The following is a 56,425-nucleotide window of genomic DNA, read 5'->3' on the forward strand; positions in this document are numbered from 1 at the left end:
CAGTGACGGCACCGTGATTACCGGTCAGCAATACCATGGTCCGGCCTGGGACAGCGTGCCATTGCTGGCCATCAAGCGCCCCGGTCAGCCCTACCAGCCGTTCCCGGTCAGCAACCGCCAATTGGCAATGATGAAACAGTATACCGCCAGCATTGCCATCCATAGCGAGAAGCGACTGGTGGCCATGACGGCGCCGCGGGGCAATCGTTTCTTTATCTGGGATCTGGATTCCGCCGCCACCGTGGTGGATGTCCCCATGGCTGACTGCGCAGGCGTGGGTGCGGTGCCTGAAGGTTTTGCGGTCACATCAGGACAAGGAAAATGCCGTTTCTTCAAATGCCAGGCCGGGGGAACGGATAGTGAATGGTTGGATTTGCCTGCAGCATGGTGGGATAACCATATGGTTATTGGGTAGTGTTTGAGCGAGGTGTCTATTGCCGAAGCAGGGCAATCGCTGTGCCACTGCTGTCTTTAAAATCTTTGGGGGTCTTTTGTAATTATGATAGACGCGTCTTATCGCGCCATGCTTTAGTTTCGGCTCTAATCACATTTTCTGGGAATGGCATCGTGATACAAAAGATTTGTTTGATTGCCTGCATCGGGTGCTTAGTGCTGATCGCTTCTGTCACCTCTGCAGAGGCCTCTGTTGAGGAGCGCTCATTAGTATTCCGGAACGTCAAGATTTTCAATGGTGAAGATCTTTCGCTTTCAGAGCTTTCAGATGTGCTGATCACCGGCAATCAGATAAGCCGGATATCACCATCAACCATAGATGTTGATGATGATATCCGAGTCATTGACGGTAAAGGCAACACCCTGATGCCCGGGTTGATAGATGCTCACTTCCACATGATGCTTGCTGCTGCCCCCTTGAGTGTCGCACTTGCTGGCCCGGAAGGTTATCTAAACCTGCTTGCCGCTCAAGAGGCAGAAAAGACACTAATGAGAGGCTTCACCAGTGTGCGTGATCTTGCTGGTCCGGTTTTCAGTATCAAGCGTGCTATTGATGAAGAGCTTATTGTCGGGCCAAGAATCTGGCCATCCGGCGCGATGATTTCCCAGACGGGAGGCCATGGTGATTACCGTCATACCAATGAATTGCCTCGGTCATCCGATGGCCATTTGCATTATTCTGAACAGGTTGGCGGAGCTGCTATTGCGGATGGCCCTGATGAGGTGATTCGTCGTGTCCGGGAGCAGCTGATGCTCGGAGCTTCACAAATCAAGCTGGCCGCCGGTGGTGGGGTGTCTTCCAATTACGATCCCATTGATGTTTCTCAGTATACAGAGGAAGAGTTCAGCGCAGCGGTGGCTGCCGCTGAAAACTGGGGCACCTACGTGACCGTTCATGCCTACACGCCAAGAGCGGTTCAAACAGCGATTCGTGCTGGCGTGAAGGTGATTGACCACGGTCAGCTGATTGATGAAGAAACCGCAAAGTTGATGGCAAAAAAAGATATTTGGTTGAGTCTCCAGCCCTTTCTGGATGATGAGGATATCACCGCATTTCCTGATGGTTCTGAGAACCGTGAAAAGCAATTGTTGATGACTCGAGGAACGGACACGGCCTATGCCCTGGCAAAAAAATATAAAATCAAAACAGCTTGGGGAACGGATACTCTTTTTGATGCCAAGCTTAATGAGCGGCAGGGGGCTCAGCTTGCCAAAATGGTTCGTTGGTACAAGCCAGGAGAAGTGCTGAAAATGGCTACCAGCACCAATGCAGACCTGCTTGCGCTATCGGGAAAAAGAGCGCCGTATCAGGGTAGGTTGGGCGTGGTCAAGGAAGGCGCATTGGCAGATTTGATTCTGGTCGGAGGAAACCCTCTTGAAAATATTGATTTGGTTGCTGATCCCGAGAAAAATTTTCTGGTGATAATGAAGGACGGGAAAATCTACAAAAACATTGCCCAGTAATTTTCTGTGCTGATAGAGAGCAGGGAGCATGCTGCCCGAACGGCATGCTCCCTGAGCGTATCAGTCGTGCCAGTTGGATACCTTGCCGGAGCAGACCCAGTCCTTGGAGCCTTTTTCCACCCCGATCCAGTTATAGCTGTAGCGGCCATTGGCGTTACTGGTGGACCAGCTCTTGGTGTTACCCGCTGAAATACCGGACGCGCCGCAGTCTTCCGAGCCGTTATTGCGCTCATTGCAGAAGCGGGCATAAATCCGGTTGTTGCAGGTATTGCGGAAGGTAACGGTGAAGCGGCCTTCGGTGTACTGGCTCCATTTGGTGTCGTGCACCACCATGCAGGGGCCGCCCCGGCTGTTACGGCCATCCCAGCAGGTGTCTTCATCCAGGCTGGAGTAGTAGTCCGCAATGGCAAACTGTGAGGCGAGCAGTGTGGCAATGCCAAGAGTCCATTTCATGATCTTCCCCTTTTCTGTCCATCATTTGATCCCGGCGTGTCGTTACCGGGCGTCATCGTTCCCCCTTCATTGTAGAAACTGGCCAGAAATGGGCTTCCCCCATATGGGGTAAACGTGAAAAAACGTCAGTGGTCGCCCCGGCATTCCTGGTGATCGCTGAGCACCTCGATGACCCGGCATTCCCCTGCATGCCCCTGCTCGCACTCGTCAATCATTCGATCCAGTTCGTTACGTAATGCGGTGAGAGAGAGGATGCGGGCCTGCACGGCGGCCCGGTGACGGCGGGCGATGCTGTCCGCGTGGCCATGCTGCTCGCTCATGGCCAGCAGTTCGCGAATATCATCCAGGGTAAAACCCAGTTCCCGGCTGTGGCGGATGAATTGCAGTCGTTCCCGGTGTTTGCGGTGATAGCGGCGCTGTCCACCTTCGCTGCGGGCAGGTTCAGGCATCAGGCCGATCTTTTCGTAATAGCGGATGGTTTCCACCTTGCAGCCAGTGGCCTGGCTCAGGGTGCCGATGGAAAAAAGCGTACTCATTCTGCCTCCGGGGCTTGAACCTGTAGTCACTACAGCTTTTTTAATGATGGCATAACCGACGGGATTCAAGGAAATCCCGGTGAGGGAAAGGCAAATCAGGCGTGTGCGGGGCTGCGATGGGGTTTCTGGAGGCCTGGTCCAGGCCATGCCGATTGTGAATTTGCGTGAACTGATGGAGACATGAGTCATGGGTTGTTGTGATACCGATATCCGTTCCACCCCGGCACCGGCCTATCGCCGGGTGTTATGGGTGGTGCTGCTGATCAATGCCGTGATGTTTGTGGTGGAGGCGACCTCCGGGGTGCTGGCGGATTCCCGTGCCCTGCAGGCGGATGCCCTGGATTTTCTGGGAGATACGGCCACCTACGGGCTGACCCTGTGGGCGCTGGGCCAGTCCCTGGCCTGGCGGGTGCGGGCAGCCCGTATCAAGGGCGTTTCCCTGCTGATCATGGGGCTGGTGGTACTGGCGAACAGTGTCTGGGCCTTGCTCCAGGGGAATGCGCCCCAGGGCCAGATGATGATGGGGGTCGCCGGGTTGGCACTGACCGCCAACGTGGTCAGCGCCTTGCTGCTGATGCGTTACCGGCAGGGGGATGCCAATATTCGCTCGGTTTGGCTGTGCTCTCGTAACGATGCCATCGCCAACCTGGCGGTACTGCTCTCCGGGGCGTGGGTAGTTTGGCAGGGCAGTCGCTGGCCGGACCTGCTGGTGGCATTGGCCATTGCCGGACTGTTTACCCACAGTGCCGTCTCCATTTTGCGTCAGGCGAACCAGGAGCGGGAACCGGATCACTGCGGGAGTTGATGCCATGATTCAACTGACATTTACCAGTGATCTACCCGTGGACCGCAGCCGCCTGTGGCAGGCAGTCACCGTCATGGACGGTATCAACGATGAAATGCGTCCCTGGTTGAGCATGGGCGCGCCGCCGGGGGTTCGGGATCTTCAAGCGGTGGCGCTGACACCGGGCAAGCCCCTGTTCCGCAGCCCATTGAAGCTCTTCGGTCTGTTGCCGGTGGGCCACTCCGAGTTGACCCTGTTGTCGCTGACTCCGCAGGAAGGCTTCGTGGAAGCGTCCCCCATGACCGGTATGCGCAGCTGGCGCCACCATCGCCGCTTGGCGGACAGTGACACGGGCTGTACGCTGCAGGACATTCTGGAATTTGAACCGCGGGTGTTCCCGCGTACCACGGGCGCGCTGGTGGCATTTTTCTTTCGCCACCGTCACCGCCGCCTGCGTCGTCGTTATCGCTGAGTCGCTATGGATTTCAAACAGGAAGACCTGAAAGCCCTGATCGAACGTACCATGCCGTTCGGAAAATACCAGGGCCGGGTGCTGATCGATCTGCCTGAACCCTATCTGCTGTGGTTCGCCGACAAGGGATTTCCCAATGGCGAGCTGGGCCGGCTGATGGCACTGGCGCTGATGCTGAAGATGGATGGCACCGAGAAGTTGCTGGAGCCGTTACGACAAAGCCATGGATAGCGCCGCCTTTCGTCATTAGTCTTGGTACTTCAGTGAGACGCAAGGAACCTATCATGAGCCAGCTGCAACCGCTTTCCGATGCCCTCTGGCACGTCGCCATCCCCCATGCCTTCATGGGCCTCCATGTGGGGACTCGCATGACCGTCGTGAAGCTGTCCAGCGGCGGGTTGTTGTTGCACTCGCCGGTGCCGGTGGACGAGGATCTGGCGGCAGAACTGGCGGCGTTGGGGGAGGTGACACATATCGTTTGCCCCAATCTGTTCCATCATGTGTTTGCCGCTGAGGTAAAGCAGCGTTATCCGAAAGCGCTTTTGCATGGCCCGGCCAAACTGGCCGGCAAGCGCAAGGATCTGAAGCTGGATGCGGTGCTCTCGGAAACCCCGCACCCGGATTGGGGAGAGGATTTCGAGCTGGTCTTTATTGAAGGCTCCATGCTGCAGGAGACGGTGTTTTACCATTCCGCCAGCCGTACCCTGATCGCCGCCGACCTGATCGAAAACTTCCGCCAGTGTGACCATGGCTTCACCCGCTGGTATCTGAAACTGGGCGGCCTGTGGCAAAAGCCGGGTTGGCATCCGGTCCTGCGGTTGGTCTACCTGAACCGTCGCAAGGCCCGCGCCAGTATCACCCGTATCCTGGAATGGCCCTTTGAAAAGCTCAGCCTGGCCCATGGCGAGGTGATTACCGAAAATGCCCGCAACCAGGCCCGCCATGGGCTGGAGTGGTTGTTCTAGGGGTCGGAGTCAGTCCGGCCCGCCACCATTCCTGTCCTCCTGTTTAACCTGGGATTGTCTGTGCTGCCCCTCGTTTATCACCCCAACTACAGCTTTCCCTTTCCCGGCGAACACCGTTTCCCCATGGAAAAATTCGGTCTGCTGCACGGGCATTTGCGGGCGGCGGGAATTGCCTGTGGCGACAATGAATTTCGCCCGGGAAGAGCCAAGGCGGCCCTGCTTGGCCAGGCCCATTGTCCCCGATATGTGTCGGATATCGTTGCCGGTACCCTGGACCCGAAAGCCCAGCGTCGCCTGGGGCTGCCGTGGAGTGAGGGGCTGGTAAAACGCACCTGTATCGCGCCCATGGGCACCCTGCTTACCGCCCAGCTGGCCCTGAAACAGGGATTGGCCTGTCATCTGGCGGGGGGCACCCATCATGCCCATTACGATTTCGGTTCCGGTTTCTGCATCTTCAATGACTTGGCCTTTTCGGCGAAGCAACTCCTGGCCAGTGGGGCGGTGGAGCGACTGCTGATTTTCGATTGCGATGTCCATCAGGGTGATGGCACCGCCGCCATGCTTGCCGATGAGCCACGAGCGGTTACCTGTTCCATCCATTGCGAAAAAAACTTTCCGGTGCGCAAGCAGAAAAGCGATCTGGATGTGGGATTGCCGTTGGGCATGAGTGACCGGGATTACCTGGACACGGTGTTCGAAACGCTGGAATCCCTGCTGGACACGGTGCGTCCGCAACTGGTGCTGTATGATGCCGGGGTGGATATTTTCGAGCATGACCCGCTGGGACGACTGTGTATTTCCGAGCAGGGTATCGCCGACCGTGATCGCGGTGTGATCGAGCGCTGCCGCCGCCGGGAAATCCCGGTGGCCACGGTGATCGGTGGCGGCTACGATGATGACCGGGTCGCGCTGGCACGGCGGCATGCCATCGTCGTCGAAGCCAGCTACGAGTTCGCGAAAAGGTCGTTGTAGAAGCGTCGCTGACGGTACGATAAAACACGTAAATCAAAGGCGATTTCACCACCGAGTGCACAGAGATCACTGAAGAAAAGAATCGGTATTCTCGGTGTGCTCTTTGCACCCTGTGGTGACAACGTTTTTATCCTGGTCAGGAATCGCGCCGCCAGCGACGCTCCTACGCAAGCGTTCGGAGAGTATCAATGTCCAAAGCCCTATTGATCATGGCCCATGGCAGCCGCAGCGACACGGCCAACGACGAATTCCGTGCCCTGGTGGAAGCCGTGGCGGAATCCGCCCCTGGGGCGGGCGAGGAATATGTGGCGGTGCTGCCCTGTTTTCTCGAGCTGGCCCAGCCCTCGCTGGTGGAAGCGATTCAGCAGCTGGAGCATCAGCCAGTGACCCATGTGCAGCTGTATCCCTTGTTCTTCAACAAGGGCAAACACGTAGGCAAGGATATTCCGGCCCAGGTGGAAGATGCCCGCGAGCGTTTTCCGGCTCTCACCATTGAGTTGCTGGACTACTTCGGCAACGCCGATGGGCTGGCGTCGCTGGTGTTGGAGCACATTGCCTCACAGGACTGAATGATGACGGTCAGGGATGACACCGAACAACGCATTCAACATATTTTCACCACAGAGTCCCGGCGGGTGCTGGCCACCCTGATTCGTCTTCTGGGGGACTTTGATCTGGCCGAAGATGCCTTGCAGGAGGCCTTTATCGCCGCCCTGCGGCAATGGCCCGGTGAGGGGGTGCCGGACAATCCCCGCGCCTGGCTGGTCTCTGCCGGTCGTTTCAAGGCCATCGATCAGCTACGTCGCCGGGCCCGCCATGACCAGATTCTCCACGAACAGGCCGAGCAGCTGGCCGCCCGGGCCGTGGTGGAGATGGAGGTGGAAAATCTGGCCATCGACGATGACCGGCTTCGCCTGATTTTTACCTGCTGCCACCCGGGGCTCGCCCGGGACGCCCAGGTGGCGCTGACCCTGCGCGAAGTCTGTGGCCTGACCACGGAAGAAATTGCCCGCGCTTTTCTGAAAAAAGCCCCCACCGTGGCCCAGCGTATCGTGCGCGCCAAGGCCAAGATTCGCGATGCCAGGATCCCCTATGAAGTGCCCGAAGGCGACGAACTTTATGAGCGTCTGCAATCGGTGTTGCAGGTGATCTATCTGGTTTTCAACGAGGGATATCTGGCTTCGTCAGGGGATCAGGTGTTGCGCCACGACCTCAGTGAAGAGGCGATTCGTCTGGCTGAACTGGTGCTGTCCCTGCTACCCAGCCCGGAACCGGAATGCCAGGGCTTGCTGGCATTGATGCTGTTGCATCACGCTCGCCGTGCCACGCGTACCACGGCACAGGGAGAGCTGGTATTGCTGGAGCATCAGGATCGCAGCCTGTGGGACCGGACAGAAATTGCCCGGGCGGATGAACTGGTTCGCCATGCCCTGCAGTCGCAACGTTTTGGCCCCTACACCCTGCAGGCGGCCATTGCCGCTGTTCATGCCCATGCGCCCAGTAGTGAGGCCACCGATTGGGCCGAGATCGTGGGGCTGTATGACCTGTTACTGACCATGATGCCGAGCCCCATCGTGGCACTGAATCGGGCGGTGGCGGTGGCCATGCGTGATGGCCCCGAGATCGGGTTGCAGGCGCTTGCCCCGTTGATGGAGGACGCCACCCTGCACGATTACCACCTGGCCCACGCCGCCCGGGCGGACATGCACCGTCGACTGGGCCAGCGGGAGTTGGCCCGTAGCGCCTACCAGGCAGCCCTGGAACGGGCCTCGCAGCCCGCGGAACAACGCTTTCTGCGCCAGCGGTTGGTCGAGCTGGGGTGAAAAAAATCCACAGCCCTGTCGAAACCGTGTCATTCCTTTCGATTCCTTGATAAGACAACCGTAATCAAGGAGAAAACCATGAGCACTGAACGCACTATTGAAGAGCTGACCCGCCGTTGGCTGAAGGCGGCGGCCAGCAATGATGTGGAGGCCGTGATGGCCCTTTACCACCCTGCTATCCGCTCCTTCGACGCCATTCTGGCGCTGCAGGTAGAAGGGGCACCTGCCTATCGGGAGCACTGGAAAAAATGCATGGCATCCTGCCCTGCCGACCCTTTTTTCGAGATGTATGACTTCAAAGTGGAAACGGCCGATTCCCTGGCGGTCAGTCACAGCCTGACCCATTGCGGCGCTACGGTGGAAGGAGAGCAGCAAGGAGGCTGGATGCGTGTGACTCAGGTCTGGGAACGGGACGGGGATCAGTGGCAGATTTTGCATGAGCATTTTTCCTGCCCTTTCAACCCGGAAGATATGTCCCTGATTATGGACTGGCAGCCAGAGCACACGCCGGTACGCTTCAGCTAGGGAGAGAACACGATGAAATATCTATGTCTGGTGTATTACAACGAAGCGGCCATGCAGGAGCGTGGTGATGATCACTGGCGGGCGCTGAACAAGGAGTGCCAGGCCTACAGTGGCGGGCTCACGGAGTCCGGTGTGATGTTGGACGGTTCCGCCCTGCAACCGGTATCCACGGCCACCACGGTGAGATTGCGGGACGGCCAGGTCAGCGTTACCGACGGCCCCTTTGCGGAAACCAAGGAACAGCTTGCCGGCTTCTATCTGATCGAGGCCAATGATCTCAATGATGCCATTCGTGTGGCCAGCCGTATTCCGCCGGCCCGCTATGGCAGCATCGAAGTGCGACCGGTGCGTGATATTTACGGCGAATCCTCCGATCAGGTCCCCTACGCGGAAGCATTGAAATCCTAGCCCCTCGTTGGAGCTTTGCCTGCAAAGCGACGCGATGGTATTACCTCCATAGCGGCTTTTCGCTTTGCCAGCAAAGCTCCAACAGTGGATGGGTGCGCTGAACCGGGCCTAGAACGTTTTGGCAAACACCAGTCCGCCCCACAGCACATTCCGGTCGCCCACGCCTTCCTTCAATTCCGAGGTGTGGCCCCGCAGTACATAGCTGAGCCGGTAGCCATCATTGAAGGCCCAGGTGTAGCCCAGCCAGGCTTCGGCCACGCCATGGTTGACCTCGTCACTGTCGTAGCTCACTTCGCTGTCGCGGAACTGGCCCTGCAGAAAGGCGTTATAGGCCCGGCCCACCAGGGCGATGCCGCCCCACAGATAATGTTCATGATTCTGGCTCATGGCGGTGGCGTTGTTGCGCTCCCCGTAATGGGCCAGTTCCGGACTGGTCTGCCACCAGGGAGAATGCAGGCGGCCGGCGCGGAAGCTCAGGCTCCAGCGTGCTTCGGTGAGGTAGCCCACCGAGCCCTCTACGGTGCTCTTCACTTCCAGTCGGTCGGATGACACGGGCAGGATCTTCTGTCGGGCCACCGCATAGCGGAAGGTGGGTTCGCCGCCATCACTGACCTGATGCTCCCAGCCTTCCGCCCGGTCGCTGCCAATCACCTTGTGTACCCCATTCTGGATGTCACCGGCCAGATCCAGCCCCATGGCACCCACTGTCAGGGTGCTGTGCCAGGCCACTTGCCTGGCCGGGTTCACCTGTACCCGGCTGCTGGAAAGATACATCAGGCTGGCGTAGGGGCGGTCGTCATACAACGGGCGCTTGGCCTCCTTGTCTTCCGGGGTGAAACCAAAGATGCCGGCTTCAAAGCTGTGTCCCCGGATCTGGCCCCCGGCGATACCGTCCACGCCGGTGAGTCTGTCGATCCAGGTCAGCGGCGTATTCAGGGACAGGGCGAAATCCCGGGCCTGGCGACCGGTGGCGGCCACACTGATCCCGTAGGTGTAGTCCTGATCGCGACTGCCGGGGACTAGCAAGTCGTTGTCCAGGGTCAGGGACCAGCTGCCGATGGTTCGCTCCTGTTGCGGATCGGGACGAGGCCGACGTGGGCGCTGTTCCTCGAACGCAGGGTCACCGGCCCGGGCCAGTTGCACGCTGTCAGTGCTGGCAGCCATGCCGCTGCCCGGTGTCGCCACGCCGCCCAGCAGGGCAACCAGCAGCGCTGTGATCGCTGATTTGCCCCGTTGGCGCAGCCGCGGTTTGGCAAAACCTGTCAGTCTCTCTGCATCGTTCATGGCGTCATGTCCACCTGGGGGCGTGCCGTGCACACCCGGGTTAGATTTGCTGCGCGTACAGTAGGCCCGGCACGCGCAATAGCGGTATTGCGTTGCTGGGCAGTTGTTGCCTGTTTCTACAGAGAGTTGTTGTTATGCCAGCGATGACGGCGCAGCGAATGTGGCCGTCTGAATCATGGTGACAAGGATGGGCTGGAACAGTTTGATGAAACAGTGGGACTGGCTGGGCGATTTAATCGATTTTTTCGAACTTTACAGTGGTTATGGCGGCCCCGCCTTGTGGCGGCGGTGACCGAATGCCTGCCCGGCACGTTGTTTTTCGTCATTGAGCCTGTCGTATTCCCGCGAGTAGCCTGATTACGACAAGGCTTGATCCGTTAACGACATGCGAGGAGTGGCAAGGTGGCAGAGGCATATATCGTAGCGGCGGTGCGTACCGCCGGTGGCAAGAAAAATGGTCGGCTGAGCAAGGTGCACCCGGCGGATATGGGTGGCCGGGTCATTGATGCGGTGGTGAATCGTATCGGTGTGGCACCGGAGAAGGTGGACGACGTGATCTTCGGTTGCGTGAGCCAGATCGGTCCGCAGACCTTCAATGTGGCGCGGACTTCCATCCTCAGTTCCTGCCTGCCGGAATCCGTCCCCGGTGTCACCATCGACCGCCAGTGCGGTTCCTCACAACAGGCGATTCACTTCGCCGCCCAGGCGGTCATGAGTGGCACCCAGGATCTGGTGATTGCCGGTGGTGTGGAATCCATGAGTCAGGTGCCCATCGGTGCGCCGGTCACTGCGGTCAAGGAAATGGGCAACCCGTTCACCGGTGAAATCAGCAAGCGTTATCCCGGTGAGACGTTCAGCCAGTTCATCGGCGCCGAGCGCATGGCGGAGAAATACGGGGTGAGCAAGGCCGAGCTGGACCAGTTCGCCTACGATTCCCACAAGCGCGGTGCCGCTGCCACCGAGGCCGGCCGGTTCAATGACGAAATCATTCCGGTGCCGATTACCCTGGAAGATGGCAGTAGTGATGAGCACATCGTGGACGAAGGGATCCGCTGGGAAGCGGAACTGGATGCCATCAAGGCGCTGCAGCCGCTGCAGGAAGGGGGCCATATCAGCGCCGCCAATGCCAGCCAGATTACCGATGGCGCGTCGGCGGTGATGATTGCCAGCGAAAAAGCGGTGAAGGAATACGGCCTGACGCCTCTCGCGCGTATCCATGCCATGGCGGTGGTGGGCTCCGATCCGACCATGGTGCTGGAAGGCCCGATTCCGGCCACCGAGAAAGTGCTCAAGCAGGCCGGCATGACCATTGGCGACATCGATCTGTATGAAGTGAACGAGGCCTTTGGTTCCGTGCCCCTGGCCTGGATGAAGGCGGTAGGCGCCGACTACGACAAGCTCAACGTCAACGGTGGCGCTCAGGCTCTGGGGCACCCGTTGGGCGCCACCGGCACCAAGCTGATGGGCACCCTGGTCTATGAGCTCAAACGTCGCGGTGGCAAGTACGGTCTGCTGGCCATCTGTGAGGGGCTCGGCACCGCCAACGCCACCATCATCGAAGTGCTGTAAGAGCAGTTTCAAGTTGAAAGTGGAAACGCGAGGTTAGTGCTCGCCAGCGATGAAAGGTTGGGTGCCGCGCGGCGGCGTTGTTTGACCATAAAAAAGCCGCCCCGGGAAACCGGGGCGGCTTTTTTATGGCCGCAAACAACCACTGTTTGCAAGGAAGTAGGGTGCACTGAGCCTAAGGCGAACTGCACCGGCCCGGCGTTTGATGGTGCAGTTCGCCTTAGGCTCAGTGCACCCTACGCAATCCGTGGCAATGATCAGAGGGCGCCCGGCATGTCTGCCTTGTCAGGCGCCGCTGAGCCTTTCCGCCAGCCACACTCCGGCCAGGATTATGATGGCCACCGATCCCACCGGTACAAAGACCCGTCGATAGGCCACCGTTTCCCGGACCAGATAGGCCGCCGGTACAAACAGCAGCACGATGGCCACTTGTCCCAGTTCCACGCCGAGATTGAAGCCCAATAACGGCAGGAAAATCCCGCTGTCAGTGAGGCCCAGATCAGCCAGTACCGAGGCAAAGCCCAGACCATGAATCAGCCCGAACACGAAAGCCATCACCCAGCGTTTGGGAAATAGGCGGGGGACCAGATTTGCCGCTGCACCCAGCGCTACGGTGATGGCAATGGCGGACTCCACCAGCCAGGTGGGTAACGTAATGATGCCCAGTGTCGCCAGCGCCAGGGTCAGCGAGTGGGTCACGGTAAAGGCGGTAACAATCGCCAGCGTCTGTGTGAGCGCGCCGGTGATAGTGGGTGCCGGCTGCCAGCCGCCCCGCTGCCATAGCAGCACCGCCGGGAACAACAGCGTCAGCAGGAACAGGATATGGTCATAGCCGATCAGGATATGGTGCACACCCTGGCGGATGAACCCCTGGAACGCCTGCCATTGTGCCCCGGCATCCGTGGACATCAGCTGGTTCCGGTGCTGGTTGCTGAACACGGCGGTGAGCGTGGTATCTCCCTGTTCCAGCCGTAACAGGCCATGGTGGCTGGGGTCTCGATCAAACAGGAACTGATAGCCCACGGCCAATTGCTCCGGCGGCCGCTGGCAATCGCCGCGCCAGTGCAGGGCGGCGTAGGTGCCATCCACGTGGTCGATGGCCTGCAGCCGGGTCAGGTTGAGGGCACAGGCGTGTCGCTGCTCGCCATGCAGTGCCTCGATGGTAAGGGTGGGGAGCACGGTAGCGTCCAGGTTGCGCTGCTGGCGGCGCAGTTCCCCCCAGGTGATGGTGCCATCACCGTTTTGATCCAGGGGCAGCACCAGCTGCAGGTCGCGCAGGGCGATATCCCAGCGCCCCTCTATCAGGGCGTTGCCGGCATTGCTGTTGATCACCAGATAGCTGTCGCTGGGTTTGTGGGCGAATGCCTGCCCGGCCAGCAAGAGCAGGAAAAGCAAAGACAGGGATTTCATTCACTGGCTCCCTTGGCAGGTTGAGTGAGTTGGGCATCGTCAACCTGGTATCGGTCTACAAAGGCCTGTAACTGGCTCAAGGTTGCCTGATCGTCGGCGGCCATGGCGCTGGCGTGCAGCAGTCGCAGGTCAGCCAGTTCCCGTTGCTGCTGCCAGTTTTCCCGGGCCAGGGTGAGGGCGCCTTGCGGATCGGACTCTACTTCAAGCAGGAAGCGGGCGTGCTCGCGCAGGTGGCGCTGGCGACCGGTGTCCTGGTCAGCGGCCATACGGGCCCGGTAGTCCTGCCGCCAGGCCTGGGCCTGAGGGTGCTCAAGGCGTTGCCCGGCAATGGCCAGCCTCAGCAAGGCGCCTTCCCTGTCCTGCCAGTTGGTGAGATCGCGGATGACCGCCTGTGCCTGGTTGCTGGCCAGCCACAGGTCACTTTGCAGGTAGCGTAGATAGGGATCATCCGGGGCCTGTTGCAAGGCGTCACGCAGGTGCTCGGTGGCCAGTTCGAGACGGCCCTGTTGCAGCGCTATTTCCGCGCTCAGGGTGTTCAGCCATTGGGCGGATTTTCCCTGTGGCGCGGCCGGGCTGGATGCCAGGGCCTGCAGGGTGCGATAGGCTTGCTCCCGCTGGCCCGTGATGGCCTGGACGCTGGCCTGACAGAGCAAAACGGTGGTGGGCGGCAGCGTACGGGATGCTGCCTGGCAAGCCTGCCGGGCCTCATCGAGCCGGCCTTGTACCCGGTCAATATTGGCCAGCATCAGCCACGCTTGTCCCTGGTTGGGTGACTGCTCCAGCAGTCGTGTCAGGCGATGACGGGCGCGGGCAAATTGATGACGTTGCTGTTCGATACGGGCCATCAGCAGGTTGGCTGCCGGTGACGACATGTCCTGACTGAATGGAGCCAGCGTGGCCTCGGCGTAACCGAGAAAGCGGGGATCGCCTTGGGCACTGGCATAGTCAATCTGTGAGCGGGCCAGTGCCAGCGCTGCTGACAGGTCGCTGGGTGGAGAAGGCGCCTGCAGCGTTGCCGGAACCTGGGGAAGGCGGGCGAGAACCACATGGTCCCCGTCCGGTGTGTAGGGGGCGGCGCTTGCGAGGGACGCCATGCAAAACAAAAAGAGAGTCACCGCAACCGACAAAAGACGCCATATTTTGGCGCCTTTGTCAGTCCCGGAGAAGCTCTCTGAAACGTGCGGGTGAAAAGCCTCCACTACCGCATCGCGGTAGTGGAGGCTGGTCTCATTTCTCCGCTGCCAATACATCGTCATAGGCGTTCGGGTTATTCAGATCACGAAAAATGAAGCGGGTATCATTGATGGGAACCGGATCCCGGGTATCCCCGCTAGTGGCTAGCTGAGCTTTCACAAAGGCGGTGTAGTTGATCGCCACCGGCGCCTGCTGGCGGGGACGGTCATTGTCACTGCCAAAGCACCCGCTCAGCACCAATGCACTCAGGCTGATGATGGTAGCCAGTAGATATCGCATGATGTCCTCCTTCACTCTGCTGCGGCAACGTTATCGGCGCCGGGCAGTGGGGTGTTCAGGTAGGGGAAACGGGTCAGGTAGTCCGCCGCGTTGGGCAGGGCACCGTCGTTGACGATGGCGCCACCGTTGACCTGCATGTCCTGAGTACCACAGGAGCCAATTTCGCCACCCGCGGCTTCACCGTTCACGTCGGCGCCACACAGGAAGCCTTCAGCCGCAGTGAGGGCGATGTCTACCACATCATCAATCGGGCGTCGGCCATTGGGGAAGCCGGCAAAGTCGCCACCTGCAACACCCAGATCATTCTGGCCACCTGCTGCCGTTGCCGGGATCCCGGTGTTCAGGCGCAGCATTTCGCTGGCGGTAACGGTGGGCAATTGAGTGACGCCGGGCACACCGGTAAGGAAGACAGTGACCAGGTCATTACGGGGCGTTTCCGGCGCCGGTACACCGAACAGGATTTCTACCAGCGCAGGCAGGCTGGGGTTGGTTACATAGGTAGCAAACTGACCATCATCCTTGGGTTCACTGCTGTTGAAACGGTCCTTGTCGGGCAGGCCGATGACCACTTCATTGACCAGCGGAGAGCCAAGACGGGACACCTGGGTAAAGGCGCCGCCTTTCACTGCCGGGCCTTTGGCGTTACTGCTGCCGGTGGTCTCGGAACCCTGCGGTGCCGGGTTGATGACCGTTGCCTGGCGGACGCTGGCGGTGGTCCAGCCGCCGATGACAGTATTCTCACCAGTGAGGCAGTCAGCCGGAACTTCCAGTGCCAGGCTGGTGATGTTCTTGTCGGCAATGATGTTTCTGCGCGAGTCCCGTGCACCCAGCGGATTCAACGCCACCAGGTCGAAGACCTCACCCAGATTGACGACAAAACCTTCCTGGCGCTGTCCGGCAAATACGCGGCCGGGCATGGGGCAGTCAGGGATAGTCACGTCGTAGATAAAGTTGTCTGCGTAGGCTTCGTAGTCATCAATGGATTTGGTGCCGATGTTGTCCAGCGGTTTGGCAAAGCTGCTGTCACCACTGCCGGCCTTGGTCAGGTTTTGTACGTTGCCGGTACGACGGTCGCCGGTCACCATTTCTACGGTGAAGCTTTCCAGGACATTCTGGGCATCGTTGTTTTGGCCGGTTACGGCACCGATATTAATCAATGGTACAGGGACAGAGGTACCGCCTACATCGACCGCCAGGTCGCGGCGTTCGGTGTTGAACTGGAAACGGAAGGTAATGTTTTCTTCCGCGTTGCCATCGTTGTCGATGTGAATTTCATAGATGGCATCATCGTCCAGAGAAAAATAATTGGGGCCACCGTAGGCATCCTGCAGGGGCAGGTAGTTGGCGATCAGAGTGACATAACCCTCTCGGCCGGATTCATAACTGTTGAACATGTAGAAATCCGTACCGTCGACTTTGGGCATGCCGGTGATAAATGGCGCTTCTCGGTGGCTGGATGCCATCGTGCCGGCACTGGCCAGCAGAGTGGCGGCAGCACAGGCCGCAGGAAGCAGGGTAAGGCGGGATAGCATGACGAATCTCCTTTCTTGTCGGTGTGAGAGTAGTACGCGTCAGGAAAGGAACTGGATGCAGAATTTCTTTTTCTTTTTTTTGTGCATCCAAATCGGTTTTTTCACGTATTAACGACAACGCATCTGTCATTAGTGAGGAACGACTTATGGTAATACAGGGGGTGCCTAGTCATGGCGAAAGCAGACGACGGACTAGTACGCGCACTGGCTCGCATCGCTCAGGGCGACCGTCAGGCTTTTGCTGGTTTTTATCAGAAAACCCATCGCGCCGTATTTGGCATGTGTGTGCACTTGCTGCGTGATCGTGATGAGGCCTGTGACGTGCTCCAGGAAACCTATATCCAGGTCTGGCACCACGCCGGCGAATACCATTGTGATCGCGGCAGCGTGCAGACCTGGATGATGTCCATAGGCCGTTATCGCTGTCTTGATGCCTTGCGTCGTCGTCGCCACGAAGCGGATTACGATAGCGTAAGTGACCGTCAGGAAAGCAACACCCTGGGCCCGATGGATAATGTTGGCAATCTGCTTGATCGTCAACGACTCAATCACTGCCTGAAAGATCTGGATGAACGGTATCGTTCCAGTATCGAGATGGCCTACTTTCGTGGTTTCACTCATCAGGAGCTGGCGGTCGCCATGGGTGAGCCGCTGGGAACCACAAAAAGCTGGATTCGTCGCGGGCTGGATGTATTGCGCCGGTGTCTGGACACATGAAGCCGGATAATTACGAACGGAATCATGCGCTGGCCGCAGAATATGTGGTTGGTACGCTGCAGGGTGCCGCCAGGCGACGTTTCGAGCGCTGGATGATGGTCTCTGCCCGGGTGCGCCGTCAGGTGTGGTACTGGGAGCGACGGCTGCAACCTTTCAATGAATCCTTGCCGGAAGAGGTTGCTCCGAGGGCCGTGTGGAACAGCATCGAGCAACGACTCTTTCCAGCCACGGCACCGGTGGCTGCGCGGTGGTGGCAGACCCTGACCGCCTGGCGCTGGAGCACGGGTATCGCCGTGCTGGGCGTTTTTGCCTTGCTGCTGTGGACGCCATCACCGCCAGTAGTGACGCATTATGTGGGTGTGGTGCAGAGTCAGCAGGCCGAGCCCCTGTGGCTGGTGAACGCCTCTGGGGATCAGCGCTTGAGCGTGAAGGCCATGCCGCCGGTTCAGCCGGCGGACGGTGGCAGGGATTACCAGTTGTGGTTGCTTCCGGAATCCGGTGCGCCGATATCACTGGCATTGCTGCCCACGGGTGGTGCCCGGTTGCAGATGAATCTCAGCGATCAGCAGGTGCGCCAGTTGCTACAATCTCGCTCTCTGGCGATCAGCCTGGAACCGGCGGGTGGTTCACCGACCGGCCAGCCCACCGGTCCGGTGGTGTATCAGACTCGTCTGGTGCAGCTGTAACGCGCAAACGGAAGTGGGCGCATCAGGCGGTGAGTTCACTTTCGGCTTGCTCCAGCGACTCCATCGCTTCCAGTAACTGTTCTTCCAGCTCGTCGTGCTGTTTTTTCAGGCGTGCCTGATCGCCAAGCAATGCATTCATTTCGTTTTTACGGCTGTCGTCAGTGTACAGGCAGTCGTCGCCCAGGGCGGTTTCGATCTTGGCCAGCTCCTGGTCACATTGGCTGAGCTGTTTCTCCAGTTTTTCCACTTGCCGCTTGAGGGGGCGTAACTGTTCCCGTTGCTGGGCGGCCTGCTGGCGGCGGGCTTTGGCATCCAGGCCATCGCCGGCTTTTTCTTCCTTGACGGGTTTGCCGTCACGGCGGTTCTGCTGCAGCCAGCGGCCGTAGTCATCCAGGTCACCCTCGAATCGGGTCACCGAACCATTGGCCACCAGCCAGAACTCATCCACGGTGGTTTCCAGCAGGTGCCGGTCGTGGGATACCATCACCACTGCCCCTTCAAAGGCCTGCAGGGCCATATTCAGGGCCTCTCGCATGTCCAGGTCCAGGTGGTTGGCGGGTTCATCCAGAATCAGCAGCGCCGGTTTTTCCTGCACGATCATGGCCAGTGCCAGGCGCGATTTCTCCCCCCCGGAAAAACGTCCCACCGGGGCAAACACATCATCACCGTGAAAGCCGAACCGGCCCAGCTCGCTGCGCAAGGCGGATTCACTCCATTTGGGATGGAAACGTGACAGCATCTGGTAGGGCGTATCGCTGTGATCCAGCCGGTCCACCTGTTGCTGGTGGAAGTAGCCAACCGCCAGGTCGTTGTCCTTGTCGAACCGGCCCGCCAGGGGCGCCAGCTCGCCCACCAGGGTGCGGATCAGGGTGGATTTACCGGCGCCGTTGGGCCCCAGCAAACCCAGTCGCGATTCCGGTCGCAAGCTCAGGCAGACATTGTCGAGAATGGCCACCTCTCCCTGCTCGCTACGGTAACCGCAGCGCACCGCATCCAGATTTTCCATGGGGTTGGGCAGTTTGTCGGGCTTGTGGAAATCGAAACTGAACCCGGAATCCACATGGGCCGGGCCGATCAGTTCCAGTCGTTCCAGTGCCTTGACACGGCTTTGCGCCTGCTTGGCCTTGGACGCCTTGGCCTTGAAGCGGGCGATGAACTTCTGCATGTGGGCCACCTGGGCCTGCTGCTTTTCATGCATCTTCTGTTGCAGGGACAGCTGTTCGGCGCGCTGACGTTCAAAATCCGAATAGCCGCCGCTGTAGTGCTTCAGCTGTTTGTGTTCGATATGCAGGATCTGGTTGACGGTGGCATCCAGGAAGGCGCGGTCGTGGGAGATCACCAGCAGCGCCCCCGGTTGCTGCACCAGGTAGCTTTGCAACCAGAGGATGGCATCCAGATCCAGGTGGTTGGTGGGCTCATCGAGCAGCAGCAGGTCCGCATCGCTCATCAATACCTGGGCCAGGTTCAGGCGCATGCGCCAGCCCCCGGAAAAACTGGCCACTGGCTGCTGTTGCTGCGCTTCGCTGAAACCGAGCCCGGCCAGCAGGGTGGCGGCCCGGGCCGGCTGTTGCCAGGCGTGCAAGGCTTCCAGTTCGCCATGGGCATGGGCGATGGCGTGGTTGTCACCGGCGGCTTCCGCGTCTGCCAGTGCTTTCTCTGCCCGGCGCAGGGCGCGATGGCCGTCGAGCACATAGTCGATGGCCGGCTGTTCCAGTGCGGGTACTTCCTGGGCCATCATGGCCAGGCGCCAGTCCGCGGGCAGGTTCAGGTTGCCGCCGTCGCTCTCCAGTTCGCCCATGATAAGCTTGAACAGCGAACTCTTGCCGGTGCCGTTGCGGCCCACCAGCCCCACGCGCCAGCCCTTGTGCAGGACCACGCTGGCGTCTTCCAGCAACAGGTCGGGGCCGCGGCGAAGGTTGATGTGTTCCAGAGAGAGCATGGATAGATCCGGGATTGATGAGAACCGGCGCAGTGTAAGCCAGCAAAGGTAACGGGGGAACCGTGGACGACTCCATAAAGCAGGATCTGTGGCGCTATGCCCTGGGGCGATGGCAGGACAAGGATTTTGAGCGTGCCTGCCTGCACCTGCAGGACGAATATCAGGTGCCGGTGGCCCTGTTGCTGTCCGGCCTGTGGCTGGCAGAATCAGGGAAGCAGCCGGATGCAGGAGTAGGGCGCCGAATGGCGGAGCTGGCCGGGCAATTCGAAGCCGATTATCTGCGCCCACTGCGGGCCGTTCGCCGCAAGGCGGGCGACGATGCGCGGCTGCCGGAATTCAAGCGGCAGCTGCAGCAGGTGGAGCTGGAAGGGGAGCGCTGGCTGCTGACAACCCTGCCGACCCTCTGCGACAACCTGTTGCCCGCCGGCAAGCCGGTGGATGCCATGGCCTGGTTGTTGGTGCTGGTGCCGGAAACGGCCCAGTGTGAGGGGGTGCAGGGCGCTCTCAACGATCTGGTAGCGCTCTAGGCATTGCGACGAAGCCGCTGTAGGAACGGAGCGTAGCGGAGTAACGCACGTTGTGCAGTGCGGCCCGCAGGGTGAGCGTAGCGAATACACCTCTTGAGGCGTGAATCCGAGCCTTGGCGAGGAAACGGTATCGCAGCTACTCCCATCCCTTTCTCAGAAAAAACTGTCGGGCCCTGACATTCCTGATCGGCCTCCGGCCGATTCCGCGTTGACACGCGGTTCGCCCCTCAAGAGGAGCTCCTACGGTGCCACCACCTCGCGCTCTCGCGCTTTGAACTTTTAACGTCCTCCTGCCATCCTTCATTCCCCTTGTGTTTCACCGGACTGTCCCATGACCACCGACCTGGCCTTCGACCGCGATCATCTCTGGCATCCCTATACGTCCACCTCTAAACCCTTGCCCACCTTTGCGGTGGCCAGAGCCGAAGGGGTGCGCTTGACGCTGGAAGACGGGCGCGAGCTGGTGGATGGCATGTCGTCCTGGTGGGCGGCGGTACATGGCTATAACCATCCGGTGCTCAACCAGGCTGCCAAGGACCAGATCGACCGCATGGCCCATGTGATGTTCGGTGGGCTGACCCATGAACCGGCGGTGGAGTTGGGCAAGAAACTGGTGGCGTTGACGCCGGACCCGTTGGAGAAGGTGTTTCTGGCTGACAGCGGCTCAGTCTCCGTGGAGGTGGCCATCAAGATGGCCCTGCAGTACTGGCTCAGCCAGGGGCACAGCGGCAAGGATAAATTGCTGGCCCTGCGCAATGGCTATCACGGCGATACCTTCGGGGCCATGGCCGCCTGCGACCCGGTCAACGGGATGCACTCCCTGTTCAGCGGGGTGCTGCCCAAGCACTTCTTTGCCGAGGCGCCGCAGTGCCCCTACGACAGTGACTTTGATACCGATGATCTCAATTCCATCCAGCAGATGCTGGCGGATCATCATCAGGAGATCGCCGCCGTGATTCTGGAGCCGGTGGTACAGGGGGCCGGTGGCATGCGCATGTACCACCCCACCTACCTGAAGGCGGTGCGCGCCCTCTGTGATCAGTACGGGGTGCTGCTGATCTTTGATGAAATTGCCACCGGCTTTGGTCGCACCGGCAAGCTGTTTGCGCTGGAGCATGCGGATGTGTGCCCGGACATTCTCTGTTTGGGCAAGGCCATCACCGGTGGCTACATGACCCTGGCGGCGACCCTGTGTACCGATCAGGTGGCGGCCGGTATTTGCGATGGCGAGGCCGGTGTCTTGATGCACGGGCCCACCTTCATGGGCAACCCGCTGGCCTGTGCGGTGGCCAATGCCAGCATTCAGCTACTGCTGGATTCCGGCTGGCAGGAAAAAGTGGCGGCCATCGAGGCGCAGCTAAAGGCGGAGTTGCTGCCACTCAAGGACCTGCCTGCGGTGGCGGATACCCGGGTGTTGGGCGCCATCGGCGTGATGGAAATGAAAAAACCGGTGGCCATGGAACAGGTGCAGGCGCGCTTTGTGGAGCAGGGCGTATGGATCCGTCCGTTCGGCAAACTGGTCTACATCATGCCGCCGTTCGTGATCGAGCCGGCGGACCTGAGCAAGCTCACCGGGGCGATGCGTGACCTGGCGGAGGGCAGTTGACGTTAAGCCCCAACTTTCTACAAACCCACTGTAGGAGTTCCCTTTCAGGGGACGAACCTCGCGAAGCGAGGCGACAAGAGCTTTTACCTGCCGCACTGCCAAGAGTCGACCTGTAGAACCTGATACCCCTGATCGCCCTGCGGGCAATTCCGCGTTTACACTCGGTTCGTCCCCTGGAAGGGAACTCCTACAGGTGGTTGTCGACTGTTTTGGCGGGTCACCGAAACCCCGGCATGGTCTGTATCAGGTGGCGTTGTACTTCCAGCCATTCGCCAATGCGGCGCCAATGCTGCTGGTCGTCCAGGTGGCGGGAAACAGCAGCGTCCAGGACGCCCTCGCCATTGCTCATGGCCTGAACATAAAGCTGGGTATCGCGCAGGGTCACCAGATAAGGAATCTTCAGGCTGGCGAGAAACTGGCGCAGGGATTCGTACATGCGGGTGCGGGTGCGTGAGCGATTGGCAATCACGGCCAGTCGACGCGGCCGCCGCCGGTAGCTGGGAGCAAGCATCACGGTTTGCAGAAAACGGGTGGTGGCGCGAATATCGATAGGGCTGGGCAGCACGGGAACCAATACCACCTGGGACAGGCGCAGCAGGTGATCAAGATGATGAGGGTCCAGGCCAGCGGGTGAGTCAATGATGGTCACCGGCGCCGCCTGGTCCAGCTTCTGCTGCAGTCGCCCCAGGGAAACCGGCTCGCCGGCGGGCCAGGATAAACCGTGAATCGTGGTGTTCTGGCGTAATTTCAGCCATTGCAGCGATGATTGCTGCGGGTCCATATCCAGCAGGGAGACACGTCTCCCGAGTGCCTCATAATAGCAGGCCAGGTTGGTGGCGATGGTAGTCTTGCCGCACCCGCCTTTGCTGTTCGCAATCAGAATGACCATGCGGGACGGGGCGGACGAACGCGGTTGGGAGCCGATCCCCTTGGCAGGGCTGTTCTGTGCGCTATTCATGCCGTGTCTTATTCGTTTTTTTGCGGGGAAGTATGCCCGGCGTTTGGGGTGGCGCGATCACTGAGTGAATGAAAAGTGATACAGCTCACAAAACCAACAGTACCGCAAAATAAGGCGTATGGATGTAATTTGTGATGTTATTTTGCTCTTGCAGGGAACTGAATCCTGTGAAGAAGGCTCACTAAAGGGGGAGAACGGATCATGCGTTATCTGTTGATTATCATCGTATTGCTGGTGGTTGTGCTGGCCGCCCTGTTTACTGTGCCACTGGGCAGCGGCAAACCGTTGCTGGATTGGCAGCATGTGGAACAGAACTGGCAGCAGCCGGAACGGTTGCTGGACCGGAAGATTTCTCCCTGGATGGAGGAAAGCGGGGAAAGCGCGGAGATGTATCGCTGGCGTGACCCCCAGGGAAACTGGCAGTATGGCCAGATTCCGCCGCCCGGTGTGCAGGCGGAACCCTTTACCGTAAAAAATCCGACCACCATCACCGCTGAGAAAATGCGCGGTGGCGGCGGTCTGGAACAGCAACAACAACAGTAGGCCAATTGGAGGCAGAATGAAGAAATTGGGAATCGTGCTGGCGGGAACCGTCCTGCTGGCAGCATGTGGTCAGGAAAGTGCAGAGCTGAAAAGCGACGACCAGAAAGCGTCCTATGCGCTGGGTTTCCGCAGTGCGGAGCAGATGCGCAGCCTGGAGAATCTGGATCTGGAGGCCATGGTAGCGGGTCTGCGTGATGGTTTTGCCGAAGACGGCAAATCACAGCTGGGTGATGAAGATCTGGATCAGCTGATTCGTGATTTCCAGGGCCGCATGATTGAAGCCCAGCAGAAGAAGATGGAAGAGCAGGCGGGTAACAACCTGGAAGCCAGCGAAAAATTCCTGGCCGAGAACGCCGAGCGCGATGGCGTTACCGTGACCGACAGCGGCCTGCAGTACGAAGTGCTGGAATCCGGTGAGGAAGGCGCTGCCTCCCCCACTCTGGAAGACACCGTGGAAGTGCACTACCACGGCACCCTGCCGGATGGCGCCGTGTTCGACAGCTCCGTAGAGCGTGGTCAGCCGGCCAGCTTCGGCCTGCAGCACATCATTCCGGCCTGGCAGGAAGCGCTGCCGATGATGAAGGAAGGCGACAAGTGGAAAGTCTTTGTCCCGCCGTCTCTGGGCTATGGTGAGCAGGGCGCCGGTGGCGATATCGGCCCCAACCAGGCGCTGATCTTCGAGATCGAACTGCTGGACGTCAAAGGCAGCGGTAACGAAGCGAGTGCTGACGAGGAATAAATCCCGTCGTGACATGCTTCAAAAAAAGGGCGCCCGAGGGCGCCCTTTTTGGTTGATTCGGACGCCATTATTTCTGTAGGAGCTATGCTTGCATGGCGAACCACGCGTAGCGGGGAATCGCCCGCAGGGCGATCAGGAATATCCGCACTCGACAGGTTTCATTTAACCGGTTAGGTGGTCGTCACCTTCATTCGCGCCTCCAGAGGCGCTCCTACATTTAACCTTGAAGCGCGGAGCACGGCGGGTGCTGTTGCACGCTATGCATTTCTTCGAGTTGCAGCTTGAAGCTCGTGGCTTGCCGCTACTTTCAATGCATCGCCTGCTGCTGCGGCGGTGCCTGCTGGTGAATGCTCAGAATCAACTGGTCTTCCAGTGCAAAGCGTTCTTCCAGGGTCTGCATCAGCAGGGCAATCCGTTCCGGGAGCTGATTCCGCTGAACCAGCCATTGCTCCGGGTGCTGGAAATCCTCGTTGAAAGCCAGCGCTTCGTCGGTGGAGCTGTCCAGCTGCTTGAGAATCTGGCGGGTCAGTGTGGGATTGTCGCGGTGGAAGTGGCGAGCCTCGTTGACCAGTTCCCGGTACACCTCGAAGTAACCGGCACTGATGTAGTCCATCAGCAACTGACAAAATTGCTGGACCTGCTTCTGCAGTGGCTGACGGTGATCGGACAGACCTTTCAGGCCCTGCAGGGTGCAAAGCAGCACGATCAGTTGCTGGCGTTCATCCAGCCAGGCCTGGACCAGTGCTTCAATGCGCCGCCACTGTGCCAGTGCGGCGGAATGGGAGCTCGCCATGGTTCCTCCTCGGCGTCGCCATTGACGATTGTCGGGTTGGGCTATCGAGCCTAGAACCGGCGGTACCGTGCTGGCAATGGGGCAAAACCGGCGCGAATCCGGGTCAGGAAGAAAACTCACGATATCTCAGCCACTTGTGGCTAAAGACAAATTTCTTCTAAACAGCGGGTTTTTAGAGCGCCGGGAAGAGAGGGCGACGCTTACCCGTGGTGGCAGGAGTGTCGGTGCTGAGCGTGGAGCGTTGAGTAGCGAGTGACGAGGCGCGAAAGACCAAACCGGTTTTGCTTTTCGTTACTCGCCACTGAGATCGGTCGACGCGCCATAGGGCGCCGTCGGGCCTAGAGGTACTGCGCCACCCAGGGCCATAGCCAGGGCAGGGCCATTGCCGTGACCAGCCCGCAGAGACCCAATGCCAGACCGGCAAAAGCGCCGGCCTTTTCGCCGTATTCGAAGGCACGGGCGGTGCCGATGGCATGGGCCACCAGACCCAGGGCAAAGCCCTTGATGCGATGGTCGGTGACCTTGAGCAGTCGGAAGATGGGGCCGGCGGCCAGGGCGCCGACAATGCCGGTGATGGCCACCGCGCCGGCGGCGAGGGAGACAAAGCCGCCGGTGGATTGCACCACCTCCACGGCAATCGGGGTGGTGATGGATTTCGGGGCCAGCGAGCCCACCACCTCCGCCGGGGCGCCCAGCCACCAGGCCAGCCCCACGGCGATGGCGGCGGAGATAAAGGCGCCCAGCACGGTGGCGATCAGGATTGGCGTGAGTACGCTGCGTACGGTGTGTAGCTGCCGGTACAGGGGCCAGGCCAGGGCCACGGTGGCGGGGCCCAGCAGGAAAGAGATCAGCGTGGTCTGGTCCCGGTATTCTTCATAATCCACCCCCACCAGGGGTAATACGATAATCACCGGGATCGAGGCCACCAGGAAGGGGTGGAACAGGGGCAGGCTGTTGCTGCGTCCGTATACCCACAGGGCAAAACGGTAGCTGGCCAGGGTCAGCAGGATACCGAACAGGGGGGTGTGTACCAGGCCGGCCAGGCTATCCAGTTTATCCATCATGGCGGCCTCCCGCTGATTCGCCATGCTTGCCGCCCAGCAGTTTCTTCAGCATCAGCGTCACCAGCACCAGGCTGAGCAGGGTGCCCAGTACCACAGCGACTCCCAGCGCCAGCGCATAGTCTTCATAGCGGTGCCATTGCAGGACGATGCCCACCCCCAGCGGGAAAATCAGCAGGCTGATGTGTTTGATCAGGGCGCCGGCGGCGGGAGCCACCCGCTGGCTGAAGGGCACATTGAGCAACAGTGCCAGTAACAACAGCACCATGCCGACCACTGAGGCGGGCAGGGGGATGCCGGTGAGACGGATGACCACCTCACCGAGGAACTGGAAAAACAGCAGGATCAGCAGGCCGTCGATCATGGCGGATCAGGATCTGGACAGGGGGCGGAACAGTTGCACCAGGGCGACCAGTAGCAGACCGGAAAATACCACCAGAGACCAGGCCGGCAGACTCAGCCCCAGGAAGGACCAGTCCATCTCCGCGCACTCCCCGGAACCGGCCAGCACTTCCTGAATGACGCTTTGCAGGGGAAAGACGTCCAGCATGTAGTTGAGGCCGGGACCACAGGCGGGAACCTGATCCGCCGGCAGACTCTGCAGCCAGATATGACGGACGGAGACGGCGCCGCCAGCGATGGCTGCCAGCCCGGTAAGCGCGCCGTAAATGCGCACTCCGATCCCCTTGGGCCCATGCAGGGCAGCAATCAGCAGAACCACAGCGGCGGCGATCACGCCGATGCGTTGAAAGATACACAGCGGGCAGGGCTCAAGGCCGTCCACGTGTTGCAGATAAAGGGCACCGGCCATGGCGGCAATACAGGCCAGCAGGGCAAGCAGGTTGAGCTGACGGGGTGCGGGGATCAGGGACAGCATGGGCCACTCTTTTCGTCGGGGACCGGCGAAGGGTAGGCAAAAGCGGGGTTGGCGGCAAGGGTGGGATGGAACCGTGGGGGCGGTCGTTCCACCGCGATCTTCATGGGGCAGGGCATTCGCGGTCGAACGACCGCTGCCACAGGATGGAGGTAGAGGGTGGGGCTGATGTCCGAATGGTGTCAGGCCTGACGCGCTTCCTGCTCGCGCAGGTTGCGGTCATGCCAGGCATCCATACCCGCTTCCCACCCCTGAAACCACCATTCTGCCAAGGCATCGTCGGCAGGGTAGGGACAACGATTACTGTCACCCCCGCCCATGCCCCACATGCATCCCTGGTTGTAGGCTTTTTCGCACTGATCACGATCCGGCATCGCGACACTCCCTTGCTGGTTAGTCCGAGACTACCACCGCAAGCCAGGTTGAATAGGGAAGAAGCACGTATTTTTGTTGTGAAATTGCACAAAAACCGGATCGGGGCATGGTGTTGGGACATGGCGCACAGCGGGTGTGTGACAACTGCACCGGGCATAACGGCAACCCGTTTCATTCCAGAGCACACCGGGAACCCTGAGATAGGATTTTCCCGGTGTGCGCTGTGGCTTTATCAGCACGCGGGGCGGTTGCGCAAGAGTTACGAGAAACGGGTTACGAGTTACGAGGGGCGAGTTGCGAGGAGCGAAAGTCAAAACAGTCCTTATTCCGAAACTCGCTCTTCGCTCTTCGCTCCTCGTGACTCGCTTCTCGCTTCTCGCTTCTCGCTTCAGTCGCGGAAGTAATCCGCCAGATAATCTTCGAAACTCTGGGTTTCCGCATCTTCCCAGTGCCGCTGCTCGGTCAGGCTGTGAGCGGCCAGTTGTTCCAGGCGCTGGTTGGTGTCGTCGCAGCGCTGCCGGGAGAGGAAGTGGTCCCGATGGGCCAGGGCCTGGTTCATGGCGAACTGGAAGAAACTTTGCTGGCGGCTTTCCAGTTTGTCGAGAATCCGGGCCGATGGGGTGGTGTCCGGGTTGTCCACCTTTTCCTGCTGGCGGGCCAGGGCGTCGCTGTAGTTGTTGCCGCCATGGGTGCGGTCGAACAGTTCGGCGATGGGCTGCATCTGCTGCAGTTTTTCTGTCGCCCAGTCTTTCAGTGATACGGCCTTGCCCCAGTTGCACAGTTCGATGGCGGTGTTGCGGCCGTCGTAGACCACCTTGCGCAGGTTTTCCTTGCTGGCATGCAGGTCGCACTTTTCCAATTGCGGGGATTCGCGCAGCAGGCAGTAGGTGGCAAACAGGTCCAGGAAACGGATTTCCTGCTGGTTGATGCCCACCGGTTCGAACGGGTTCAGGTCCAGGGCGCGGATCTCGATATATTCCACGCCACGCTTCTGCAGAGCGGTGGTGGGGCGCTCGCCCTTGTTGATGGTGCGCTTGGGGCGGATCGAGGAGTAGTACTCGTTTTCGATCTGCAGGATGTTGGCGTTCAGCTGGCGATAGTCGTTGCCCACCTTTACGCCGATCTTTTCGTAGGCCGGCTCCGGCGTCTTGATGGCGTGGGTCAGGGTGGCCACATACTCGTCCAGATTGTTGTAGCTGATCGCCAGGGACGACTGGGCATTGTTCTGGTAGCCCAGGTCGCTCATGCGCAGGCTGGTGGCGTTGGGTTTGAACAGGGTGTGGTCAAAGGTATCCAGCTGGTGCTCGCGTCCGGCGAGGAAGGATTTGCACAGGGCCGGTGAGGCGCCGAACAGGTACACCAGCAACCAGGAATAACGCTGGAAGTTGCGGGTCAGATCGAAATAGCGCTTGGAGATATAGTCCTGCAGCGGGCCACTTTCCCCTTCCAGTACCTGGTTCAGTTTCCAGAATTCTTCCGGGTAGGAAAAGTTGTAATGGATGCCGGCAATGGTCTGCATCTTGCGGCCATAGCGGTGACCCAGCCCTTCCCGGTAGACGCTCTTCATGCGACCCACGTTGGAGCTGCCGTACTGGGCCACCGGCACGTCAGCATCGTTGCTGATCATGCAGGGCATGGAGTTGACCCACAGCACCTCGTCACCGATATGGCTGTACACGTAGCGGTGCAGCTGCTCGAGAAATTCCAGCGGCTTGTGCAGCTCGGTGCTGGGCGGGGTGATGAATTCCAGCAGGGCTTCGGAATAGTCCGTGGTGATATAGGGGTGGGTCAGGGCGGAGCCCAGTGCTGCCGGGTGCGGCGTCTGCGCCAGGGTGCCATCGGTGGTAATGCGCAGGCTTTCTTTTTCGATGCCGCGGCGGATGCCGGCCAGGGTGGCGGCGGCGTCTGAATCCAGCAGGGCGTGAATACGCTGTTCAAGTTTCATGGTTTGGCCCTGTCGTCCCGCCGGGCGAGCCCGGCGGCGGGTGTGACGGAAATCCGACAATCATGGGGCAGTAGAATGACAGAGAGAAGTCACCGGGTCACAGGCGCTTCTTGCCTTTCTTCTGCTCGTCCTTGGCCTTGGCGAACAGGTCCGCGAAGGTGCCGCCACCGGTGTTCTGGGGCTGGCCTCCGCCACGCTTGTTGCCGCCCTGGCGCTGGCCGCCGCCATTGCCCTTGCGGGCGCTGGCAGGGCGCTGCCCGGCCGCTTTCTCGGCGGGCTGATCGTCCATGCGCATGGTCAGGCTGATGCGTTTGCGGTCCAGGTCCACTTCCAGCACTTTCACCTTGACGATATCGCCGGGCTTGACCACATCGTGGGGGTCTTCCACGAACTTGTCGGCCAGGGCGGAGACGTGAACCAGACCATCCTGATGCACGCCGATATCCACGAAGGCGCCGAAGTTGGTCACGTTGGTCACTGTACCTTCCAGAATCATGGAGGGCTTCAGGTCCTTGAGGGTTTCCACCCCTTCCTTGAAGACGGCGGCCTTGAATTCCGGGCGCGGATCGCGACCGGGTTTTTCCAGTTCGCTGAGGATATCGGTGACCGTGGGCAGGCCGAACGTGTCGTCGGTAAAGTCGGCGGCGTTGACCTTCTTCAGGAAGGGCACGTCACCGATCAGCTCCTTGAGCGGCCGGCCGTGTTTCTCCGCGATCTTTTCCACCAGCGGGTAGGCTTCCGGGTGGACCGAGGAACTGTCCAGCGGATTGGCGGCGTCCATGATGCGCAGGAAGCCGGCGGCCTGTTCGAAGGTCTTGTCGCCCAGGCGCGGTACCAGCTTCAGGTCAGCGCGGCTGGCAAAGGCGCCGTGGCTTTCCCGGTAGGTAACGATGTTGCCGGCGATGGTGCTGTTGAGGCCGGCAATGCGAGCCAGCAGCGGGGCGCTGGCGGTATTCACGTCCACGCCCACGGAGTTCACACAGTCTTCCACCACCGCATCCAGGGAGCGGGACAGCTTCAGCTGGCTCACGTCGTGCTGGTACTGGCCCACGCCGATGGCTTTCGGATCGATCTTCACCAGCTCGGCCAGCGGGTCCTGCAGGCGGCGGGCAATGGACACGGCGCCACGGAAGGACACGTCCAGATCCGGGAATTCCCGGGCGGCAGTTTCCGACGCGGAATACACCGAGGCGCCGGCTTCGGACACCATGATCTTCTGGATGTTGCCCTTGCTGGCCTTGACCACTTCGCCGGCCAGCTTGTCGGTTTCCCGGCTGGCGGTGCCGTTACCAATGGCGATTAGTTCCACCTTGTGCTTCAGGCACAGGGCGGCCAGTGCGGACAATGACTGATCCCACTGGTTCTTGGGCTGGTGCGGGAAGATGGTGGTGTGTTCCAGCAGCTTGCCGGTGGCATCCACCACCACCACTTTCACCCCGGTGCGCAGGCCCGGGTCCAGGCCCATGGTGCACTTGGGGCCGGCCGGGGAGGCCATCAGCAGACTCTTCAGGTTGCGGGCAAATACCTGGATGGCTTCTTCCTCGCCCAGTTCGCGCACCCGGCCCAGCAGTTCGGTTTCCAGGTGGGTGTTGAGCTTGATCTTCCAGGTCCAGCGCATCACTTCCTTGAGCCAGTCATCGGCGGCCCGGCCCTGATGCTGCCAGCCAGTTTCCGCGGTGACCATGGCTTCGCAGGGATGCGGCTGGGCGCTTTCCAGCTCTTCCGGCAGCACCATGGAGACATGCAGGATGCCTTCGTTGCGACCCCGGAACAGGGCCAGGGCCCGGTGACTGGGAATGCCCTTGATGGCTTCGCTGTGATCGAAATAGTCGCTGAACTTGGCGCCTTCCTTTTCCTTGCCGTCCGCCACTTTTGACTGGATATGGGCCTTGTCCCAGAGGAAGGTGCGCAGGCGGGTAAGCAGATCGGCGTTCTCGGCGAAGCGCTCCATCAGGATCTGTTTGGCGCCGTCCAGGGCATCTTTGACGCTGGCAATCTTGTGTTCTTCGTTCAGGTAGCCGGCGGCCAGTTCTTCCGGGTTCTGGGTCGGATCGTCCAGCAGACCGTCGGCCAGCGGTTCCAGGCCGGCTTCCCGGGCGATCTGGGCGCGGGTGCGGCGCTTGGGTTTGTAGGGCAGATAGAGATCTTCCAGCCGGGTCTTGGTGTCGGCGGCCTTGATGGCCTTCTCCAGTTCCGGGGTGAGCTTGTCCTGCTCGGCGATGCTTTTCAGGATGGCCTCGCGGCGCTCTTCCATCTCGCGCAGGTAACGCAGCCGATCTTCCAGGTTACGCAGCTGGGTGTCGTCCAGACCGTCGGTGACTTCTTTACGGTAACGGGCGATAAAAGGGACGGTGGCACCGTCGTCGAGCAGGGCGACGGCAGCGTGCACCTGACGTTCCTGACAGCCGATTTCCTCGGCGATAATCTGTTCAATACTGCGCATGACTTTTCCTGGCTGCGTGCGGCCTGCAGGCATGTCGCGTGCAGGCGTAAAACAAAACGACCGAAATCATAGGCAATGATCCCGGTCGTTAACAGATTGACTTGTGGAAGCGGCTATGTTGCAGATGCCAGCCTAGCGGGGCACTAGCCCAGCACTTCGTTGATCTTGGCGATCAGCTCGGCTTCCTTGGGCGGTTTGATGATGTAGCCGGCCGCCCCCTGGCGCTGCCCCCAGACCTTGTCGGTCTCCTGATCCTTGGTGGTGACCAGGATCACCGGAATCTGTTCGGTGGCCGGGTCACGGGTGATTTTGCGGGTGGCCTGGAAGCCGTTCAGTTCCGGCATCACCACGTCCATGAGAATCAGGTCGGGTTTTTCCTCACGGGCTTTCTCGATGCCTTCCATGCCATTGGTGGCGGTAATGACCTCATGGCCTTCGCCCTGGACGATCTTGACCAGGTTGGTCAATTGGGTCGGCGAGTCATCCACCACAAGAATTTTGGCCATGTTGCTCTCCTCGCGCCGATACTGCTTGTGTCGGCGGTACTTTGTTTTTGTCTGGTTCGCTCTACAGACGCGAATAATACCAGTCACTGGTCAAAAGGTAAGCTGTCGAATTATGGCACTATGATGCCGTTTTCGGTCAGCGTGTCAGGGTCTGTGCACTGCGCCGACTCCACAACAGCAAGGGCAATACGATTAGCGCAGTGACAAGCGCCCAGCGCGCCTGGGACCAGAACGCAGTGGCCAGTTCACTGCCCTGCGGACCGGCCAGTGGTGCCAGTGCCGCGATCAGCAGACTGCCCAAACCTGTCACCAATAACCAGTATACGGCCAGCCTGGCGGCTCGCTGGCGACGGCGGAACAGGTGCCACAGGAAGGTGGCCCCCAGCCCGGCCATGACCAGCCACAGCAGCCCGGTGGGTGCGATCAGCAAGGGCCCGGCATCGGCCTCCAGGGCCTGCTGCAGCAGCGGTAGTTTGCCCACTATGGTCAGTAACAGCCAGGGGCCGAGAATCATCACCCACCACAGATGGCCGCCCAGCCCCTGCGGGCCCGGCTGCTGGCGGTAGTGGACAGGATCAAAACGCCAGGCACGGCGGGCCAGTTCGCCCCAGTTGGCCGGTGCCAGATGGGGGCCCAGGCCCTGGAAGCGGTCACGCTGTTCCTCGATCAGCATCAGCATGGCCGGCACCACCAGCAAGATCAGTACGGTGCCGAACAGCAGCCCGAAGACAATGCTCACCGCCATGGGTTTGAGAAACTGGGCCTGCAGGGAGCTTTCGAACAGGATCGGAGTGAGCCCGGCGATGGTGGTGATGGAGGTCAGCAGGACGGCCCGCAGACGTCGCACACAGGCTTCCACGATGGCCTGGAACCGTTCCATGCCTTCGGCCACCAGTTGCTGGTAGAAGCTCACCAGCACGATGGAATCGTTGACGATGATGCCGGACAGACCGAACAGCCCCATGGCGGAAAACATGGAAAACTTGATGCCGAAGGGGGCGGTGAAGATATGCCCGATCACTGCGCCGGTGAGGCCGAAGAAAATCGCGGTCATGATCGCCAGGGGCCAGGAGTAGGAGCTGAACACCCAGGCCAGTACCACATAGATGATTGCCAGCCCCAGCAGGGCACCGGTGGCCATGTCCTTCATGTTGTCAGCCTGTTCCTGCAGCTTGCCCTCATAGCCGACGCCGATGCCGTATTTGGCTTTCAGGTCGGGCAGGGTGCTGTCGTTGAGGCTGGCAATAATCTCGTTGGCGTTGCCCTGCTCCGGATCCAGGTCCGCGTAGACGGTAACGGCCAGTTCGCCGTTGACGCGGCGCAGTAGGTCCACGCCCTTGCGGGCATCAAAGTTCACCACGTCCCGCAGGGCGATGGCCTCACCCTGGGCGGTGATGATGGGCAGACGCTCCAGGGCGGTGAACTGACGACGTTCACTGTCCGGCAGCATCACCCGCACTTCGATTTCCTCGTCTTCCTCGTTATAGAGCTGGGCCAGGTTGCCGTCGAAGGCGGCGCGTAACTGGCTGGCCACCTCGTTGAGGGTCAGCCCCAGAGCGCGGCCCCGGGCGGTCAATTCAAAGGTCAGCTGTTCCTTGCCGTAGGGCAGGTCGTCGTCCACGTTGCTGACCCCGGCAAAATCGTTTAGCCGTTCCTGCAGGGCCAGGGATGCCTGTTTCAGGGTCGGCGCATCACTGCCGGTGAGCTTCACCTCGATGGGCTTGCCGGGCGGGCCCGCTTCCGGCTGGGAAATGGTGAGCTGGTCCAGACCGGCGGGCAGGGTGAGTTTCTCGCGCCAACTCTGGATCAGCTGGTCATTGCTGATTTTCCTGTCCGAGCCCACATAGACTTCCACCACCAGGGTGCCGTATTCATCGCCGTATTTTTCCATGCGCCCGCCGGGGTTGGGGAAGCCGGCGGCGGCGCCATGGTGACTGATGACGGTCTTGACCAGATGGCCGCCCAGTTCCTCGTTGGTCTCGTTCAGGGCGTCTTCCAGATGGGACAGGAAGCGATCCACCTGGCGCCGGTCAGTGCCGGAGGAAAACTCCACCACGGCGCGCAGCTGGTCACCATCCACCGGCGGGAAAAAGGTGAACTTGAGCCAGCCGGTGGCGATCAGGCTCAGTGCCAGGATGAACGCCGCCACGGCGGAGACGCTGACCAGGTGCCGATGGCGAATGGCCCAGGCCACCAATGGCCTGAATCGCTCCTCACGGAACCGGTGGAAGCCGGCGTCAATACGTTCCCGCACCCCGGAGGCTTTGACCTGGATACCCCGGAAGCTGTGATGCAAATGGCCGGGCAATACCAGAAAGCATTCCAGCAGGGAGGCCAGGATCACACAGATCATCACGAAGGGAATGTCGAAGGCGATCTTGCCCATGGCGCCGCTCATCATGCCCAGGGGCAGGAAGGCGGCAATGGTGGTGGTACTGGAAGCTACCACCGGCCAGAACATCCGGCGTGCGCCCCCCAGGGCGGCACGCTGGGCGGATTCCCCCTGCTGCAAGTGGGTCAGCGTGTCCTCGCCAACCACAATGGCATCGTCGACAATGATCCCCAGGGCCAGAATCAGGCCGAACAGACTGATCATGTTGATGGTGCCGCCAAACAGCCAGACCAGGCCCAGGGTGGCCATGAAGGACACCGGGATGCCCACGGTGACCCACCAGGCCACCCGGGCATTGAGGAAGAAATAGAGGGTGGCGATCACCAGCAGCAGACCGCTGATGCCGTTCCACAGCAGGGTGGAAATGCGCTCCTGCACCAGCTTCCAGGCCTCGAAATAGAAGGTCATCTGTACGCCTTCCGGGAGGGTGGTGCGGTACTCCGCGCCCCAGCTGCGAACCTTGTCGGCCAGCTCCAGCATGTCCCCGTCTTCGCCACGCATCACCTGCAGTTCGATGGCCGGGTTGCCCTGATAGGTGAGGGTAGGCTGGTCATCCCGGGGGCGTCGCTCGATGGTGGCCACGTCGCCCAGACTCAGCTGTTGGCCGTCGGCGGTGGTAATCAGGGGCAGGTCGGCGAAGGCTCGTTCGTCACGTCGCTGGCCCAGGGCTCGCAGCTGTTTGGCAGCGTCATCCCGGCCCGCGGTGCCGGCGGGTATGTCCTGGCTGAAACTGCGCACCCGGTTGCTGATCTCGCCCAGACTCATGCGTAGATCATGGAGCGCTGCAGCAGGGACCTTGATGGCCATTTCCTCTTCCGGCAGGCCCAGGAAGTCCACCTTGCCGGCCCCCAGAGCGAGGATCTGGTCTTCCATGTTGCGCACCAGCGGGCGCAGTTCTTCCAGGGAGCCGTTTTCCGTGGACACCATGATGGAGGTGACCAGGGAGTAGTTGGTGATCTTCTGGATCACCGGTCGCTCCGCGTCCTGGGGCAGATTGCGGATGGAGTCGATGCGCTGGCGGACCTCGTCCAGGGCCAGGCCCAGATCGGTGCCGTCTTCCAGCTCGATAAAGATGGCTGAGGCGCCCTGCTGGGAACGGGCAATCAGCTTTTTGGTGTTGGGCAGGGTCTTGATGGCCTGCTCCACGGGGATGGTAATGGAGCGCTGTACATCCTCCGGGCTGGCACCCCGCCAGGGGATGGTGACGGTGATGTAGTCGAAATCAAAATCCGGAAACAGCTGGGTATTGAGCCGGTTGAGGCCGAGAAACCCGAGCATCACCATCAACAGCATCAACAGATTCGATGCGACCTTGTGCTCGGTAAAGCTGGCGATCAGGCCCCGCGATTCACTCACCCTGATGGCCCTCGTTGTGGTTGTCTTCGCCACTGTCGGTGGCAGGGGGGGCGGGCGACTCTGTCACATCACCTTCCCTGTCATCGGCGTTGCTGCCCGGCACCGGTTGCGGGTCCACCGGCAGGCCGACAATGGCCTGGGGCAGCTGGGTGGTCATGATGCGTTCGCCCCCTTCAAGGGTGGGCGCATGGAGAAGCAGCTGCGCGTTTTCCCGATCCATGGCTTCGCCGACGATATCGGCCTGGACGCGCCGCAGGCGGTTGTCGTCATCAATGACATAGAGGCGATTGAGGCCGTGCAGGGCGGTGGCCGGCAGGGCAATCAGGTTATCCCGGGCCGGCAGGGTCAGGGTAATGGTCAGTGGCCGGCCCAGGGCAGCCGCGGGCACGCCATCGACAAACTCGAACAGACCGTCGATGCCACCACGGGCATCGCTGGCATCCCCGGCCAGACGTTTGAGATTCAGCGCCAGGGTGCGGCCTTCCAGTTCGGTGCTGGCGGCCAGTTCGCCCTGGCCCAGACCGTCGCGCACGGCGGCCAGATACCGTTCGGGAATCTGTGCACGCACTTCCAGCTCGGCGTCCGCAAACAGACTGAGCAAGGGTTCGCCGGGGCGCACCCGTTCCCCCGGTGCCACCGGGATATCCGTCACGGTGCCATCGAACGGCGCTTCTACCCGGGTGCGGGTCAGATCCAGTTCGGCCTGCTGGAGCTGGGCTTCGGCACTGGCCAGGCGAGCCTCCATGCGGGCCAGTTCGTTCTCGAAATCGCTGACGCTGAGCTGACGCTGGCTCAATGACAGTTCAGCGCGGGCCTTGGCTTCTTCCGCCTGGTCCAGCTGGGTCTGGGAGACCAGATTCTTCCCGCGCAGGGACTGCAGCCGTTGCAGGTTGTCTTCGGACAGTTTTGCCAGCTTCTTTTCCAGCGCCAGGTTCTTCCTGTCACTCTGATAGCGCAGGCGGGTGGTCTGCAATTGGGCGGCGGCCTCATCGCGGCTGGCCTTGGCCCGATCCCGGGCCAGTGATGCCTCGGTGTCGTCCAGCTGGATCAGCAACTGGCCGGCACTGACCTTGCTGCCGGCCCGCACCGGAATGCTTGTCACATTGGCGGTCACCACCGCCGTCAGGTCGGCGGCGCGGGGCGACTGTACCCGCCCGAACAACTGGATGCTGGGGGAGTGTGCGCCCGGCTCTGCCAGCACATAACGCACCCGGTCATGGCGCTCGCTCACATCACGGGTGGGCGCCGAGGGTTTGAACATGGCCAGCAACACGATGGCGAGCATCGTGCCCAGGATCACCAGGGCCACGGGGGGAATCTGTTTCAGGCGGTCTCGCAAGGGAGGAATCCTTTGTTGATAGCCATTCTCATTTGTCGCGTACTGTAGCGATTTCTTTTTCTCATGCCTACTTTGGCGGCGGTGCTGCAGGGATCACAATCCCTTGAGGAGCGGTTAGATTCGCAGACTGCAATGTTTTTATACAATCTCTCCGGGCCATTATCTTGCACGTTCAGTCCACAACGCGTAAATCAGAGTCTGCGATACGTGGAGGCACCGTGACAGAACAGCAACTGGATAAAATTCTCGTCGTCGATGATGACGCCCGTCTGCGCAGTCTGCTGCAGCGTTTTCTGGAAGAAGCAGGCTATGCGGTGAAGGCGGTAGGTGATGCGGAGCAGATGGATCGGGCCCTGTCCCGGGAGATCTATTCGCTGATGGTGCTGGACCTGATGCTGCCGGGTGAAGACGGCCTGTCCATCTGCCGGCGTTTGCGTGAGGCGGAAAACCGGATGCCGATTATCATGCTGACCGCCAAGGGCGATGATGCGGAGCGTATCGAAGGGCTGGATGCCGGTGCCGATGATTATCTCCCCAAACCGTTCAATCCCCGGGAACTGGATGCGCGCATACGGGCAGTGCTGCGCCGCCATGTGCGTGAATTGCCCGGCGCGCCCAGCAAGGAAGAAGGTGAGGTGCGTTTTGGCCCCTGGGAGCTGGATCTGGGCAATCGCACGCTGCTGCGGGATGGTGATCCCCAGAACCTGACCACCGGGGAATTCGCCGTGCTCAAGGCCCTGGTGCAAAACCCCCGCGAGCCGCTCACCCGTGACAAGCTGATGAGCCTGGCCCGGGGGCGCGAATGGTCCGCCATGGAGCGCTCCATCGATGTGCAGGTGTCGCGCCTGCGCCGCCTGCTGGAAGACGATCCCTCCAAGCCCCGCTATATCCAGACCGTGTGGGGTGTGGGTTATGTGTTTGTGCCGGATTGAGTGGTGGTCTGATGTGGGATCTCTGACGCTGTACATGCGGGCTGAATCCCGGCTGAATTCTTCTTGTGCTTCCGGGTATTCATGGTTGGGGCTTTGACGTCCGACCTCCGACGCCTGACCTGTTATTCTCTGCTCAAACAGTCATGGAATCTCGCCAGTGAAGTTTTATCCCCGCACGGCCTTTGTCCGTTCTGCCATCGTGGTCGGGCTGGTCATCGGCATCAGCCAGGCGCTGACCCTGTGGTTCTTTGCCCGTAACGCCTATCTGCCCGGTATCCGCGAGTATGCCCGTCTGACGGTGTTGCAGGCGGAGCTGGCGTTTTCCTCGTCCGGTGAGGAGGATGCCCGGCTCGCCCAGCGGCTGGCCGGGGCCACCAGTATCGAGGTGGCCACCCCGGATAATCTGCATCAGGGGACGGTGCTGTTGTCACAGCCCGTGGTCAGTCGCTTTCGGGAAGAAGTGCAGGAGCGTCTGCGCGAACCGGTTACGGTGAAGCTGGAGGATAGTCGTCAACCGGTGTTGTGGGTCAATGCCCCCTCTTTCCAGGGACAGTGGCTGCGGGTGCCGATGGAATTCTTCCGCGATTATGACCGTTACCTGCTGCTGGGCTGGGGTGTCACGGTACCGTTGCTGGCCATCATCGGTGGCCTGCTGATTGCCCGGGGGTTGAACCTGCCGTTACGACGGTTGGCCCGGGTGGCATTGAAAGTGGGCCGGGGAGAAGCGGTGCCGGTACTGGACACCAGCATCGGGCCTGAGGAAATACAGGCGGTGAACGCGGCCTTCAACCGAATGACCAGCGACCTGCAGCAGGCCCAGCGGGACCGGGCCCTGTTGCTGGCGGGGGTCTCCCATGACCTGCGTACGCCGCTGACCCGCTTGCGCTTGTCGGCGGAGTTCATGCAGGACGAAGAACTGGCACGGGGCATTATCGAAGATATCGAGGACATGGACGCCATCCTCGACCAGTTCATTTCCTTTATTCGCGATGGTGCTGACGAGCAGCCGGATCTGGAAAATCTCAACGAACTGATACAGGAAGTGGCCGGCAAGTATCCCGCCGAACAGATCCGCTTTGAACTGCAGGATCTGCCCCGCCTGATGCTCAAGCGGCTCACCGTGAAACGGATGCTGGCCAACCTGATCGGCAATGCACTCAAGTACGGTGCCCCACCGGTGGAGGTACGTACTGCCGTTACCGACAACGTGGTACGCCTGACCGTAAGGGATCACGGCAAGGGTGTTCGGGAAGAGGATATTCCCCTGTTGCTGCAACCGTTTTCCCGTGGCGAAAAAGCCCGCACTCTCAGTGGTAGCGGTCTGGGGCTGGCCATCGTCAAGCGCATCGCCGACATGCACCACGGCGAGATCCGCCTGGCCAACCATGAGCACGGGGGGCTGCTGGTGGAGGTGCGCTTCCCGGTTACCGGCAAGTTTGTTCAACCGGAATCCCTGTCCGCCGGGGTACGTTAAGGAACCGACGGATAACAAAAAGCCACATTTCCGGGCCGGGAATGTGCGCTGGCGCAAAGTCTGTTTCTGTCGGGCAGCGCATGCTACTGAACACATCACAGGAATTGCCCAAAAACAAAAATGGCAGAAATAATTAAAGAGATTCGCTTTCGGGAAACAACAACAAGCCCCCGAAAATTTTGACAAACGGACTTGGGAGAGCCGGACATGATTTATTCCTGGCACCGACATCATGCCGATGTGCTGACAGTGTTCCCTGTTACTTGATCGCTGATTCCCGGCCGGGGAAACCCGTGTTGTGAATGCCGATAGCCTGTTGCTGCTGCCGCAGTCACAGGTCGTTGGGCCGCACCTGTGTGCGGCCTTTTTTTGTGGTGATTCATTTTGGGAATGCTTGCTGAGTGACTATCAAATAAATACGCTAACGCGTTATTCATTAATAGGGGAATTTCATGAGGGTAGTTTTAGGGGCTTTGTTGTTGGCGAGTTCGGTAGCGTCGTTTGCTGATTCCGATTTGGAGAAGAGAAACTATTTCGGTTTTCAATACAGCAAGCTGACCCAAGAGAGCGACTTGGGAAATTTCGAGCCTACCGCGGTTCAGTTTAATCTGGGGCGTCGCTTTAATCCGTATGTAGCGATTGAGGGGCGTCTGGGCTTTCGTCTGAGTGAGGATGAAAAAACCGTCAATGGTGTGGAATATACCATCCAGCCGGTGACGTTGTTGGCGGCCTATCTCAAGGTAGGTCTGGATGACTCGCTGCCTGTTCGCCCTTATCTTCTTGTTGGCCATTCTTCGGCCACGGCAAAACGAAAAACGGAAGTAAACTTCTTCCGTAATATTTCTGATTCAGAAACGGTGACAGCCAGTGATCCCTCCTATGGCGGGGGAGTTGCCTTTAATGTATCACCGGATGTCTCCCTCCATGGGGAGTGGGTGATGCTTGATGATGACGACGGCTTTGATCTGACAGCGTTTAATCTGGGCTTCCATCGTCGTTATTGATTTTTCAGGCAAGTGTCTCCGGGAATGTTGTTGCGCCTTTCCAGCGCCCGCCCGGACAGGAAGATCAGCAACCCGCCGATAGCCAGTGCCGCGCCCACCAGGCCGGTGCTGGACCAGGCCAGACCCTGTTTGACAGTGATGCCCGCCAGCCAGGCGCCCAGCGCATTGGCCAGGTTGAAGGCGGCATGGTTCATGGAGGCGGCCATGGTCTGGGCATCTTCGGCCACGTCCATCAGGCGAGTCTGCAGGGCCGGGCCCAGAGCCATGCTGGTGCCCACCAGCCCCACGAAAACGATGCCCGCCACCGTCCAGTTAGCGGCAAAATAGAAGCCTGCCTGGATCAGCGCACACCAGATCAGAATCAACGGAATGGCCCGCAACAGATTGCCGTCGGCGGCACGGGCGCCGGCAAAATTACCGATGATGGTGCCGATACCGAAGACCATCAGCACCATGGGGCCCCAGCGTTCTGCCATGCCGGCCTGTTCGGTGAGAGTGGGCATCACATAACTGAATACCGCAAACATGCCGCCAAAACCGATGCTGGCCACGCCCAGCGTGAATAACACCCGTTGTTTGATCAGTGCCGACAGTTCCCGGCGGGGGCTGGCGTTCGGGTCCGGAGCTTGAGCAGGCACCCACAGGCGTATCAGCAGGGCGGTGCACAGGGCGATCACGCCGACGCCGATAAAGGCGACCTCCCAGCCGAACAGGTTGCCGGCCCAGGTGGCCAGCGGCGCGCCCACCAGGATGGCAATGGTCAGCCCGCTCATCACCCGGGCCACTGCCCGGGCACGCATGTGATAAGGCACCGCTGATGCCGCCACCAGAGCGGCCACGCCGAAGTAGGCGCCATGGGGCAGCCCGGCCAGGAAGCGCAGGCCTACGAAGGTCCAGAAGTTTGTGGCCAGGGCGCTGGCCATGTTGCCCATGGCAAAGACCAGCATCAGCATGATCAGCAGCCCCCGCCGTGGCACCCGGGCTGCCAGGGAGGAAATCAGCGGCGCGCCCACTACCACTCCCAGTGCATAGCTGCTGATGGCATAGCCCACATCCGGCACCGGCACCTGCAGGTCGGTGGCCACCCGTTGCATTAGTCCCATGATGACGAACTCGCCGCTGCCGATGCCGAAGCCACCCAGGGCGAGGGCCAGGGAAAGGCGAAGCAGACGACCGGAGTCAGTGGGCATAGGCGCTCCTGCACAGGGCTGCGGGTTGCGTTAGGGGTGGCAAGGGGAATGGGATTGCCGAAGTTGAAGAGAGTTCATTTTAGCACGGAAAGAAATGCCCTAGGGTGGCCGATGAGGGGGGCTGGGCGTGTTTGAAGCTCTCCTGAAAGCAAGCAAGGAGAAAGCATGAAAGTGAAACGTATCATGGCCAACCTGGCTACCCCGGATCCACAACAGGCAGAGGCTTTCTATGGTGACATCCTGGGGCTGGAGCGGATCATGGATCATGGCTGGTTTCGTACCTATGGGTCGGCGGAAACCATGAGGGTTCAGGTGAGTGTGGGCTCAGAAGGTGGTTCGGGTACCGCGGTACCGGACCTGTCCATTGAGGTGGACGATCTGGATGCTGCGCTGGAAAGAGTCCACCAGGCCGGAGTGGCGGTGGAATATGGACCGGTGAGTGAGCCCTGGGGGGTGCGACGGTTTTATGTGCGCGACCCCTTTGGCCGCCTGCTGAATATTCTCCAGCATTTGTGATGCGAGGCTGCTCCTGCCGTCGTGGCGGCGACGGCAGGAGGGTGGCGCTCAGAGTGCGCTGACCGGCACCAGCGGAATATTCACCCGCGACGGCATGGCCGGGGTGCTGTAGAGGGTCAGGGCGCCCAGCAGGCTGGTGAGAAGATCACGGACCGGGCTCAAGCCATGGGGCAGATCGCTGGCGCCCACACTGATGCGCAGCCTCTCACCGGCTTTGAGCACGGCACTGGTGGGGAACACCTCCACGTCTGCCCGGAAGGGTTCCAGTGGTGTGATGGTGCGCTTGGACTCCGCACTGAACGGGTGCCAGGGTTGAACCAGTTTGCCGTTCATAAAGCGGGATTGGCTGGCATCAAACGCACTCATGGACGCCATCTGAATGCCGTGGGTCAATGGCCGGGCAATGCCGTTGTTGCCGACCACGCTGACACGCACGGTGACGTTGGTATCCAGGGCGGTGGTGGAGGCCCAGATCTGTCCGGTGATGGGCCCATTGATAGCCATGTCCGCTTCCAGGGGCTCACTGGTATAGACCGCTTCCAGCAGGTTTACCACATTGTCCTGGGCGGCACAGGGCGGCAGGATCATGCCCAGAATGCCGGCGGTCCACTGGCTGGCACTGGCGGAGCAGAGGCCGTTGACTGGCGTTTGCAGCAGGCTGGTCTGCTTGTTGCTGGTGGGAGCGTCCCCGCTGATCTTGCCAAACAACGGCAGACCGAACTGGCCGTGCAGGTAGAAGGTTTCCGCTTTGGCCTGGGGGTGTGGCCAGTCGGCGGCGGTGACATAGCGTTCGGCACCGGTGTAGTACTGGGTGACCGGCGGGTAGGACGGGGCGCCGGTATCGATATCTTTCAGGTAATGGTCAAACCAGGCCAGGCGCAGGCTGTCCAGGTCCGGCACACCATCCGCGGGCAGGCCGGCACCGGATGAGCCGTCCAGGTGCTGCCAGGGACCGATCAGCAGTTTGGCGGTGGTGTGGTCCTTGAGTCCTTCATAAATCAGCGGCTCGCCGCGCTGGAAAATATCGTTTAGCCCGCCGACCACGAAGGTGGGCGCACTGATCTTGTCGATTTGCTCCAGGGGGGAGCGGATACGCCAGAACTCGGTGTCGAAGCGGTTCTCATCACCAATCAGGGCTCCGGCAATCACCGGCACCTGGAAATCCACCAGAGCACCTTCCAGGTGCTGAAGCAGGGTGGTGAGGCTGTAGGCAGGATCGCCATTCTCGAAGCCCACAGAGGTGGGGATAACGCCCAGCCCGGTGACCAGCGCCATCCACAGGGGAATAAAGCCGGCGTTGACCTGGCCCCCGGAGAACACGATGTCCCGGTAGGCGTCGCCCATGGGTACCACGGCAAAAATCGCCTGCACGGCCGGGTCTTCCTGGGCGCCGGTGAGCAGCCCGGTGATGCCCATGTAGGAGGGGCCATTCATGCCGATCCGGCCGTTACTCCAGGGCTGAGACTTGATGTAGGTCACCAGCTCGGCCATATCGTCCTGATCTACCTGGCTAAAGGCCTGCCAGCTGCCCTCCGAGGCGCCGGTGCCGCGCATATCCACATTGATATAGGCATAGCCGTGTTTCACCAGGTCCAGGTCGGCAATCAGGCTGCTGGACAGGAACTGGTTGTAGCCGGTGAAGGTGGCGATCACCGGGAAGGGGCCGTCGATGGCGTTGCCGCTGGCATCTGCCGGCAGGGTCACCGTGGCCGCCAGGCGAATGCCGTCACGCATGGTGATCAGCTGCTGGGGAAGGTTGACGGTGTTCGGGTATTCCTCATCGCGCTGGTAGGCTTCGCCCCAACTCAGATTGACGGGTGTGCCGGCATCATCGTCATTACTGTCCCCGTCACCGCCAGTGTTGCCAGTGGGGGTGTCGTCATTGGCTGGGGTGGAGGGGGTGCCGGGTGAGGCGCTGTTACCCCCGCCGCCGCCACAGCCGGTGAGTTGCAGAGAGGCGCACAACAATATTGCCAGCAGGCCCAAGGCCGGGCGTGAAGTGAAAGCGAGCATGGTTTTATCCTGATTTGTTATACATCTTTTCGCTTATCAGGATAGGAGGGGGCGGGTAGCGGGTCTGTTGGCACAGCGGTGCAACTTGGTGAGACAAATCACGGGTTTTGTATCTGAGTGTAAGACGCGACTGTCGCGCCCCGGCGATGCCGGGGCGGAACCGGTCAGGGTTCCAGGCGCAGCAGGGCACCATTGTTGCTGTCGGTGAGGAGATACAGGTAGCCGTCGGGCCCCTGCCGTACATCGCGGATCCGGTTGCCGGCGTCTTCCAGCAGGCGAACTTCCGAGACCGGCTTGCGGCCGTCGAAGGCCACCTTGTTCAGGTGGGTCAGCTTCAGGGCGCCATGCACGGTGTCACCCTGCCAGTCCGGGTAGCGATCGCCGGTCACGAAGGCCATGCCGGAGGGGGCGATGGACGGGGTCCAGTGCAGCAGGGGCTGAGCCAGGCCATCCTGTCGGGTGTCACCGATGCTGGGCCCGTAATACTCCCGGCCATAGGTGATTTCCGGCCAGCCGTAGTTGACGCCCGCTGCCACCGCGTTGATCTCGTCCCCGCCCCGGGGGCCGTGCTCGTTGAGCCAGGGCTTGCCACTCTGCGGATGCAGGGCCAGCCCCTGGGGATTACGGTGGCCCCAGCTCCAGATGGCGGCAGCCTTGCCAGGCTGGTCGGCCAACGGGTTGTCATCGGGGATGCGGCCATCGTCGTGCAGACGCAGTACGCTGCCGGCCGGGTCCGTGGTGTCCTGGGCCCGGTCCCGTTCCCCCCGGTCGCCCACGGTGACAAACAGGTAGCCGTCGTTATCAAACAGAATGCGCCCACCAAAATGTTTGGCGGTATTGGTGCAGGCTTTTTCGGCCACGTAGATATCGCGGAAGTCTTTGAGGGTACCCTCCCGGTAAGTGCCATAGCCCACCGCTGTGGTGCCGCCATCGTCACCGCAGGGTTTGGCATAACTCAGGTACAGGCGCTGGTTGTCGGCAAAATCCGGATGCGGCATCACATCGAACAGCCCGCCCTGGCCTTTGGCGACCACCTGCGGTACCCCGCTGACCGGATCGTCCTGCAGGGTGCCGTCCACCAGCCGGCGCAGGGTGCCGCGCCGTTCCGTGATCAGCCATTCTTTGTCTGAAACAAACGCCAATGACCAGGGGTGGTGCAGGCCATCGGTGAGTGTTGTGGTGGTAACGCTGTCATTGCTTTGCGGGGACAGGGTGGCGGCGTTGTCGGCACAGGCACTCAGGCTCAGAGCGGTGAGGGTAACGGTGATCAGTGATCGCATGACGGACTCCCTTGTTCGGACTGGCTTGAGCATGCCACGCCCGGCGTGAAGGGTGAAACATCGTCACTGGCGCTGGCGTTTATGGCTCACCATCCAGGCCAGCGCAACAGGCAGCAGAAAGACCACAAAGAAAATTGGTAACTCAGCCATAAAGGAATACCCGGCGTGGACAATGCCGACGGTCATATTGATGGCCGAAGCGATAAACCAGAGCAGGGCGAAGACGGCGAGCAGGTGGTGTTGCAACCAGGGGATCAGGCGGGCGGTCAGCGCCAGTACGGCGAACAACAACAGCCCTCCGAGAATGACAGTCAGCGTATGCATGGGCGGCTCCCAGTCGAAAGCGCGGCAGGCACGTTATGTGCCCGCCTTGAGTGTGTCGCTGGCACTAGCGGGTAGTGTAGCCGCCATTGGGGAAAATTGTCTGGCCGGTGATCCACCAACCTTCCGTGGCCAGGAATTTGATGATGGGGGCGATGTCCTCGATTTTGGTCAGGTCCCCGTTCATGGCCTGTGACTTGTGGTAGGCCACCCGTTCCGGGGTTTCCTGTCCGTAAAAGAAGGGGGTGTCCATGGGGCCGGGGGCCACCGCGGAGACCGAGATACCACGCCCACCGAATTCCTTGGCGGCGGCACGGGTGAAGTGCTCTACCGGTGACTTGCCGCCGGCATAGGTGGAGTAGCCATCGGTAAAGGCGGCCAGCAGAGAGGTGAGTACAGTGACGATCTTGCCATTATCGTTCAGGTGTTTGCCCGCTTCCTTGATGAAGAAATAGGCGGACTTGGCATTGATGTCGAACATGGAGTCGTATTCTTCTTCACTGGTTTCCACGATCGGTTTGCGCAACACCTTGCCCACGGTATTGATGGCCACATCGATGCCGCCGAACTTGTCCTTGGCTTCCAGAAACAGTGCTTCCACGTTGGCCGGCCGGGTCAGATCGCCCTGGGTCATGTAGGCCTCGCCACCCAGGTCTTTCACCGCCTTGACCGTGTCTTCTGCATCGGCGCGGCTGGCATCGCTGTTGTAATGCACCACGACCTTGGCGCCTTCGCGACCGATTTGCCGGCTCAACAGGCCGCCCAGGTTCTTGGCGCCGCCAGCAATCAACACTACCTTGTCCTTGAATCCGTAATCCGTAATCCGTCATCAGTCTTGCTCCTGCTCGTTAAGGTGTCGACATTGTCGGCAGGCTTGGCGTGGGCATAAACCGGTGTAAGCTGACAGCATATGTCGAAAATAACGAACAATGGAAAAGCATGGACCGTCTCGAAAGAATGCATATCTTTGTCCGGGTGGTGGATTGCCTGAGCTTTACCCGGGCGGCGGAGAGCCTGGAAATCCCCCGTTCCACCGTGTCCACGGCCATCAAGGAACTGGAGGCCGAGATGGGGGCGCGTCTGCTGAACCGCACCACCCGGGCCATCAAGGTTACCGAGGAGGGCCATTTTCTCTATCAGAAGGGCGTGACATTGTTGCAGGATTATGAACAGTTGCAGGGGGCATTCGTGGCCAATGATCGCCGCCCCCAAGGCAAGCTGCGCATCAATGTGCCCGGGCGTCTGGGGCGACGGATTCTGGCGCCGGCGTTGCCGGATTTCCTGAATCGTTACCCGGATATTGATATCCAGATGGGGGTCACCGACCGCGCTGTGGATCTGGTGAGCGAGGGCGTGGATTGCGTGATTCGGGTGGGGGAGCTGACAGACAGCAACCTGATTGCCCGGCCGCTGGGAAGCTTGCCGCTGTGCAATTGCGCCAGCCCGGCCTATCTGGCCCGGTATGGCCGACCGGCCACCCCAAAGGATCTGTCATCCCACCCCATTGTGGCGTTTGTGTCGTCGATGACCGGCAGGGTGGAAAGCTGGGAATACCGTCAGGGCGACCGGCTGGAGAGTGTGCCGCTGCCGTCCCGTGTCACGGTGAATACCGCAGAAGCACTGATCGCCTGTGCCCTGGCAGGGCTGGGGATGATACAGGTGCCCCACTATGACGTGCGCCATCATCTGGACTCTGGCCGCCTGGTCAGCGTGCTGCCGGACGCCGTGCCGCCACCCATGCCCATCACCCTGTTGTATCCGCACCGGGAACATATGACCCGACGCCTTGAAGCCTTTATTGACTGGGTCGTGCCGGTGCTCAAAGACAAGGTGCTGGGGATGGCGTAGTCAGGCTTGGCGAACTCCGGCATCCCCCGGCTTATTCCCCTGAGGGTCCAGGGTAGACGCCGATGCGAGTCAGCACCTCTTCCCCCGGGAAACCATCGGCCACCAGATCATTGGCCTGTTGGTAGCGGGCGATGGCCTTGCGGGTGCCGGGGCCCATCAGGCCATCTTCTTCGCCGGCGTCAAAGCCCTGTTCGTTGAGGATGCGCTGCAGGCGGGTGACCTGCCCCCGGTCGAGGCGTGGCGCCTGCGGGGGTGCCTGTGACAGGGGGCCGGCGCCGGCGATGCGGTCCGCCAGGCGGCCCACCGCGATGGCGTAGGACTCGGAGCGGTTCCAGCCCATGATCACCCGGAAGTTGTGGTAGGCCAGAAAGGCCGGCCCCTGGTGGCCCGCGGGTACGATCACCGCCGCTTCCATTTCTGCAGACGGCAGGGGCTGGCCATTGGGCAGGGTCAGGCCCAGCTCTGCCCAGTCGGCGAGGGGGCGTTTGTTGCCGAAGCCGGTGAGCTGGTAGTCGAAGCCTTTGGGCAGCCGGACTTCCCGGCCCCAGCGTGCTTCTCGTTCCCAGCCCAGTGCCTGCAGGAAATGCGCGCCGGAGGCGAGGGCGTCCTCGGTGCTGCCCCACAGATCCCGGCGACCATCGCCATCGTGATCCTGGGCGTGTTTGAGAAACACGGCCGGCATGAATTGTGTCTGGCCCATGGCGCCGGCCCAGGAGCCTTTCATCTGCGAAGCATCCACATCACCGGCCTGCAGAATGCGCAGGGCATTGAACAGCTCGCCCTGAAAATAGTCTCCGCGACGGCCTTCGCAGGTCAGTGTCGCCAGGGCATCAAGGGTGGGGATATTGCCCAGGTAGCCGCCATAGTTGGTTTCCAGCCCCCAGAAGGCCACCAGGTAATGGCCGGGGATGCCATATTCCCGGGTCAGGGTGTCGAGCAATGGACGATGGCGGCGGTATTTCTCGCGACCTTTTTCGATCCGTTGCTCGCTGACGCGACGGGTAAAGTAGTCGGCAAAACTGCTGGTGAATTCCGGCTGGCTGCGATCCAGTTCCACCACTTTTTCATTCAGCTTCACATCATCCAGGTGCTGGCTGATCACCTGGGCCGGTAGCCCGGCTTCCAGTCCGGCCTGGCGCAGTTTGCTGATACACATGGCGAAACTTTCCTGATCCAGTGCCAGGGCGGGATGGCTGAAAAACAGGAACAGGGAAATCAGGAAAAAACGGGTGGCCATGGAAACTCCGAAACCGAGGCAGGAACATCAATATCAGGCAGTTTACGACGGCCCTGCCGGGGTTTCATCGGGAGAATTGCAAAATTGCCGCCGGGTTCAGGGGGTTTCCTCCGGGGCCTCCCAGTGAATGGTCACGGTCTGTTTGCCCCACTCCCGGGCGTCGGCCCGATCGGCCATGAGAATGTCGATTTTGTCGGTCCAGCGTTTGTTCATCTTGTCGAGTACCACATAGGTGCCCAGGCCTTCCACTTCCACCTCGGTGCGATGGGTAAGGCCCTTGGGAATAAGATCACGGGATACGGCGATGGCCTTCATACCGGGTTCCAGTTGATCGCCCCAGGCCGCAAGGCCAACATTGCCTTTCTTGGTTTCCGCTTCCGACAGGGTGTACGCAGTGGCCGTGACTTCCTGGCTCATGGTGTTGTCGCTGCAGCCGCCCGCCAGGAAACCGAGCAGACTGATGCCGAGTACGGGAAAAAAGCGTGTTTTTATCATGGGATCCCCTTTCCAGATTGACACCTTACCGTGTCAATCCGGCTGTGAAGGGGGCATGAAAATGATGTTAGGCGGGCGTTTCGTGTATTTCCCGGCGGACCCGTACGGCGGTGGAGCGGGCACGGATAATCCGCCCCCGGGCTTCACTGTGGGCGCGACTGAAGGCGGCGCCGAGCAGCAGGATCATGGAGGAGTAGTACACCCACATGAGCAGGATCACCAGCGAACCGGCGGCCCCATAGGTGGAGGCGGTGGCGGTGTGGGAAAGATAAAAGCCGATCAGGGCACGGCCAATGGCAAACAGCACGGCGGTCATCAGCGCGGCAGGGGCCACGTCTTTCCAGCTCAGTACCACATCCGGTAGCAGGCGAAAGATCATCCCGAACAACAGGGCAATAACGGTAATGGAGACCATGACCTCCAGTCCCAGGGCCACGCTGGCATGGAAGGGAATCCAGTTTTCCGCGTAGACCATCAGGGTCTGTACGGCCACGTTGAGAAGCAGGGATACCAGCAACACAAAGCCCAGTGATACCACCACGGTCAGTGACAGCAAGCGGCTCTTTATCAGGGCCACCACGGTATTGCGCGAGGGCCGTGGCACCACTTCCCAGATGGCATTCATGGAGCGTTGCATCTGGGCGAACACGGTGGTGGCACCGATAATCATCACCGTCAGACTGAGGAGCCCGGCCAGAATCCCCTGGCTGGGGGCCCGGGTATTCATGATGGCATTGCGGATTTCTTCGGTGGCGGCGGGGCCGACGGTGGCTTCCAGCTGGCCGAGAATTTCCGCCATGGCGGCTTCGCTGCTCATTACCAGGGAAATCACTTTCACCGCCAGGATGATGACAGGGGCAATGGAGAACAGGGTAAAGAACGCCAACGACCCGGCATAGCTGGCAGCGTTGGCTTCCAGCCACAGGCGCAGGGTGTTTTTGAGAATGCCGAACCAGTAGAGAAAGGTGTCTTTCATCGTTGCCACCGTCGTCCATGGGGTAGCAGGGAGTGTATCGGTTGCGGTGGTCGCTAACTACCGGTGTCTCTACGCCGCACCTGTAGGAGCGCCTCTTGAGGCGCGAATCCGAGCCTAAGCGAAGGAGCACTTCCAGAAAGCAACAATCCCTTCTGGAGCGATTGGCCGCTATGCTGACTCTTCCGCGTTCACACGCGGGTTCGCGCCTCAAGAGGCGCTCCTACAGGTGCTACGTAGTGTTGCCTTAATGCAGCTTCAACCTCGGCCGTACCAGCTTGTTGAAACGCCCGGCGATCAGCAGCATGATCGTTCGCGGCCAGCCATACAGGGCGGCCTGGTGCATGCGATACAGGCTGATGTACATCATCCGCGCCAGCCAGCCTTCCACAAAGAAGTTGCCGCCTTTCAGGTTGCCCATCAGCATGCCCACGGAGCTGTAATTGGACAGCGAAACCAGCGAGCCATGGTCCTTGTACTGGAACGGTCGGGGTTCGCGTTTCATGATCAGCTGCTGAAGACTGCGGGCAGTGTGCTGGGCCATCTGCTGGGCGGACTGGGCCCGTGGCGGGATGGGCCGCTCTTCCCCTTCCGGGATCAGGAACGCCGCATCGCCGATGATGAAGATATTCTTGTGGCCCTTGGCCTGCAGGGTTGGCTCCACTTCCACCTGATTGATGCGATTGGTGGTCAGGCCTTCAATCTGGCCCAGCCAGTCCGGGCATTTCACCCCGGCCGCCCATACCAGCAGGTCCGCCTTGATGGGGTCGCCTTCCTTGGGCACCAGGGCGTCGGGGGTGGCTTCGGCCACCATGACGCCGGTGCGTACCTTGACACCCAGGGACTCCAGACGCTGGGTGGCGGTGGCGGACACCCGCTCGCTGAGCACCGGCAGAATCCGCGGTGCCGCTTCAATCACGTCCACCTGCAGGTGTTTGCGATCCAGTTTTTCGTGGCCGTAGAAGTTGAGCATGGACACCGCATGGTGTAGTTCTGCGGCCAGCTCCACGCCGGTGGCACCGCCACCCACAATGGCCACGGATACCGGCTTGCCCTCGTAGTTGGCATGCAGGCAGGCATTCAGGAAGCGCTCGCGAAAACGCTCCGCCTGGGCCCGGCTGTCCATGAACAGGCAATTTTCGCGCACCCCGGGGGTGCCGAAATCGTTGCTCTGACTGCCAGTGGCCAGCACCAGATAATCGTAGGGCAGTTGCCGTTCCGGCAGGACTTCCGAGCCGTGGTTGTCATGGAGGGGGGCCAGCGTCAGGGTCTGGGCCTGCACGTCCACCCGGGTCATGGTGCCCGGCTCGAAGCGATAATGGTTCAGCTGGGCGTGGGCGCGGTAGTCCACCGCATCCAGGTCCGCATCGATGGCGCCGGTGGCCACTTCGTGAAAACGCGGTTTCCAGACATGGATGCTGGAGGAATCCACCAGGGTTACGTCCGCGTGGCCGTATTTGCCGAGCTTGCGGCCCAGGCGGGTCACCAGGGGCAGGCCGCCGGCGCCACCGCCGACGACAACAATTCTGGGTTTGCTCATTGGGGCTCCTGTTGGGCTAACCCATTGGGGTTGCCAGTCAATCATATCCACCTTGGCGGTGAACAGGTCCGGGTTAAAGGAGTCACGGAGTGCCGCTTGCGGACTCAGTGGCTCATCAATGAGGCAGAGCCCTTGTGGGGCAGGGAACGATGACGGCTGTCATGGCTCCGGAGGTGCAGTCTAGCCTTTGTGGTAAACAAGTCCAGACCAGGTGTTTCCTTTTTGCCTTCCCGGGTGGGCGGGTCTGCCCACCGGGCGGCAATGAAAAAGCCCGCCGGTGGCGGGCTTTTTCAGTGATCCTTGCGGATCAGGCCTTGGGGCCAGCGGCGCGGATCTCGTCGGACACGTCCGCATACTTCTCGGCAAAGTTCTTCTCGAACTGTTCCGCCAGATCGCGGGCGCGGGCCTCGTAGTTTTCCGGGTTGGCCCAGGTGTTCTTGGGCTGCAGCAGCTTGTTGTCCACCCCGGGAACGTTCTTGGGCACGTCCAGGTTGATGATGTCCAGATGCTCGGTTTCCGCATTGTCCAGCTCACCGGACAGGATCGCGTTCACGACGCCACGGGTGGTGGGGATGCTGAAACGCTCACCTTCGCCGTAGGGGCCACCGGTCCAGCCGGTGTTCACCAGGTAGACGGTAGAGCCGAATTCTTCCATGCGCTTGATCAGCAGCTCGGCGTACTCGCCGGCACGACGGGGGAAGAAGGGGGCGCCGAAGCAGGTGGAGAAGGTGCTCTTGATGCCGCCACCGGAACCCATTTCGGTGGAGCCCACCAGGGCGGTGTAGCCGCTCAGGAAGTGGTAGGCCGCCGCTTCCTTGGACAGCTTGGACACAGGCGGCAGGACGCCGGTCAGGTCGCAGGTCAGGAAGATGATGTGCTTGGGTTCGCCGGCACGGTTGGCTTCGACTTTCTTGTCGATGTTTTCCAGCGGGTAGGCGGCACGGGTGTTCTGGGTCAGGGACACGTCGGTGTAGTCGGCGGTGCGGGTCTCGTCATTGATGATGACGTTTTCCAGTACCGCGCCGAACTTGATGGCGTCCCAGATCACCGGCTCGTTCTTCTGGCTCAGGTCGATGCACTTGGCGTAGCAGCCGCCTTCGATGTTGAAGACCACGTCCTTGCCCCAGCCGTGCTCGTCGTCACCGATCAGGTAACGGGCGGGGTCGGCGGACAGGGTGGTTTTGCCGGTGCCGGACAGGCCGAAGAACAGGGCCACGTCGCCGTCTTCACCCACGTTGGCGGAGCAGTGCATGGGCAGCACGTCTTTTTCCGGCAGCAGGAAGTTCTGCACGGAGAACATGGCTTTCTTCATTTCACCGGCATAACGCATGCCGGCGATAAGGATCTTGCGCTGGGCGAAGTTGAGGATCACACAGCCGTCGGAGTTGGTACCGTCACGCTCCGGCTCGCACTGGAAGTGCGGGGCGTGCAGGATCTGCCACTCTTCCTTGCTGCGCGGGTTGTACTTCTCCGGGCGGATGAACATGGTGTTGGCGAACAGGTTGTGCCACGCGGTCTGCGCGGTCACTTTTACGGCCAGGTAATGATCGGTATCTGCGCCCACATGCAGGTGGGAAACAAAGGCATCGGCGTCGGCCACGGCAACGCTGACACGATCCCACAGGGCATCGAACTTGTCGGCGGGGAAGGCGCGGTTGATGGCACCCCAGTGGATGTGCTCGCTGGTGCTGGGCTCGTCAACGATGTAGCGGTCCATGGGGGAGCGGCCGGTGCGATGACCGGTTTCCACTACCAGGGCGCCGGTGTCGGACAGGCGGCCTTCGTTGCGCTGAACTGCCAGCTCTACCAGCTGGGCCGGGCTGAGGTCGTTATAAACAATCGGGTCGGTCATGGTCATTCCTGGGCTTGTGGCCGTGCCGTTTCAGCGTGTATGGGCGCCGAAACTCTGGTTCGCATTGCGGATAACAGTGCCGGTCTCGTGCCCGTTACTGCCACCGGGCAAGACCAAAAGGGACCGGGGGATGGAACCTCCAGTCAGCACAGGCGCGCGATTATGCCAGAAAAGGAAATCAGTGGCGATTCCCCCTTGGACCGGGCAGTCACGGCGCGATGGTCAGTGAACAGTTAATAGTTAACAGTGAATAGTTGCGCGGTCTGGCCCCGGGGTTGCCCGAAACGCAAGAGGCCGCGTCCATGGCTCCGGCGCGGCCTCTTGCGTTTCAGCCCCTGAGGGCCTGTTTCGCGTCGCTGTTCACTAATAACTATTAATTGCTTTCCCGGATCATCTCCGCCAGATCCACCGCATCGAAGCGCTCCTGGTTGCGGCAGAAATCGCAGGTCAGGGTCACTTCCCCGTCCTCATCGAGCAGCATCTGCAACTCGTTGCTGCCCAGGGAGATCAGGGCATTCCGGTTGCGGTCCCGGGAGCAGGTGCAGCCGAATTGCAGGGCCTGGGCCTCGGGGAGTTGCGGCGGGGTGTCGTGGAACAGCCGGTGAAGGATGGTCTGGTCGTCCAGGTTGAGCAGCTCTTCCATTTTCAGGGTGCCAGCGAGGGCTTCCAGGTGCTCCCACATCTGCGCGTTGGCGTCGCTGCTGGCCAGCTGGTTGGGCAGTCGCTGCAGCAGCAGGCCGGCGGCCCGGTTGTTGCCGCTGGCCAGCCAAAGACGGGTGGGGAGCTGCTCGGACTGGCGGAAGTAGGCTTCCAGGCACTGGGCCAGGGAGTCACCGGCCAGGGGAACAATGCCCTGGTACTGCTTGCCCTGGTCCGGGGTGATGGTGATCACCATGTTGCCGTCACCGATCAGGGTCTGGATGTCACCCTGGCTCCAGTCCTGGCCGTCACTGTGACGGGCCAGGGCGCGCAGCTCACCCTCATTGGTGCATTCGGCCAGCAGCAGGGATACCGGGCCCTTGCCCTGGGCCTGCAGCGCCAGACGTCCCTTGAATTTCAGGGTGCTGGCCAGCAAGGCCACGGCGGCCACGGCTTCGCCGATCAGCCCCTGTACCGCCAGGGGGTAGTTATGCCCTTCAATAATACGGGTGATACTGCTTTCTACCTGCACCAGTTCGCCGCGGATATCGGAGTCGGGAAAGAGAAAGCGTTGTTTGTGGTCTTGCATGGTTAAGTCCTGACAGCTGTCGGTGCCTTTAATAGTCGCTCTATTAATGGGGGCGCCCTGGCGGTTATTCCAGGTTGTCTCTCTTGAAACGCTGGATATCCCGGCGCTCCTTCTTGCTGGGCTTGTGGTCCGGTGCGGCGGTGGCGGCCCGAGCCAGTTTGCGCTGTTCGCTGCTCTGTTCCCGCCGCTGGCGGCTTTGTTCGGTTTCCTGATAAAGGGTCTGGGCCACGCTGGCGGGGCCGCGTTTGCTGCTCAAGCCTTCGACGATGACCTCGAAATGTTCCGTGCCCTTGGTAATGGCGATGGTCTGTCCGGGCTGCACATTCTTGCTGGGTTTGGCCTTGCTGCCATCGATCTGGATCTTGCCGCCTTCGATAGCGGCCTTGGCCAGGCTGCGGGTCTTGAAGAAACGGGCCGCCCACAGCCAGGAGTCGATGCGAACGCTCTCGCTCATGGCATTCCTCTCAAGGTAAAACCTGCAGAAAATCATCGATGGCCGGGAAGGGGTCGGTGTGATCCCGCTTTGGCAGGCTGGAATCCGGGTGCAGGATACTCACCGGCTGACCGATGCCATAGAGCTGGGCGCTATGCAGTACCGGCAGGGAGTCATCCACCAGCAGGGCACGGGCCGGGTCGAAGGGCAGGTGGCGCTGCAAATGTTGCCAGAACGCCTGGGCTTCCTTGGCATGGCCATAGTCGTGGCTGGAGACGATCTCATCGAAATAGCGGTCGATGCCGGTACGCTCCACCTTTAAATCCAGGGCATCGCGATGGGCATTGGTGACCATGATGACCTGTTTGTCGGACTCCTTCAGGGCCTGCAGAAAGGTGTCTGCGCCGGGGCGGATGGCGATACGGTCACCGGCTTGCCGTTTCAACCGGGCGATTTCCAGGCCCAGTTCCGCGGTCCAGAAGTCCAGGCAGTACCAGTTCAGGGTGCCCAGATGGCTGGTGATCCAGTCGTGGATGATGCGGTCGGCCTCGGCCCGGTCCAGCCCCTGTTGCCGGGCGTAGCACTCGGGCACATGTTTTTGCCAGAACCAGTTGTCGAACTCCAGGTCCAGCAGGGTGCCGTCCATATCCAGTAACACGGTGTCGACAGAATGCCAGTCAATCATGAATTTCCTGCGTATTCGGGTTAGTCTTCGGCCTCTACATGAACCTGCATGCCGCGAGAGCTGTTACCAATTATGGATGAGAAACCGGAGATTCTCGACACCCGACTGGTGGCGAAAAGCCGGCTGTTCGGAATTGAAGAGCTGCACCTGCGTTTTCGCAACGGGGTAGAGCGCACCTATGAACGCCTGCGTACCCCGCCCATTGCCGCCGTGATGATGGTGCCGTTACTGGACGACGACACGGTAGTGATGATCCGTGAATATGGCGCCGGCACGGAAAGTTACGAGCTGACCCTGCCCAAGGGCGCCTACGAACATGGCGAAGACTGGCGGGATGCCGCCAACCGGGAATTAAAGGAAGAAGCCGGTTATGGTGCTCGTCGACTCACCCTGATGAAGGACATGACATTGTCGCCCGGCTATATGGGTCACCGTATCAAGGTGGTGCTGGCGGAAGAGCTGTACGAAGAATCCCTGCCGGGGGA

At 60.6% G+C, this 56,425-nt stretch carries 56 protein-coding genes (2 of these 56 only partly in view); 24 read left to right on the forward strand and 32 right to left on the reverse strand.

What is annotated here, in order from left to right; genetic code table 11:
• Together A0251_RS03220 and A0251_RS03225 are read left to right on the forward strand one after the other, a co-directional pair.
• Positions 1-415 carry the 3' end of a DUF1513 domain-containing protein gene (locus A0251_RS03220; protein WP_156478227.1) on the forward strand. 692 nt of this gene lie to the left of the window's left edge, so only the last 415 of its 1,107 coding nucleotides appear in the window; its start codon lies beyond the left edge, outside the window; it ends in the stop codon at positions 413-415.
• Positions 416-456: 41 nt separating this feature from the next.
• Positions 457-1,917 carry an amidohydrolase family protein gene (locus A0251_RS03225; protein ID WP_231874143.1) on the forward strand — a complete coding sequence of 487 codons (1,461 nt, stop codon included), beginning with the start codon at positions 457-459 and terminating at the stop codon, positions 1,915-1,917.
• A gap of 60 nt (positions 1,918-1,977) precedes the next feature.
• Here A0251_RS03225 and A0251_RS03230 read toward each other — a convergent pair whose 3' ends face one another.
• Entirely contained in the window at positions 1,978-2,370 is a 393-nt protein-coding gene (locus A0251_RS03230) for a hypothetical protein (RefSeq protein ID WP_062815372.1), read from the reverse strand.
• A gap of 125 nt (positions 2,371-2,495) precedes the next feature.
• Positions 2,496-2,906 carry a helix-turn-helix domain-containing protein gene (locus A0251_RS03235; RefSeq protein ID WP_062815373.1) on the reverse strand — a complete coding sequence of 137 codons (411 nt, stop codon included), beginning with the start codon at positions 2,904-2,906 and terminating at the stop codon, positions 2,496-2,498.
• A 187-nt stretch (positions 2,907-3,093) separates the two neighbouring features.
• On the opposite strand from A0251_RS03235, the gene A0251_RS03240 reads away from it, so the two are divergent.
• From A0251_RS03240 to A0251_RS03280, 9 genes are all read left to right on the forward strand, one after another.
• Positions 3,094-3,711, forward strand: a complete 618-nt coding sequence (locus A0251_RS03240; RefSeq protein ID WP_062815374.1) for a cation transporter — start codon at positions 3,094-3,096, stop codon at positions 3,709-3,711.
• Positions 3,712-3,715: 4 nt separating this feature from the next.
• A complete protein-coding gene (locus tag A0251_RS03245; RefSeq protein ID WP_062815375.1) occupies positions 3,716-4,162 on the forward strand; it encodes a hypothetical protein in 447 nt (148 codons plus the stop codon).
• 6 nt (positions 4,163-4,168) lie between these two features.
• On the forward strand, positions 4,169-4,393 hold the full coding sequence (locus A0251_RS03250) for a DUF3820 family protein (protein ID WP_062815376.1): 225 nt from the start codon (positions 4,169-4,171) through the stop codon (positions 4,391-4,393).
• Between the two features lie 53 nt (positions 4,394-4,446).
• Positions 4,447-5,127 (forward strand): DUF4336 domain-containing protein, encoded by a 681-nt coding sequence (locus A0251_RS03255; RefSeq protein WP_062815377.1) that lies wholly within the window; start codon positions 4,447-4,449, stop codon positions 5,125-5,127.
• Positions 5,128-5,187: 60 nt separating this feature from the next.
• Entirely contained in the window at positions 5,188-6,099 is a 912-nt protein-coding gene (locus A0251_RS03260; protein ID WP_062815378.1) for a histone deacetylase, read from the forward strand.
• Positions 6,100-6,287: 188 nt separating this feature from the next.
• A complete protein-coding gene (locus A0251_RS03265) occupies positions 6,288-6,668 on the forward strand; it encodes a sirohydrochlorin chelatase (RefSeq protein WP_062815379.1) in 381 nt (126 codons plus the stop codon).
• A 3-nt stretch (positions 6,669-6,671) separates the two neighbouring features.
• The gene (locus tag A0251_RS03270) at positions 6,672-7,922 is read left to right on the forward strand and encodes an RNA polymerase sigma factor (protein ID WP_062815502.1); all 1,251 of its coding nucleotides are present in this window, start codon (positions 6,672-6,674) and stop codon (positions 7,920-7,922) included.
• Between the two features lie 78 nt (positions 7,923-8,000).
• Positions 8,001-8,447: a nuclear transport factor 2 family protein gene (locus A0251_RS03275; RefSeq protein WP_062815380.1), complete on the forward strand. Its 447-nt coding sequence runs from the start codon at positions 8,001-8,003 to the stop codon at positions 8,445-8,447.
• A 12-nt stretch (positions 8,448-8,459) separates the two neighbouring features.
• Positions 8,460-8,855 (forward strand): YciI family protein, encoded by a 396-nt coding sequence (locus tag A0251_RS03280; RefSeq protein WP_062815381.1) that lies wholly within the window; start codon positions 8,460-8,462, stop codon positions 8,853-8,855.
• Between the two features lie 108 nt (positions 8,856-8,963).
• Here the strand turns inward: A0251_RS03280 and A0251_RS03285 are convergent, their stop codons facing one another.
• Entirely contained in the window at positions 8,964-10,139 is a 1,176-nt protein-coding gene (locus tag A0251_RS03285; protein ID WP_082810735.1) for a lipid A deacylase LpxR family protein, read from the reverse strand.
• Positions 10,140-10,541: 402 nt separating this feature from the next.
• Here A0251_RS03285 and A0251_RS03290 point away from each other — a divergent pair, with 402 nt between their 5' ends.
• Positions 10,542-11,708, forward strand: a complete 1,167-nt coding sequence (locus A0251_RS03290) for an acetyl-CoA C-acetyltransferase (protein ID WP_062815382.1) — start codon at positions 10,542-10,544, stop codon at positions 11,706-11,708.
• A 282-nt stretch (positions 11,709-11,990) separates the two neighbouring features.
• Here the strand turns inward: A0251_RS03290 and A0251_RS03295 are convergent, their stop codons facing one another.
• From A0251_RS03295 to A0251_RS03310, 4 genes are all read right to left on the reverse strand, one after another.
• Positions 11,991-13,115, reverse strand: a complete 1,125-nt coding sequence (locus A0251_RS03295) for a HupE/UreJ family protein (RefSeq protein ID WP_062815383.1) — start codon at positions 13,113-13,115, stop codon at positions 11,991-11,993.
• Positions 13,112-14,209, reverse strand: a complete 1,098-nt coding sequence (locus tag A0251_RS03300; protein ID WP_062815384.1) for a lipopolysaccharide assembly protein LapB — start codon at positions 14,207-14,209, stop codon at positions 13,112-13,114. The genes A0251_RS03295 and A0251_RS03300 overlap by 4 nt, the downstream gene beginning before the upstream one ends.
• 133 nt (positions 14,210-14,342) lie before the next feature.
• Positions 14,343-14,588: a hypothetical protein gene (locus A0251_RS03305; RefSeq protein WP_062815385.1), complete on the reverse strand. Its 246-nt coding sequence runs from the start codon at positions 14,586-14,588 to the stop codon at positions 14,343-14,345.
• An 11-nt stretch (positions 14,589-14,599) separates the two neighbouring features.
• Positions 14,600-16,120 (reverse strand): DUF4331 domain-containing protein, encoded by a 1,521-nt coding sequence (locus A0251_RS03310; protein WP_062815386.1) that lies wholly within the window; start codon positions 16,118-16,120, stop codon positions 14,600-14,602.
• 171 nt (positions 16,121-16,291) lie between these two features.
• On the opposite strand from A0251_RS03310, the gene A0251_RS03315 reads away from it, so the two are divergent.
• Positions 16,292-16,837 (forward strand): RNA polymerase sigma factor, encoded by a 546-nt coding sequence (locus A0251_RS03315; RefSeq protein WP_062815387.1) that lies wholly within the window; start codon positions 16,292-16,294, stop codon positions 16,835-16,837.
• Positions 16,834-17,523, forward strand: coding sequence for an anti-sigma factor domain-containing protein (locus A0251_RS03320; RefSeq protein ID WP_062815388.1), 690 nt, complete (start codon positions 16,834-16,836; stop codon positions 17,521-17,523). Before A0251_RS03315 ends, A0251_RS03320 begins: the two co-directional genes overlap by 4 nt.
• 22 nt (positions 17,524-17,545) lie before the next feature.
• On the opposite strand, the gene A0251_RS03325 is transcribed toward A0251_RS03320, so the two are convergent.
• Positions 17,546-19,462: an ATP-binding cassette domain-containing protein gene (locus tag A0251_RS03325; RefSeq protein ID WP_062815389.1), complete on the reverse strand. Its 1,917-nt coding sequence runs from the start codon at positions 19,460-19,462 to the stop codon at positions 17,546-17,548.
• 62 nt (positions 19,463-19,524) lie between these two features.
• On the opposite strand from A0251_RS03325, the gene A0251_RS03330 reads away from it, so the two are divergent.
• Positions 19,525-19,989 carry a TIGR02444 family protein gene (locus tag A0251_RS03330; RefSeq protein ID WP_062815390.1) on the forward strand — a complete coding sequence of 155 codons (465 nt, stop codon included), beginning with the start codon at positions 19,525-19,527 and terminating at the stop codon, positions 19,987-19,989.
• A gap of 331 nt (positions 19,990-20,320) precedes the next feature.
• Positions 20,321-21,595, forward strand: coding sequence for an adenosylmethionine--8-amino-7-oxononanoate transaminase (bioA, locus tag A0251_RS03335; protein ID WP_062815391.1), 1,275 nt, complete (start codon positions 20,321-20,323; stop codon positions 21,593-21,595).
• A gap of 217 nt (positions 21,596-21,812) precedes the next feature.
• On the opposite strand, the gene A0251_RS03340 is transcribed toward bioA, so the two are convergent.
• The gene (locus A0251_RS03340) at positions 21,813-22,553 is read right to left on the reverse strand and encodes a ParA family protein (RefSeq protein WP_062815392.1); all 741 of its coding nucleotides are present in this window, start codon (positions 22,551-22,553) and stop codon (positions 21,813-21,815) included.
• A 201-nt stretch (positions 22,554-22,754) separates the two neighbouring features.
• On the opposite strand from A0251_RS03340, the gene A0251_RS03345 reads away from it, so the two are divergent.
• Positions 22,755-23,096 carry a DUF4124 domain-containing protein gene (locus tag A0251_RS03345; protein ID WP_062815393.1) on the forward strand — a complete coding sequence of 114 codons (342 nt, stop codon included), beginning with the start codon at positions 22,755-22,757 and terminating at the stop codon, positions 23,094-23,096.
• A 16-nt stretch (positions 23,097-23,112) separates the two neighbouring features.
• The gene (locus tag A0251_RS03350) at positions 23,113-23,835 is read left to right on the forward strand and encodes an FKBP-type peptidyl-prolyl cis-trans isomerase (RefSeq protein ID WP_062815394.1); all 723 of its coding nucleotides are present in this window, start codon (positions 23,113-23,115) and stop codon (positions 23,833-23,835) included.
• 307 nt (positions 23,836-24,142) lie between these two features.
• Here the strand turns inward: A0251_RS03350 and A0251_RS03355 are convergent, their stop codons facing one another.
• From A0251_RS03355 to A0251_RS03400, 10 genes are all read right to left on the reverse strand, one after another.
• Positions 24,143-24,628 carry an Rsd/AlgQ family anti-sigma factor gene (locus A0251_RS03355; protein WP_062815395.1) on the reverse strand — a complete coding sequence of 162 codons (486 nt, stop codon included), beginning with the start codon at positions 24,626-24,628 and terminating at the stop codon, positions 24,143-24,145.
• 338 nt (positions 24,629-24,966) lie between these two features.
• A complete protein-coding gene (locus tag A0251_RS03360; protein WP_062815396.1) occupies positions 24,967-25,692 on the reverse strand; it encodes an LrgB family protein in 726 nt (241 codons plus the stop codon).
• The gene (locus A0251_RS03365) at positions 25,682-26,053 is read right to left on the reverse strand and encodes a CidA/LrgA family protein (protein ID WP_062815397.1); all 372 of its coding nucleotides are present in this window, start codon (positions 26,051-26,053) and stop codon (positions 25,682-25,684) included. Before A0251_RS03365 ends, A0251_RS03360 begins: the two co-directional genes overlap by 11 nt.
• Before the next feature lie 6 nt (positions 26,054-26,059).
• Positions 26,060-26,566: a disulfide bond formation protein B gene (locus A0251_RS03370; protein WP_062815398.1), complete on the reverse strand. Its 507-nt coding sequence runs from the start codon at positions 26,564-26,566 to the stop codon at positions 26,060-26,062.
• 179 nt (positions 26,567-26,745) lie between these two features.
• Positions 26,746-26,937, reverse strand: a complete 192-nt coding sequence (gene rmf, locus A0251_RS03375; protein ID WP_062815399.1) for a ribosome modulation factor — start codon at positions 26,935-26,937, stop codon at positions 26,746-26,748.
• 389 nt (positions 26,938-27,326) lie between these two features.
• The gene (gene gshA, locus A0251_RS03380; protein ID WP_062815400.1) at positions 27,327-28,883 is read right to left on the reverse strand and encodes a glutamate--cysteine ligase; all 1,557 of its coding nucleotides are present in this window, start codon (positions 28,881-28,883) and stop codon (positions 27,327-27,329) included.
• A gap of 97 nt (positions 28,884-28,980) precedes the next feature.
• On the reverse strand, positions 28,981-31,326 hold the full coding sequence (locus A0251_RS03385; RefSeq protein ID WP_062815401.1) for a Tex family protein: 2,346 nt from the start codon (positions 31,324-31,326) through the stop codon (positions 28,981-28,983).
• Positions 31,327-31,469: 143 nt separating this feature from the next.
• Positions 31,470-31,832: a PleD family two-component system response regulator gene (locus tag A0251_RS03390; protein WP_035246181.1), complete on the reverse strand. Its 363-nt coding sequence runs from the start codon at positions 31,830-31,832 to the stop codon at positions 31,470-31,472.
• Between the two features lie 136 nt (positions 31,833-31,968).
• A complete protein-coding gene (locus tag A0251_RS03395; protein WP_062815402.1) occupies positions 31,969-35,580 on the reverse strand; it encodes an efflux RND transporter permease subunit in 3,612 nt (1,203 codons plus the stop codon).
• A complete protein-coding gene (locus A0251_RS03400; RefSeq protein WP_062815403.1) occupies positions 35,573-36,919 on the reverse strand; it encodes an efflux RND transporter periplasmic adaptor subunit in 1,347 nt (448 codons plus the stop codon). Before A0251_RS03400 ends, A0251_RS03395 begins: the two co-directional genes overlap by 8 nt.
• 218 nt (positions 36,920-37,137) lie before the next feature.
• Here A0251_RS03400 and ompR point away from each other — a divergent pair, with 218 nt between their 5' ends.
• The 3 genes from ompR to A0251_RS03415 all read left to right on the forward strand — a co-directional run bounded on the left by ompR (position 37,138) and on the right by A0251_RS03415 (position 40,329).
• The gene (gene ompR / locus A0251_RS03405) at positions 37,138-37,851 is read left to right on the forward strand and encodes a two-component system response regulator OmpR (protein WP_103917085.1); all 714 of its coding nucleotides are present in this window, start codon (positions 37,138-37,140) and stop codon (positions 37,849-37,851) included.
• A gap of 157 nt (positions 37,852-38,008) precedes the next feature.
• Positions 38,009-39,325, forward strand: coding sequence for an ATP-binding protein (locus A0251_RS03410; protein ID WP_062815404.1), 1,317 nt, complete (start codon positions 38,009-38,011; stop codon positions 39,323-39,325).
• 452 nt (positions 39,326-39,777) lie between these two features.
• On the forward strand, positions 39,778-40,329 hold the full coding sequence (locus A0251_RS03415; RefSeq protein WP_082810737.1) for a porin family protein: 552 nt from the start codon (positions 39,778-39,780) through the stop codon (positions 40,327-40,329).
• Here the strand turns inward: A0251_RS03415 and A0251_RS03420 are convergent.
• Positions 40,323-41,519: an MFS transporter gene (locus tag A0251_RS03420; RefSeq protein ID WP_062815406.1), complete on the reverse strand. Its 1,197-nt coding sequence runs from the start codon at positions 41,517-41,519 to the stop codon at positions 40,323-40,325. The two genes, A0251_RS03415 and A0251_RS03420, sit on opposite strands and share 7 nt — an antisense overlap.
• Before the next feature lie 165 nt (positions 41,520-41,684).
• Here A0251_RS03420 and A0251_RS03425 point away from each other — a divergent pair, with 165 nt between their 5' ends.
• Entirely contained in the window at positions 41,685-42,035 is a 351-nt protein-coding gene (locus A0251_RS03425; protein ID WP_062815407.1) for a VOC family protein, read from the forward strand.
• 48 nt (positions 42,036-42,083) lie between these two features.
• On the opposite strand, the gene A0251_RS03430 is transcribed toward A0251_RS03425, so the two are convergent.
• The 4 genes from A0251_RS03430 to A0251_RS03445 form a co-directional block, all read right to left on the reverse strand.
• A complete protein-coding gene (locus A0251_RS03430) occupies positions 42,084-44,048 on the reverse strand; it encodes a CocE/NonD family hydrolase (RefSeq protein WP_062815408.1) in 1,965 nt (654 codons plus the stop codon).
• A gap of 164 nt (positions 44,049-44,212) precedes the next feature.
• A complete protein-coding gene (locus A0251_RS03435; RefSeq protein ID WP_062815409.1) occupies positions 44,213-45,328 on the reverse strand; it encodes a PQQ-dependent sugar dehydrogenase in 1,116 nt (371 codons plus the stop codon).
• A 63-nt stretch (positions 45,329-45,391) separates the two neighbouring features.
• Positions 45,392-45,652, reverse strand: coding sequence for a hypothetical protein (locus tag A0251_RS03440; protein WP_062815410.1), 261 nt, complete (start codon positions 45,650-45,652; stop codon positions 45,392-45,394).
• Between the two features lie 64 nt (positions 45,653-45,716).
• Positions 45,717-46,472 carry an SDR family oxidoreductase gene (locus tag A0251_RS03445; protein ID WP_035246190.1) on the reverse strand — a complete coding sequence of 252 codons (756 nt, stop codon included), beginning with the start codon at positions 46,470-46,472 and terminating at the stop codon, positions 45,717-45,719.
• A gap of 116 nt (positions 46,473-46,588) precedes the next feature.
• Between A0251_RS03445 and A0251_RS03450 the strand changes: the two genes are divergently transcribed.
• Positions 46,589-47,497: a LysR family transcriptional regulator gene (locus A0251_RS03450; protein WP_062815411.1), complete on the forward strand. Its 909-nt coding sequence runs from the start codon at positions 46,589-46,591 to the stop codon at positions 47,495-47,497.
• Positions 47,498-47,528: 31 nt separating this feature from the next.
• On the opposite strand, the gene A0251_RS03455 is transcribed toward A0251_RS03450, so the two are convergent.
• From A0251_RS03455 to yrfG, 8 genes are all read right to left on the reverse strand, one after another.
• On the reverse strand, positions 47,529-48,734 hold the full coding sequence (locus tag A0251_RS03455; RefSeq protein ID WP_062815412.1) for a lytic murein transglycosylase: 1,206 nt from the start codon (positions 48,732-48,734) through the stop codon (positions 47,529-47,531).
• Between the two features lie 96 nt (positions 48,735-48,830).
• Positions 48,831-49,229 carry a 3D domain-containing protein gene (locus tag A0251_RS03460; protein ID WP_156478228.1) on the reverse strand — a complete coding sequence of 133 codons (399 nt, stop codon included), beginning with the start codon at positions 49,227-49,229 and terminating at the stop codon, positions 48,831-48,833.
• 67 nt (positions 49,230-49,296) lie between these two features.
• Positions 49,297-50,205, reverse strand: coding sequence for a YihY/virulence factor BrkB family protein (locus tag A0251_RS03465; protein ID WP_062815413.1), 909 nt, complete (start codon positions 50,203-50,205; stop codon positions 49,297-49,299).
• Positions 50,206-50,449: 244 nt separating this feature from the next.
• The gene (locus A0251_RS03470) at positions 50,450-51,742 is read right to left on the reverse strand and encodes an NAD(P)/FAD-dependent oxidoreductase (RefSeq protein ID WP_062815414.1); all 1,293 of its coding nucleotides are present in this window, start codon (positions 51,740-51,742) and stop codon (positions 50,450-50,452) included.
• Between the two features lie 307 nt (positions 51,743-52,049).
• Positions 52,050-53,594 carry a phosphoenolpyruvate carboxykinase gene (locus A0251_RS03475; RefSeq protein ID WP_062815415.1) on the reverse strand — a complete coding sequence of 515 codons (1,545 nt, stop codon included), beginning with the start codon at positions 53,592-53,594 and terminating at the stop codon, positions 52,050-52,052.
• A 373-nt stretch (positions 53,595-53,967) separates the two neighbouring features.
• A complete protein-coding gene (gene hslO, locus A0251_RS03480) occupies positions 53,968-54,822 on the reverse strand; it encodes an Hsp33 family molecular chaperone HslO (RefSeq protein ID WP_062815416.1) in 855 nt (284 codons plus the stop codon).
• Positions 54,823-54,886: 64 nt separating this feature from the next.
• Entirely contained in the window at positions 54,887-55,276 is a 390-nt protein-coding gene (locus A0251_RS03485) for an RNA-binding S4 domain-containing protein (RefSeq protein ID WP_062815417.1), read from the reverse strand.
• Between the two features lie 10 nt (positions 55,277-55,286).
• Positions 55,287-55,940: a GMP/IMP nucleotidase gene (yrfG, locus tag A0251_RS03490; protein ID WP_062815418.1), complete on the reverse strand. Its 654-nt coding sequence runs from the start codon at positions 55,938-55,940 to the stop codon at positions 55,287-55,289.
• A 72-nt stretch (positions 55,941-56,012) separates the two neighbouring features.
• Here yrfG and nudE point away from each other — a divergent pair, with 72 nt between their 5' ends.
• Positions 56,013-56,425 carry the 5' portion of an ADP compounds hydrolase NudE gene (nudE, locus tag A0251_RS03495; RefSeq protein WP_062815506.1) on the forward strand. The gene runs 133 nt beyond the window's last position, so only the first 413 of its 546 coding nucleotides appear in the window; the start codon lies at positions 56,013-56,015; its stop codon lies off the right edge, out of view.

It is taken from the genome of Alcanivorax sp. NBRC 102024 (assembly GCF_001602235.1).
Classification (GTDB): Bacteria; Pseudomonadota; Gammaproteobacteria; order Pseudomonadales; family Alcanivoracaceae; genus Alcanivorax.

Coding starts and splice junctions, on each gene's coding strand:
- A0251_RS03230 (WP_062815372.1), bottom strand. CDS start 2,370: ATGAAATGGACTCTTGGCATTGCCACACTGCTCGCCTCACAGTTTGCC.
- A0251_RS03235 (WP_062815373.1), bottom strand. CDS start 2,906: ATGAGTACGCTTTTTTCCATCGGCACCCTGAGCCAGGCCACTGGCTGC.
- A0251_RS03240 (WP_062815374.1), top strand. CDS start 3,094: ATGGGTTGTTGTGATACCGATATCCGTTCCACCCCGGCACCGGCCTAT.
- A0251_RS03245 (WP_062815375.1), top strand. CDS start 3,716: ATGATTCAACTGACATTTACCAGTGATCTACCCGTGGACCGCAGCCGC.
- A0251_RS03250 (WP_062815376.1), top strand. CDS start 4,169: ATGGATTTCAAACAGGAAGACCTGAAAGCCCTGATCGAACGTACCATG.
- A0251_RS03255 (WP_062815377.1), top strand. CDS start 4,447: ATGAGCCAGCTGCAACCGCTTTCCGATGCCCTCTGGCACGTCGCCATC.
- A0251_RS03265 (WP_062815379.1), top strand. CDS start 6,288: ATGTCCAAAGCCCTATTGATCATGGCCCATGGCAGCCGCAGCGACACG.
- A0251_RS03270 (WP_062815502.1), top strand. CDS start 6,672: ATGACGGTCAGGGATGACACCGAACAACGCATTCAACATATTTTCACC.
- A0251_RS03275 (WP_062815380.1), top strand. CDS start 8,001: ATGAGCACTGAACGCACTATTGAAGAGCTGACCCGCCGTTGGCTGAAG.
- A0251_RS03280 (WP_062815381.1), top strand. CDS start 8,460: ATGAAATATCTATGTCTGGTGTATTACAACGAAGCGGCCATGCAGGAG.
- A0251_RS03285 (WP_082810735.1), bottom strand. CDS start 10,139: ATGAACGATGCAGAGAGACTGACAGGTTTTGCCAAACCGCGGCTGCGC.
- A0251_RS03295 (WP_062815383.1), bottom strand. CDS start 13,115: ATGAAATCCCTGTCTTTGCTTTTCCTGCTCTTGCTGGCCGGGCAGGCA.
- A0251_RS03300 (WP_062815384.1), bottom strand. CDS start 14,209: ATGGCGTCCCTCGCAAGCGCCGCCCCCTACACACCGGACGGGGACCAT.
- A0251_RS03305 (WP_062815385.1), bottom strand. CDS start 14,588: ATGCGATATCTACTGGCTACCATCATCAGCCTGAGTGCATTGGTGCTG.
- A0251_RS03310 (WP_062815386.1), bottom strand. CDS start 16,120: ATGCTATCCCGCCTTACCCTGCTTCCTGCGGCCTGTGCTGCCGCCACT.
- A0251_RS03315 (WP_062815387.1), top strand. CDS start 16,292: ATGGCGAAAGCAGACGACGGACTAGTACGCGCACTGGCTCGCATCGCT.
- A0251_RS03320 (WP_062815388.1), top strand. CDS start 16,834: ATGAAGCCGGATAATTACGAACGGAATCATGCGCTGGCCGCAGAATAT.
- A0251_RS03325 (WP_062815389.1), bottom strand. CDS start 19,462: ATGCTCTCTCTGGAACACATCAACCTTCGCCGCGGCCCCGACCTGTTG.
- bioA (WP_062815391.1), top strand. CDS start 20,321: ATGACCACCGACCTGGCCTTCGACCGCGATCATCTCTGGCATCCCTAT.
- A0251_RS03340 (WP_062815392.1), bottom strand. CDS start 22,553: ATGAATAGCGCACAGAACAGCCCTGCCAAGGGGATCGGCTCCCAACCG.
- A0251_RS03345 (WP_062815393.1), top strand. CDS start 22,755: ATGCGTTATCTGTTGATTATCATCGTATTGCTGGTGGTTGTGCTGGCC.
- A0251_RS03350 (WP_062815394.1), top strand. CDS start 23,113: ATGAAGAAATTGGGAATCGTGCTGGCGGGAACCGTCCTGCTGGCAGCA.
- A0251_RS03355 (WP_062815395.1), bottom strand. CDS start 24,628: ATGGCGAGCTCCCATTCCGCCGCACTGGCACAGTGGCGGCGCATTGAA.
- A0251_RS03360 (WP_062815396.1), bottom strand. CDS start 25,692: ATGATGGATAAACTGGATAGCCTGGCCGGCCTGGTACACACCCCCCTG.
- A0251_RS03365 (WP_062815397.1), bottom strand. CDS start 26,053: ATGATCGACGGCCTGCTGATCCTGCTGTTTTTCCAGTTCCTCGGTGAG.
- A0251_RS03370 (WP_062815398.1), bottom strand. CDS start 26,566: ATGCTGTCCCTGATCCCCGCACCCCGTCAGCTCAACCTGCTTGCCCTG.
- rmf (WP_062815399.1), bottom strand. CDS start 26,937: ATGCCGGATCGTGATCAGTGCGAAAAAGCCTACAACCAGGGATGCATG.
- gshA (WP_062815400.1), bottom strand. CDS start 28,883: ATGAAACTTGAACAGCGTATTCACGCCCTGCTGGATTCAGACGCCGCC.
- A0251_RS03385 (WP_062815401.1), bottom strand. CDS start 31,326: ATGCGCAGTATTGAACAGATTATCGCCGAGGAAATCGGCTGTCAGGAA.
- A0251_RS03390 (WP_035246181.1), bottom strand. CDS start 31,832: ATGGCCAAAATTCTTGTGGTGGATGACTCGCCGACCCAATTGACCAAC.
- A0251_RS03415 (WP_082810737.1), top strand. CDS start 39,778: ATGAGGGTAGTTTTAGGGGCTTTGTTGTTGGCGAGTTCGGTAGCGTCG.
- A0251_RS03420 (WP_062815406.1), bottom strand. CDS start 41,519: ATGCCCACTGACTCCGGTCGTCTGCTTCGCCTTTCCCTGGCCCTCGCC.
- A0251_RS03425 (WP_062815407.1), top strand. CDS start 41,685: ATGAAAGTGAAACGTATCATGGCCAACCTGGCTACCCCGGATCCACAA.
- A0251_RS03430 (WP_062815408.1), bottom strand. CDS start 44,048: ATGCTCGCTTTCACTTCACGCCCGGCCTTGGGCCTGCTGGCAATATTG.
- A0251_RS03435 (WP_062815409.1), bottom strand. CDS start 45,328: ATGCGATCACTGATCACCGTTACCCTCACCGCTCTGAGCCTGAGTGCC.
- A0251_RS03440 (WP_062815410.1), bottom strand. CDS start 45,652: ATGCATACGCTGACTGTCATTCTCGGAGGGCTGTTGTTGTTCGCCGTA.
- A0251_RS03450 (WP_062815411.1), top strand. CDS start 46,589: ATGGACCGTCTCGAAAGAATGCATATCTTTGTCCGGGTGGTGGATTGC.
- A0251_RS03455 (WP_062815412.1), bottom strand. CDS start 48,734: ATGGCCACCCGTTTTTTCCTGATTTCCCTGTTCCTGTTTTTCAGCCAT.
- A0251_RS03460 (WP_156478228.1), bottom strand. CDS start 49,229: ATGATAAAAACACGCTTTTTTCCCGTACTCGGCATCAGTCTGCTCGGT.
- A0251_RS03465 (WP_062815413.1), bottom strand. CDS start 50,205: ATGAAAGACACCTTTCTCTACTGGTTCGGCATTCTCAAAAACACCCTG.
- A0251_RS03470 (WP_062815414.1), bottom strand. CDS start 51,742: ATGAGCAAACCCAGAATTGTTGTCGTCGGCGGTGGCGCCGGCGGCCTG.
- A0251_RS03475 (WP_062815415.1), bottom strand. CDS start 53,594: ATGACCGACCCGATTGTTTATAACGACCTCAGCCCGGCCCAGCTGGTA.
- hslO (WP_062815416.1), bottom strand. CDS start 54,822: ATGCAAGACCACAAACAACGCTTTCTCTTTCCCGACTCCGATATCCGC.
- A0251_RS03485 (WP_062815417.1), bottom strand. CDS start 55,276: ATGAGCGAGAGCGTTCGCATCGACTCCTGGCTGTGGGCGGCCCGTTTC.
- yrfG (WP_062815418.1), bottom strand. CDS start 55,940: ATGATTGACTGGCATTCTGTCGACACCGTGTTACTGGATATGGACGGC.